Consider the following 54,907-nt stretch of genomic DNA (forward strand, 5'->3'; position numbering starts at 1 on the left):
CGATGCTGGCGCCGTGCGATGTTCTCCACCAGGCTCATCACCATGCAGTCCGCTTCCTCCGCCTCAATGACGACTGCCGGAATCTTCTCCTGCCCAAGCAGTCGAAAGGCTTCCAGCCGGCCCTCGCCGCAAACCAGGTCATAGCGCTCCGGGTCGTCAGGGTGTCTGCGAACGGTCACCGGTCGCTTGAGCCCGACGGCATCGATGTTTTCCACGATTTCCCTGTGCAGCCGCTTGTTGCGGGCACGTGGATTCAGAACCTCGATCCGATCGATCGGGATCATTCGAAGATGCTGGGGACGGGGCTGATCGGTCATGCTACCTCCCTGAGAGGTTTGCGCTCTGCGAGCGCGTAGAGCGGATCGAGGCTGTCAAAACGGTAACCGTCGAGGGCGAGGCCATTGTCCTCGGCAAGACGAAGTCTGCCGGCGCCAATGTCGAGGAGAGGGAAGAGGAAGTAGTCGAAAGGCTTCCGGTTGAGTTCGTCCATCCGGATAACTACGGAGATGTCCGGTACAAGCCCTGTATCGAACCGCACACGCCAGCGCAGCGAGCCGGCCTGGGTGCGGGTGCAGCGGACAATGAGCAACGACAGGGAAAACTCGCCATTGACGGTCACGAGATCGGTCGTCGCATCTCGCGTGGCGGCTCCGCCTGCAGCGGAGATCCCCCTCAGAACTTCATCGATGACTTCGGGATGGAGCCGGCGGAGTTCGCGGTTGATCTCGATGTAGCGATAGTCGCGCCGCGGCCGGAAACCGACGAGACGATAGGCCCTGAGAAGGCTGCCGAACCGATGGCTGTAGGCGCTGCTCGATGGGGTTTCGTCGGCCTCGTCGATAATGAGACCCGACAACGCGCCCTGATGTTCCAGCAGCGCTTGCAATGCAGCGAGCATCTCCGCGTCGGACATGCGGGCCGAGCGTGCCGCGATGATATTGTTGGCAGCTTCGTAGAGCATCGGATCGACGATTGCCGGAAAGCTGTTCGGCGCTCGGATCCATGTCTCGGGGTCGTTGCGGACACGCTTCTTCTTGAGCTTGAAAGACACCCGGTTCCAGACATTGGTGCCGATGTACTTCTCGTTGATCAGCAACTGATGGACGGAACCCCGCGTCCAGGGCCGACCGAGGTCCGTAAGGATGCCACGGTCATTCAGGCCCTCTGCGATCTGTGCTTCGTTTTGACCCCCTGAAACAAAGGCGCGGTAGATCTCGCGGACGATAGCGACTTCTTCCTCGGGTCCCGGCACGAGCACGACGCGATCGGTTTGAAGGCTCTTTTGTTCACCTTGGGTGAGCGTTGCCTTGGGAACCCCGTGCTGATCGATGAGTAGGCGACGTAAACCGAACCCGGCGGGACCACCCTGACGAAAGCCTTTTTCAATCAGGCGGCATTGCCCGGTGAAAACCTTACTCGACAGCTCTCGGCTGTATTCGCCAGCCATGGCACGCTTGAAGCCCTTGAACATCGTAGCCATAGGGCTGCCGTCGTTTTCAAATTGTTCGGCGCAATAGTGCACGTCGATCCCGGCGCGCCGGCAGATATATTCGTAATAGGCGCTCTCGTCGGCGTCCTGGAAACGGCCCCAACGGCTGATGTCGTAGACAAGGATGACGTCGAAATCCGCGCTGCCAGAAGTGACGGTCTCGATCAGCTGTTTCAGTGCGTCCCGGCCTTCAATCCGCAACCCGCTCTTTCCTTCATCGGCGTAAGTCCGGACGATCTCCATGCCGCGCCGTGCGGCATAGGTCTGGATTGCCGCCGCCTGGTTTTCAGTCGAATAGCGCTGGTGATCGGTAGACATGCGCACGTACTCGGCCGCCCGAACAAGGGACGGGCCATCGCGTGCTTTGTCTGGGAACTCGGGATTCACCACCGGGCTCGGCCTCCATTTGCGCCAGAAGAAAAACATCCAAGGCCGGTGCCGCAGAGGCCCGGGTAAGGTCGTTCGTCATTCTATGAGTCCCCTTCACCATACCAGATTCTGTCGCGCACGAGGCCGCTCAAATGACACCTAAAGTCTACATCGGCAGGATCGTGCTGCCGAGATCCAGTTCCCTGCTCGAAGAAGAAATTACTGTGTTCAGGTCAAAAAAGTTCCCTGTTCCTGTCAGCAGGGAAATTTCGAGTAAAGCATTGAACAGTCGTTGAGTTTTTCGTCGGCCCTGGCGTTGATTGCCAGAAAACAGCAGAAATTCGCTGTTAATTTCCCTGTTTGCAGGGAATTTTGCGGAGACGGGATAGCTCCAGACTGGCTCCTCCGCCACTTGCCCCGATTGCCCCCGAACATCGCCCGTGTGCCGCCGATCTGCGCGGGTTGGAAGTGGCCTTGCAGGCGTTCTGTGTTGCCAGAACCCGTGGCCAGCACGCCCGCGGGGAGCGGGCTGCAGTCTTGTCAGGTGTGGTGGTCCGGCGATGCCCGGCGGGGCGGGGCGGGCCTTGGGGCCGGGCAGGGGCGGCGGCCATGGGCAGGGTCAGCCTCGCGTCCGGGGTAGCCTTGCGTGACGGCGTTTCCGGGGTGGGGAAATCTCCCGTGTCCGGTTTGGCGACCGCTTTTCCGACTTGGGTTTTTCGGCCAGATTTTCTTTGAAAGTCTATACTTGTCAGATAGATGGATCGTCCTTTCCTGCGCGCGCATTTTTCCTTTACAAAAGATATAAAGTGATAACATTATTGACAATGTTCCGAGCGCGCCGGAGGAGGGTGGCCTGACCGGAACGGCCGCCGGGGGGCGGACTGCCTCAGAGGAGATCCATCATGGAAATGTCATCGCTTACGGCCCGTCAGCTTTTCGAGAACGCGAAGGCCAACCCGACGCGCAAGCGTTTCGGCTTCGGCAGGAAGCCCATGCTCATCAACATCGACCTGCAATGCGCCTATACCTCGGTCGGCGAATTCGTGTCGGCCTATGAGACCGATCCGAAGCAGCTCGACTACGTCAACACGCTGTCCGGGCTGGCGCGGGCGAAGGGGCTGCCGCTGACCTGGACCTATGTGGCCTATATGCAATCGGGCGAGGATTGCGGCGTCTGGGGGACGCGCACCGACACGCCGGACTCGCTTCAGAACATCAAGGTCGGCTCCCGCCGGGCGGAATTCGATCCGCGGCTGAAGATCGACCCGGTGAAGGACATCATCATCAACAAGCGCATGGCCTCGCCCTTTCATGAGACCAACCTGCAATCGCTGATGGTCTGGCATCAATGCGACACGGTGGTGCTGACGGGCGGCTCTACCTCGGGCTGCGTGCGCGCCTGCGTGGTCGATGCGATCTCGCGCGGCTACAGGGTGATCGTCCCCGAGGAATGCGTGGCCGACAAGCATGAAAGCCCGCATTTCGCCAATCTCTACGACATCTCGGTGAAATACGGCGATGTGATCCCGGTCAGCGAGGCGATCGCCTGGTACGAGGCCTATCAACCCGAGGGCAAGTGAGATGGACGCCGCCAACGAAATCCGTTCCGACCTTGGTCTTTACGACTATCTGCCCTGGCCGGGGCGCCCGAAGATCACCTGGCCCGGCGGCAAGAAGCTTGCCGTCTGGATCGCGCCGAATATCGAGTTCTACGAATACGACCCGCCGAACAACCCGACCCGGACGCCCTGGGGACGGCCGAACCCCGACGTGCTGCAATATTCACACCGCGACTACGGCAACCGGGTCGGCTGGCGGCGGATGATGGCGGCGATGGATCGTGCGGGGTTTCGCGGCTCGGTCTCTCTCAACGTGGCGCTCTGCGATCACCACCCCGAGATCATCAAGGCCTGCGCGGATCGCGGGTGGGAGTTCTTTTCCCACGGCATCTACAACACCCGCTATGTCTACAACATGACCGTGGAGCAGGAACGCGCGATCATCCGCGATGCCTTCGACACGGTGCGCAATCATACCGGGCAGGAACTGGCCGGCTGGCTGTCGCCTGCACTGTCGAACAACCTCTGGACCATGGACATCCTGGCCGAGGCGGGCATCCGGTACACCTGCGACATGTTCCACGACGATCAGCCGATGCCGGTGAAGGTGAAAAGCGGCAGGCTGATCTCGATGCCCTATTCGCTCGAGATGAACGATGTCATCGTCTATAATAGCCAGAAGGTCACGCCCCGCCATTATGGCGAGATCATCAAGCGCCAGTTCGACCAGCTTTACCGGGATTCGGACGAAAGCGGCATGGTGATGTGCATTCCGCTGCACCCCTATCTGGTCGGCCAGCCGCACCGCATCGACGCCTTTGCCGAGGCGATCGACTATATCGCCGGACATGACGGCGTGTGGCAGACCACCGGGCGCGAGATTGCCGAGGCCTATCACGAAAGCGGCGCCTATGACGCCATGACCGCGGCCATGGCCGCCCTGAAAGAGGGGACCCGCTGATGCCGCCGCTTCCCGAAAGCTATCTTGATTACCCGGCGCGTCATTATGGCATGGATCAGGACCGCTACGACTGGTCCGACATGTTCGCGCGCAAGCCGGTCGTCTGGCCGGACGGGGCGCGGGTGGCGCTGTCCATCGTCACCCACGTGCAGCATTTCCCGCTCGACATGCCGGCCAAGCCCTTCAAGGCCCCCGGCGCGCTGTCGATGCCCTACCCGGATTTCCGCTACTTCACCAATCGCGACTATGGCAACCGCGTCGGCATCTTCCGGGTGCTGAAGCTTTTGGCGGCCAAGGGGCTGCGGACGAGTTTCGCCATCAACGGCTGCATCGCCGAACGCTATCCGGCGCTGCTGCGCGCGGTGGTCGAGGGCGGTCATGAGGTGGTGGCGCATGGCCTTGACATGGGCAAGGTCCATCACTCCGGTCTGGGCGCCGCGGAGGAGGATGCCATCGTCGCCGAAGCGCTGCGGCTTCTGCGCGAGGGGTCGGGCCAGAAGGTCGCGGGCTGGCTCTCGCCCGGCCGTGCGCAAGGGTTCAGCACGCCAGAGATTCTGGTGAAGAACGGTGTGCAATGGTGTCTCGACTGGGCCAATGACGACCTGCCCTATGAGATGCGCACCGACAAAGGGCCGCTTCTGGCGATGCCGCTGGCCTATGAGACCGACGACCGCGTCGTTTCGAACGAATATTTCCAGTCGGAACCGGACTGGGTGCAGCAGGTCAAGGACCGCTTCGACGTCCTGTACCGCGAAAGCGGCGATTTCGGCGGCCGGGTGATGAGCGTGCCGCTGCACAGCTGGGTGTCCGGCATGCCCTATCGCGTCGAATACCTGCGCGAGGTGCTGGACTACATCCTTTGCCATTCCGGCGTCTGGGTAGCCCCGGCGGGCGAGATCGCCGAGGCGTTTCGCAAGCAGGCCTGACGCGCCCTTCATGCCGCGCGCCCGCAAGGGCGCGCGGCCCGTGCCAAGACGAGAGACAAGCACAGGAACACCCCGCATGGCGCAAGCGACCGCCCCCGCAGCACGAACCCTGTTCGGAAAGATCTGGGACGCGCATGAGATCCTGCGCCACCCCTCCGGCCAGTCGCTGCTTTATATCGACCGCGACATGATCCACGAGGGCAGCTTTCACGCCTTCGCGGACCTCAGGCGCCGGGGCCTGCATCCGCGTCGGCCAAAGCAGATCTTCGGCATTGCGGATCATTATGTGCCGACGCTTGGCCGCAGCGCGGATGCGGCCGCCAGCCCCGCCATCGCACGGATGATCCGCACCTTCGATGAGAACATGGAATGGGGCGATGTGCGCCATTTCGGGCTGGAAAGCCGCGAACAGGGCATCGTGCATGTGGTCGCGCCCGAACAGGGGATCACGCTGCCGGGCCTGACCATCGTCTGCTCTGACAGCCATACCTCAACCCAGGGCGCGCTTGGCGCCATCGCCTTTGGCATCGGCCAGTCGGAGAATGCGCATGTGCTGGCGACGCAGACGCTTTGGCAGATGCGCCCGAAGACGATGCGCGTGACCGTCGGGGGCGTCCTTGGCCAGGGTGTGACGGCGAAGGATGTCGTTCTTGCGCTGATTGCGAAGATCGGCGCGGCGGGGGCAGGGGGCCATGCCATCGAATATGCCGGCCCCGTGGTGCGCGCGATGTCGATCGAGGCGCGGCTGACGCTGTGCAACATGTCCATCGAGGCGGCGGCGCGGCTGGGCATGGTTGCGCCCGACGACACGACCTTCGACTATGTGAAGGGCAGGCCCTATGCGCCCGAGGCCGCCGAATGGGACCGCGCGCTGGCCGGGTGGCGGCAACTGCCCACCGATGAAGGCGCGCAGTTCGACCGCGAGGTGGTTCTGGACGGCACCGCCATCGCGCCGATGGTGACCTGGGGAACCAGCCCCGAGGATGCCGTGCCGATCACCGGCCGGGTCCCCGATCCGGCGGGCTTTGCCAGCGCCGAAAAGCGCAAGGCGGCGGCGAAGTCGCTGGACTACATGGACCTTGCCCCCGGCACCGCGCTGGACGGGCTGAAGATCGACCGCGTGTTCATCGGCTCCTGCACCAACAGCCGGATCGAGGATCTGCGCGCGGCGGCGGCGGTCCTGAAGGGGCGCAAGGCCACGGTCCCCGCCATCGTCGTTCCCGGCTCCACCCGCGTGCGTGAGCAGGCCGAGGCCGAAGGGCTGGCCAGGACCTTCCGCGAGGCCGGGTTCGAATGGCGCCATTCGGGCTGTTCGATGTGCGCGGCGATGAACGGCGATGTGGCCGCGCCGGGCGAACGCTGCGCCTCGACCTCGAACCGCAACTTCGTCGGCCGTCAGGGGCCGGGGGCGCGGACCCATCTCCTCAGCCCGGCAATGGCGGCGGCGGCGGCGATTGCGGGCCATCTGACCGATGTGCGTCGGCTGTGAAGGGAAAGATCGCATGAAAGCCTTCCTCCGCGAAACCTCTCCCGTCGTCGTGATCCCCGGCGTGAATTGCGACACCGACCAGATCATCCCCGCCCGCTTTCTCAAAGAGGACCGCGCGAAGGGCTATGACGGGTTTCTGTTCCACGACATCAGCCGCGACGCCGCGGGAAACCCCGATCCCGCCTTTCCGCTGAACCGCCCCGGCGCCGACAGGGCGACGATCCTGTTGGTCGAGGATAATTTCGGCTGCGGTTCCTCGCGTGAGGCGGCGGTCTATGCGCTGGTGGATCGCGGCATCCGCGCCGTGATCGGGCCAAGCTTCGGCGACATCTTCTTCAACAACGCGCTGAAGAACGGGCTGGTGCCGGTGCGCCTGCCCGTCGCGCGGTGCGAGGCGCTGGAGGACTATCTGGCGAAACACGACGGCGCCACCGTGACGGTGGATCTGGAGGCCGGGCAGCTGGTGCTGCCCGGCGCCCTGGGCCGCCACCCGATCGAGATCCCGTCCCTTGCGCGCGACTGCATCCTGCGTGGCCTCGACGAGATCGAGATGACCCTCACCTTCATGGAGCGCATCGAAAGCTTCGAGGCGGCGAGGATCGCAGACAACCCGTGGCTGGGCCGCTGATGGCGGGCCAGTCGCAACAGCAAAGACCAATGACTGCTTGAAACAGGGAGTAAAGCGAATGACCCATCACCTCAATCGTCGCAGCCTGCTGAAGGCTTCGGGCGCGCTGGCACTGGCCAGCGGGCTGGCGGCGCCGTCGATCCTGCGGGCGCAGGCCGCCACCGTGAAGGTCGGCATCCTCGAGCCGCTGACCGGCAACCTTGCCTATAACGGCACCCAATGCGTCGCCGGGGCCAAGTTCGCCGTCGAGGCGCTGAACGCCGCGGGCGGCATCAAGAGCATGGGCGGTGCCCAGATCGAGCTTGTCGTCGCCGATGCCCAAAGCCGCCCCGAGGTGGCCGCCGCCGCCGTCGATACGCTGGTCGAGGCCGGGGTCTGCGCCTTCACCGGCGCCACCGCTTCCTCGCTCGGTCTGGCCTCCACCCAGGCGGCTGCGAAATACAACCTTGCGCAGGTCGTCTCGATCGGCACCGCCGAGGCGATGGTGGAACGCGGTCTGCCGAACGTCTTCCGCTTCACCCCCGGCGTGAACAAATGCACCACGGTCGCGCTTGATAACCTGCGGCTCCTGAACGAGGGCGCGGGCAGCCCGGTCAAGACAGCCGCCATCGTGCATGAGGACGGCCCCTTCGGCTCTGGCATGGCCAAGATCCTGAACGAACGCCTGCCCGGCATCGGCATCGAGGTGGTCGAGACGATCCAGCACCCGACGCCGCAGCGGGATTTCAACAACATCGCGCTGCGCGTCAAGGCATCGAAAGCCGACATCCTGATCCCGTCGAACTACATCAACGAATACACGCTGATGGCCAAGGCGATCCGCCAGCAGCGGGTGGAACTGATGGCGATCTACTCGATCCTCGGCGGCGCCGCCTCGAACATCAAGTTCGTGCGCGAGAACAACGAGGTCGCGCAATATGTGATGGACTGCAACCACTGGTACGACCCGCAAAAGCCCGCCTCGGTCGCGCTGGCCGAAAACGTAGCGAAGGCCGGGCTGGACCTGACCTATGACGTGATGGTGGCCTATGCCTCGGTCCAGGTCATCGCCGACGCGCTTGAGCGGTCCGCCTCGGACGACCGCGAGAAGATGATCGAGGCGCTTGCCGCCTCGACCTTCGACGGTTCGATCATGCCCTACGGGCCGACCAAGTTCGTCAACGGCGACAACGTGAACTCGCAGCCGGTGAACACCCAGATCCGCGGCGAGAAGATCGAGCTGGTCTTCCCGAAGGAATACGCGACCGCCGAGGCCGTGTTCCCGATGCCCAAAGAGGGCTGACCCTTGCGGTCCCCGCCGATGGCAGAGTGCCATCGGCGGGGACCGTCCCCGGCCCGAGCCCGCAAGAGAGAGCCTTCGCTATGTCCAGTCTGATCCTGCCGGCCGTGCTGAGCGGCCTGACGATGGGCGCCATCTATGCGCTTGTCGCCTTGGGGCTGACGCTCATCTACGGCGTCCTCCACATCATCAACTTCGCCCATGGCAGCCTGCTCATGCTGGCGCTCTATGCCGTCTATTTCCTGCATTTCTATCTGGGGATAGACCCCTACATCGCCATTCCGATCGTGCTGCCGGTGTTCTTCGTGCTTGGCTATGCGCTGCAACGCGGCCTCATCGCGCCGATGAGCAGCGGGTCGGAAACCAATGTGCTGCTGGTCACGCTGGCGCTGTCGCTGGCGATCGACAACCTCGCGCTTTATTTCTGGACGTCGAACACCCGCACCATCGACATCCCCTATGCCTATGACACGGTCGAGTTTCTGGGCGCCTATCTGCCGCTTGGCCGGGTGATCGCCTTCTTCGCCGCGCTGGCGGTGGCGCCGGTGCTGTGGCTTTTCATGGAACACACGCGGCTTGGCGCCTCGATCAAGGCCGTCGCCATCGAAAAGCGCGGGGCAGAGATCGTGGGCATCGACGTGAACCACGCCTATGCGGTCTGCTTCGGCATCGGCACCGCCTGCGTGGCGCTGGCCGCCTGCCTGCTGCTGCCGACCTTCTATGTCACGCCGCAGGTCGGCTATACCTTCGTGCTGGTCGCCTTTACCACCGTCGTTCTGGGCGGCATGGGCAGCCTGCCGGGGGCGCTGGTCGCGGGGCTGCTTCTGGGGGTGATTGAATCGCTCTGCGGGCTGTTTCTTGGCGAAAGCCTCGGCCAGATCGGTATCTTCCTCGCCTTCATCCTGATCCTTCTGTTCAAGCCGTCCGGGCTTCTGGGGCGGGGGGTGAAGGCATGAAACCGACCTCAATGGGCCAGGCGGTCCTGATCGCCGCGGCGGTGCTTTATCTCGTCAGCGTCTTCTTCCTGTCCTCGCCGATCTGGATGGGCTTCTCGCTCAACGCGCTCATCATCGCGGTGGTGGCGCTGTCCTGGAACGTCACCGGCGGTTTCGGCGGGCTCTTTTCCTTCGGACATGCGGTGATGTACGGCACCGGCGCCTATGCCTCGGCCGTCCTTCAGGTCAATTACGGTGTCAACGCCTGGATCGGCCTTGTCGCGGGCATCGTCGCAGGCGCGGTGATGGGGGCCTTCATCGGCGCGATCACCTTCCGCTTCGGGCTGAAAGGGTCCTATTTCGCGCTCGTCACCCTGGCCTTCGCCGAGGTGATGCGGATCTGCGCCTCGTCCTTCGCCTTCACCGGCGGCGGGGCTGGGCTTCAGGTGAAGCTCGATCCGGGGATCTCCACGCTTCAGTTTCAGGATCGCACGGTCAGCTACACGCTGCTTTTGCTGGTCGTGGCGGCGGTGATGATCCTGACCGCGGTGATGAAGAATTCGCGTTTCGGCGCCTATCTGATCGCCATCCGCGAGAATGAGGACGCGGCGCGCGCGCTTGGCATCGACACCTATCGCATCAAGGTGATCGCGATGGCGATCTCGGGGGCCTTCGGCGGGCTTGCGGGCGTGCTTTACCTGCAAACCATGCTCTATATCGACAGCACCGTCGTCTATGGCAATGCGATCTCGGTCGAGGCGCTGATCGGGCCGCTGATCGGTGGCGCCGGCACCGTCTGGGGGCCGCTGGTCGGCACGCTCGGCCTGCATCTTCTGGGCGAGGGCGCCAAGCATCTGCTGTCCAACGCGCCGGGGCTGAACTTTGTCCTTTATGCCGTGGTTCTGATCTGCGCGCTGCGCTTCCTGCCGCAAGGCCTGATGGGGTTCGCGGCGCGCATCGGACCCTTCCGCAAGAAGGAGGAGGACGACGACAATGCTTGAGGTTCGCAACATCTCCAAAAGCTTCGGCGGCCTGAAGGCGGTCAGCGATGCCTCGCTGGACGTCCCCGAAGGGTCCATCGTGGCGCTGCTGGGGCCGAACGGCGCCGGCAAGACGACCTGCTTCACCATGATCGCGGGCTTCACGAAGCCCGACACCGGCACCGTGACCTTCCGCGGCGAGGACATCACCGGGCTGGCGCCGCACCAGATCTGCGCGCGCGGCATGATCCGTACCTTCCAGATCGTGCAGCCCTTCGCCGGGCTGACGGTCGAGGAAAACATCGCCGTCGGGGCCTATCTGCACCACCATGACCGGGCCGATGCGACGGCCCTCGCGCGCAAGGTGGGCAAGCAGCTTGGCATGGGCGGAATGCTTGACCGCCCCGCCGCCTCGCTGACCATCGCCGGGCGCAAGCGGCTTGAGCTTGCGCGGGCGCTGGCCACGGGGGCAAAGCTGCTGCTGCTGGATGAGGTGATGGCGGGGCTGATCCCGTCCGAGGTGACCGAGATCGTCGGCATCATCCGCCAGATCCGCGATGAGGGCCACACCATCCTGCTGATCGAACATGTGATGCAGGCGGTGATGAGCCTCGCCGAGACGGCCTATGTGCTGAATTACGGCGAGATGATTGCCCATGCCCCGCCGAAGGAACTGGTTCAGGACCCCGCCGTGATCGAGGCCTATCTGGGCCATGGCGCGGCGACCCGCTTGCAGGAGGGCGGCCATGCTTGAGATTTCCGGGATCAAGGCGGGCTACGGCTCCATGGCGGTGCTGCACGGCGTCGACATGCAGATCGGCGCGGGGGAGATCGTCGCGCTTCTGGGATCGAACGGCGTCGGCAAGACCACGCTGAACAACGTCATCTCGGGCTTTATCCGTCCGACGGCGGGCACGGTCACCTTCGACGGCCAGCAGATCAGCGGGTGCAGGTCGCGCGACATCGTGGCCATGGGCATCGCGCAGGTACCCGAGGGGCGCAAGATCTTTCCCAACCTGACGGTGGCGGAGAACCTCGAACTGGGCGCGTTCCGCCGTGCGGCCGGGCATCGAAAGCAGAACTTCGAACGGATCTGCGGCATCTTCCCGCGCCTGCGCGAACGGCTGGGCCAGCTGGCCGGGACGCTGTCGGGGGGCGAACAGCAGATGCTGGCGATCGGGCGCGGCCTGATGTCGGAGCCGAAGCTGCTGATCCTCGACGAACCCTCGCTGGGCCTCTCGCCGATCCTGGTGGAGGAGATGTTCGACCTGATCGGCCATATCAACGCCGATGGCATGTCGGTGCTGCTGGTGGAACAGAACGTGATGCAGTCGCTGAACGTCGCCAGCCGCGCCTATGTGCTGGAACAGGGACATATCGTCATGCAGGGCGACACCGCCGGCATGCTGAAGGACCCGCAACTGCGGCAGGTCTATCTGGGCCTCTGACGCTCCCCGCGCCGGGCCGCCCGACTGGCCCGGCCGTCAAACAGGAAACGGAGAATGAAATGTCCCTGACACGCACAGCCCGCCTGCGCAAAGCCCTTGGAGGCGAACGGGCGATCATGGCCCCCGGCGTCGTGGATGCGATGTATGCCCGCCTGGTGGCCGAGGCCGGGTTTGACGCTATGTACATGACCGGGGCCGGGACATCGGCCACGCGGCTCGGCTATCCCGATGTGGGCCTGCTGACGATGACCGAGATGGTGGACAACGCCACCCGCATCGCCGATGCCTCGGACGTGCCGCTGATCGCGGATGCCGATAACGGCTATGGCGGGCCGCTGAACGTGCGCCGCGCGATCCAGCAATACGAACGCGGCGGCATCGCGGCGGTGCATCTGGAAGACCAGGTGCTGCCCAAGCGCTGCGGCCATCTTGCGGGCAAGCAACTGATTTCCGCGGCCGATATGGTCGCCAAGGTGAAGGCGGCGGTGGATGCGCGGATCGACCCGGATTTCGTGGTCATCGCCCGCACCGATGCGCTGGCGCTTCACGGCCGCAACGCCGCCTTCGACCGTGCCGAGATGTATCGTGAGGCCGGGGCCGACGTGATCTTCGTCGAGAGCCCGCTGGCCGAGGACCTGCCCCATATCGCGCCGCGCTTCCCCGGCGTGCCGCTGCTTTACAACATGGCAACCTCTGGCAAGACCCCGTTCCTGACCCGGAGTGAGATCGAGAAGCTGGGCTTCAAGCTTATCATCTATCCCAACTGGCTCCTCCTGTCGGCCTGCGAGGCGGCGCGCAAGACGCTCGAGGTGATGAAAAACGAGGAATCCATCGCCTCGGTCGCGCCGCAGGTGATGAGCTTCAGGCAGTTCTTCGACACCGCCCGCATGGCCGAGGTGCAGGAACTTGAGGCCCGCTATGGCACGCCCGAGGAAAGCCGCACGGGATACTGAAAATAACGGGCGCGCGGCCCGACCCGCGTGCCTTTTCGTTGAAGGGGGATCGCAGATGGCCGTTCTGTCAGCCGAAGACGTGGAATTCGATTATGTGGTGCCGGTCGTGGTGGTCGGCGCCGGGGCCTGTGGCCTGACCGCCGCGCTGGCCGCGCATGACGCGGGCCAGGAGGTGATGATCCTTGAACGCGACGAAAGCCCGCGCGGCTCCACCTCGCTCTCCGCCGGTCTGATCCCGGCCGCGGGGACGATGCTGCAAAAGGCGGCGGGGATCGAGGACAGCGCCGATCTCTTCGCCGCCGATCTGGTCGCCAAGACCCATGATCACACGCCCCCCGACATGGCGATGGTCGCCGCGAAAACCTCCGGCCCGATGATCGACTGGCTGATCCGCGATCACGGGATCGAGCTGGAGCTTGTCACCGGCTTTCTCTATCCCGGCCATTCGCGGATGCGTATGCACGGCCCGAAAAGCCGCACCGGCGCCGATCTGGAACAGGCGCTGCTCTCGGCGGTGTCGGCGGGCGGGATCGACCTGATCTCCGGTGCCTCGGTCGAGGATCTGTATGCAGATGCCGACGGGCGGGTGACGGGCCTGCGCTTTCGCCGCCCCGACGGTGCGCTGGAAACGCTGGGCTGCGCCGCGCTGGTTCTGGCCTGCTGCGGTTTCGCGGGCGATGCCGCCATGGTGCGCGACTATATCCCCGAAATCGCCGATGCCGAATGTTGCGGGCATATGTCCAACACCGGCGACGCGGTGAAATGGGGTCTCGCGCTTGGCGCGACGGTGGCGGATATGGGCGCCTATCAGGGCCACGGCTCGGTCGCGCATCCCCATTCGCTTCCCTTGACCTGGGCGGCGATCACCCAGGGCGGGATACTGGTCAATACCGACGGCCACCGCTTTTCGAACGAGATGCGCGGCTATTCCGAACATGGTGCCGAGGTCGCGGCGCAGCCGGGTCATGTCGCCTGGGACATCTTCGACGCAAGGGCAGAGGAAGCCGCGCTCGGCTTTCACGACTATCGTGAGATCCGCAAGCTCGGCGCGGTGAAAAGCGCCGATACGGTGGAGGAACTGGCCGAGGTCACGGGCCTGCCCTTCGAGGCGCTGCAAGCCGAGCTTGACGCGATCGCCGCCGCCGCCGAAAGCGGCGCGCCGGACCGCTTCGGTCGCCGGTTTGCCCGCGATCTGCTGCTGCAAGCGCCCTGGCGCGCCGTCAAGGTGAACGGCGCGCTGTTTCACACGCAGGGCGGGCTGGTCATCGACCACGATGCCCGCGTGCTGGGCAAGGACGGGACGCCGCTGCCGAACCTGATGGCGGGCGGGGGCGCCGCGCGCGGCCTCTCGGGCGATTCCAACTACGGCTATCTGTCGGGCAACGGTCTTTTGTCGGCGACGGCCTTCGGGCGCCTTGCCGGGATCAGCGCCGCACGCATCGCGGCAGGGGCATGAAGACCGGCAGGGCCGGTGCAGGAAACGGAGGAAATGAATGAAGAAGGTCATGGTGATCGTTCCCTTCCCGATGGGGAAGGAGGACCTCGCGCGCCGTGAGGCGCAGATGAAGGCGGTCGATCTGGGGCCGGGGATCGCGTTCCACTATCGCCCCGTGCGGGTGGGGCCGAAGAACTATTCCAGCCAGCATGACATGGCGCTGGCGGACTTCTCGATCCTCGATGCCGGGCTCGATGCCGAGAAGGAGGGGTTCGACGCGGTCTGCATCGACACGATGTCCGACAGCGGCATGTCGATGCTGCGCTCGGTGCTGACGATCCCGGTCATCGCGCCGGGGCGGCACGCGATGCTGGTGGCGCAGATGCTGGGCGACAAGTTCTCTGTCCTGATGATGTGGGACCGCTGGAAGATGCTCTACACCAAGACGCTGGGAGAGCTGGGGATGGAACATAAATGCGCCTCCATGCGCTCCATCGGGGTGACGCCGGACAACAAGTCGCTCTTGTCGGGCAAGGAGGATGAGGTGTTTCCGCTTCTCCTGGCGGCGGCGCGGAAATGCATCGACGAGGATGGCGCGCAGGTCCTGATCCTTGGCTCCACCACCATGCACGAGGCGCATCAGTGGCTGGCCGAGCGGGTCGGCGTTCCGGTCATCAATCCCGGCCCGCTGACCTACAAGCTTGCCACCATCGCGCTGGACCTGAACCTGACCCATTCGAAAGAGACATGGCCCGCGCCGCTGGAGCCCAAGCATGACATGATCCGTGCCATCGGCGCCGCCGGGGCCGCATTTCTGGAGGGCCGCCAATGACCCGTATCCTGGTGATCGTTCCCTTCGCGCTGGATGCCGAAGGGGTAAGGAACCGCGAGGCGCAGTCGGGCTATGTGCCGCTGCCCGCCGATTGGCAATTGACCTATCGCCCGGTGACCTGCGGGCCGACCTCATTCATGTCGCCGCATGACTGGGGGCTGATGGACATGGCCATCTTCGAGGCCGGTTGCACCGCCCAGCAGGAAGGCTTCGACGCGGTCTGCATCGACACGATGTCCGACAGCGGCATGGTGATGCTGCGCTCGGTCCTCGATATTCCGGTGATCGGGGCGGGCAAGGCCTCCATGCTCTACGCGCTGACGCTGGGGGGGCGGTTTTCGGTGCTGGCGCAGTGGAAACCGGCGCTGCCGCGCTATCGCAAGGCGATCCGCGAATACGGGTTCGACCGGCAATGCGCCTCGGTCCGCAGCTTCGACCAGCCACCGGATTTCTCCAACCTCATCACCGGGAAAGAGGACAAGGTCTTTCCGAAGATGCGCGATGTGGCGATGCGCTGCATCGAGGAGGACGGGGCAGAGGTGATCTGCCTCGGTTCCACCACCATGCATCAAGCGGGGGAATATCTGGCCCAACATCTGCCGGTGCCGGTCGTCAATCCGGGGCCGCTGACCTACAAGCTGGTCGAGACCTTCCTGGCCCTCGGCCTTCGCCACGGGCGCGAGGCCTATCCCGCGCCGGTAGAGCCGCGTCTGGAGATGCTTGGCGCGATGATGAAGGCGGGCGCGGCCGCCGTCGCGAAGGGCTGACCCCCGTGGCCGGGGCCGCGGAAAGGCTGGCGCAGGCCGCCGCGCAGGGCGATTTCGCGGCGGCGCCCGCCCCGGTGCGGGCGGCGTATCGCGATTTCCTGCTCGACACCGTCGCGGTGATGGCGGCCGGCGCGGCGCATGGCACGCTGGCTCCGGTCCGCGCCGCGATCGTGGCCAGCGGCGGCGCGGGCCCGGCATCGGCCGCCGGATGCGCGCAGGGCGTTCCCGCCGGGATCGCCGCGCTGGTCAACGGCATGGCGATGACGGTCCTGCAACTTCAGGACGGCCACCGCCGCGCGCGCGGCCATCCGATGAGCCATGTCCTGCCCGCAGCGCTCGCCGTGGCAGAGGAAACCGGCGCCGACGCGCCCGCCTTCCTGAACGCGGTCATGGCGGGGTATGAGGTTTCGGCCCGCATCGGGGCGTCACTGGGCGGGATGCAGCCCCTGCTGCACGACACCGGCACCTTCGGCTCTATCGGCGCGGCGGTGGCGGCGGCGCATCTTTTTGCCCGCGACAGCGCTACCGGCACCCGCGCCCGGCTGATTGCGGATACCATCGGCAATGCCGCCGCCGTGGCGCTGTTTCCCTTCCGCGATACCTGCATGGAAGGCGCGGGCGCGCATCACCTGTTCGTTGGCCTTGGCACGCAGAACGGCGTGATGGCGGCGCGGGCTGCGCTGGCGGGGCTGACGCCATCGCCCGACACGCTGGAACGGTTCTTCGGCCCGAGGGCGGGGGAGGGCTTCGTGCCGGACCAGCTCTGCGACGGGATTGGCGCGGATGGCACCTGGTCGCGGCATGAGATCCTTTCGGCCTATCTGAAATGGCACCCGGTCTGCGCCCATCTTGGCCCGATGCTTGATTGTATCGAGGCGCTGCGGGCGCGCCACGGCGGGTTCGATCCTGCCCGGATCGCCGCTGTCCGGGTGGAGACCTACGCGACCGCGCTGGACTACGACGCGCCCGATCCGCGTTCGGACCTGGCGGCGCGGTTCAGCTTCCGCCATGCGGCGGCACTGGCGCTGTGCTTCGGGCCGCTGCGCCATGACGGATTTTCCCCCCGGCGTCTGGCCAGCGCGGCGGTGCGCGCGATGGCCGCGCGCGTCACGCTGGCCGTCGATCCCGGCCTCGACGCGCTTTATCCCGCCAGTCGGCCGGGGCGTGTCACGCTGGGCTTCACTGACGGGCAACAGGTCAGCGCCGAGGTGCGGGTGCCGAAGGGCGACGGTCCGAACCCGTTGCCGCGCGCGGATGTGAACCGCAAGGCCCGCACGCTGATAGGGGCGGCCTGGGCCGACCCCGCCCATTTCGACGGGATCGCCCGCCTGCTGGACCGGGTCGAGGCCACGCCGCCCGCCGACCTGCCGCAGGCACTGGGCCGCCTTCTGCGTTCCCCCTTCGCGCCTTCGTCCTGACCGCCTCTGAAAGGCCGCCTCTGAAAGGCCGTTTTGCGGTGCCGACTCGGAGGCTCGAAAAGCCGGGTATTGCCCGACCGCGGGTGGGCGTAGGGCGGGGGGGCGGCAGCGCTTTATGGTGAAGCCCACATCCAACGGCTGTTCGGGGCAAGACGGTGCAGGATCGCCCGCCCGGTGGGGCGGTCGGGCGATGCCCGGCGGCGCGGGACGCGCCTTGAGTCCGGGCAGAGGAACGACCGCGACAGGTCCAGTCCGGCCACTTCAGGGGTTGCGGGAATCGTCGAGCAGAAAATCCTTCCCCCGCTCGCGCTTCAACGAGACGCGGTATTCGTAGCGATCCGCGCAATAAAGGATCTCGGCAGCGTAGAACGGCACCATCTCGGCGTTGAAGAACAGCCGGTTCACCCGCATCAGCGCCGCCCCGATGGGGACTTTCAGGTGCTGCGCGGCATATTCGTCGGCCAGCGTCGCGGTCAGCGTCTGCTCCACCTGCTCCACCGTCGTGCCTTCGCGCTGGACGAGGTCGATCATGTTCGTCGTGGCCAGATCCTTGCGGGTCAGGCCCGCGCCGAAGGCGGGCAGGATATAGGCCATCGACAGCGAATAGGGCTTGCCGTCCAGTTCCCGGACCCTGGCAGAGCGGATCAGGTCCGCCGTCGGCGCAACCCCCATCTGCGCGCAGATCCTTGGCGGCGCCTCCCCCCGGTCGAGGCTGACGACCTTCAGCCGGGTGCCTTTGCCCACGGCATTGAGGTAACTGAACAGCCCGTTGATATTCGACACCACCGCGCGGTTGAACCGCGACTTCTGCGCATGGTCGGTGACGAAGGTGCCACGGCCGCGGGTGCGGGTCACCAGCCCCTCATCCGCCAGCATCTCCATCGCCTTGCGCACGGTGATGCGGCTGGTGGTGAAGCTTTCGGCCAGCTCCGCCTCGCTGGGGACCGGGACATCCAGCGGATAGTAATCGTTCACGATCCGCTCTCGCATGACCGCATAGATCCGGTGATAGAGGGGGGTGGGTGAACTCATCGCGATCATGCCGGGTGAAATTTCATAAGATGGCGGACCATGATCCTGCGCCCCTGTCAATGGCTTTCCACCAGCTCACGGCCGCTGGCCGCTGAGCGCAAGCTGCGCCGCGATCAGCGCTCGGTCGCGCGCCGCCTCCAACTCGTCGATGCCACGGCCCCGCGCTTCGGCGCCGACGCCCGAGATCAGCTTGTCCTGCGTCGCCCGGTCCAGCGCCGGGTTGCCCAGGTCCTGCCAGCGCCGTTCCTGGCTTGGCCCCAGATGCGACAGGTAATGGCCGATCCCGCCGCTGCCGCCGCCCAGATGATAGGCCATATGCGCCCCCACCACCGACCAGCGCAGGCCCGGCCCGTGAACCAGCGCCGCGTCGATATTCTCGACGCTGGCGATGCCTTCGGCGACCATGCTCACCGCCTCGCGCCAAAGCGCCGAGGACAGGCGGTTGGCGATATGGCCCACGGCCTCGCGTTGCAGAAAGACAGGGGTGCGGCCAAGGCCACGGTAAAAGGCCGCCGCCGTCTCCAGCCGGTCGGGATCGGGGCCGAAAAGTTCGACCAGAGGCATCAGATGCGGCGGGTTGAAGGGATGCGCGGTGATGAGGCGGGCGGGGTCGCCCATCGCGGCGCTCAACTCCGACCAGACGAGTGATGAGGTGCTTGAGGCGATCATGGCCCCGGCAGGGGCGGCGGCCTCGACCGCGGCATAGATCGCCCGCTTCAGCGGCACGTTTTCGGGCGCGTTTTCCTGTACCCAGACGGCCTTTTCGACCGCGTCCTCCAGGCTGGTCGTCAGGCGCAACTGCCCCGCGGCGGGCAGATCCGGCGCAAGCTCGGCGATCTGCCGCAGCGCCGTGGCGATCCGTTCGGGAACCGCGGGCCAGGCCGCTTTGGCCGGTTCCTGAAGGACGACATCGTATCCGTGGGCCATGAACAGCGCCGACCAGCTGGTCCCGATCAAGCCGCCGCCGATGACCGCAATCGTGTCGCCGCCCTGTGGAATATCCCCGGTCGCCATGTCCTGTCTACTCCTGCACCTGCCCGAGTGTCGCCCGCGCGGGGAGGGGCGTCAACGATATAATGTCATATATTTATGTATTTTGATAGCGCCGGTCACGCGGGCGAAAACCCTATGGCTTGACCAGCGTGTCGATGAAGCGCGCGAACAGCTCGCCCTGCGAACTGATCCCCAGCTTGGCATAGATGTTGCGCCGGTGAATGCGCACGGTTCCCGACGAAATGCCCAGCACCTGCCGGATCGCTTCTGCCGAATAGCCCTTGAGCGTATATTCCACGACCTCGCGTTCGCGCGGCGTCAGGATGCCTTCGCCGAAATGCTGAAAGCTGCGTTCGATGCGCCGGTCCGCGCGGGCGGCCTCCGGTCCGGCGGGCAGGTCGAACCGTTCCGCGAGATCGGCCCAGTGATTGCGCACAGCGGCCCGGACGATGGGCCAGGCAGTGCGAAGCGCGGCAAACTCCCTTGCGCTGAAGGCCTTGTCGGCCCGCATCAGCGACACGATGACCATCGCGCCGCGATCGAGGCCGACGAAGAAGCCGATTTCCTCGGCCAGGCCGGTCTGGACGTAATAGCTGCGGAAATACTCCCCCTGATAGAAGCGGTCCGGCGCAAGGTCGCGCATCCGGTACAGCCCCGGCGCGGTCGGGCGGGTCGCGGCAAGGTAGAAGGGGTCAAGAAGGTAAGGCCCCGCCTGATAGTCGGTCACGAAGACCGCCCGCTTGGCCTGCGGAAAGTCGTCGTAAAGGTCCAGCGGGCGCGCGGCGCCGCGATAACCGAAGATGACGGTGAAGTCATAAGGCGCTATCGTGCGCAGGAACTCCGCCAGCCGTCGCGGGAAATCGGGGCTTCCCTGCGCCGCGATCACCGCGCCGATGCGGTCGAACTTTGCCTCTATGCCCATCTTGCGTGTTTCTTTCGGGAACTATGCGGTTTGTGGTATATACAACGGATCGCTCCGTTTCTACGATTTCTGCAATTCCATGGCATATGCGCGGATAGAGAAGGCGTGACAGGAAACGACGATTCCCCCATCGCGGAACTGCGGGGCGCGACGAAACGCTTCGGCCCGGTCGTCGCGGCGCGGAACCTGAACCTGACCATCCGGCGGGGGGAGTTCCTGTCGTTCCTCGGCCCCTCCGGCTGTGGCAAGACGACGGCACTTCGGATGCTTGCCGGCTTCGAGACGCCAAGCGAGGGCGCGATCTTCCTTGACGGCCAGCAGGTGAACGACCTGCCCGCGCACCGGCGGCCGGTGAACATGGTCTTCCAGCACTATGCGCTTTTCCCGCATCTGACGGTGGCCGAAAATATCTCATACGGGCTGCGCCAGCGCCGCCCGAAGCCGCCCAAGGCAGATGTCGCGGCGGCGGTCGAACGTGCGCTGGAAACCGTCCGCCTGCCGGGTTTCGGCGCGCGGCGCATCTGGGAAATGTCAGGCGGCCAGCAGCAGCGGGTGGCGCTGGCCCGCGCCATCGTCAACGAACCGAAGCTGCTTTTGCTGGACGAACCGATGGCCGCGCTCGACAAGAAGCTGCGCCACGACATGCAGATCGAGTTGCAGACCCTGCAACGGCAACTGGGCATCACCTTCATCCTCGTCACCCATGATCAGGAAGAAGCCCTGTCGATGTCCGACCGCATCTGCATCATGCGCGACGGGCAGATCGTCCAGATGGGCAGCCCGCGCGACCTCTACGACCGGCCGAAGAACCGCTATGTCGCGGATTTCGTCGGCAAGTCCAATTTCTTCGACGGGACGGTCGAAAGCGTCGCGGGCGACAGCGCGAAGATGACCGGCCCCGGTGACGTGGCCTTCGTAGGCCACGCGGGTGAGGGTGTTGCCCCCGGTCAGGCGGCAATGGCCAGCGTCCGGCCCGAACAGATCAGCCTGTCGCGCGGCGCGGGCGGCGTTCCCGTCACCGTCGTCAATCGCATCTTCCTTGGCGAACACACCGAATATCTGGTTCGGAACCCCGATCTGGGCCAGTTCCTGATCCTTGCCTCGCGTCAGGCAGAGGCGGGCGAGGGCAATTTCGAACCGGGGGACACGGGATATGCGACCTGGCGCGATGGCGCGGCGCTGATCCTCAATAACGACTGAAAACCAACTGGGAGACTGATCATGACGGACCGGAAGGACTTCATCTCACGCGAAAAATTCATGGCCGAACTCTGGCGCTACAAGAACGGGTCGGTCACGCGGCGGCATTTCCTGGGCGTGACCGGGCTTGGCGCGGCGACGGCTGTTCTGGGCGCGGCGATGCCGGGGCTGCGCTCGGCGGCCTGGGCGCAGGGGAACATCGGCGACCGGGTGGTTCTGGCGACCTGGCCCAACTACCACGACCCGGAAAACTTCGACGCCTTCCGCGAGGCGACGGGCGCGGCGGTGGACATGAACGTCTTCGGATCGAACGAAGAGATGCTGGCCAAGTTGCAGGCGGGCGGCTCGGGCTGGGACGTCTTCGTGCCGACCAACTACACGATCACCACCTATGTCGATGAGGATCTGATCGAACCGCTCGACCTGTCGAAGATCCCGAACTACGACGCCGCGTCCTATAATCAGCGCTTCGCCGGTCCCGGCACGGTGGACGGAACCGTCTATGCGGTGCCGAAGAACTGGGGCACGACCGGCTTCGCGGTCAATACCGCGCAGCTTGGCGCCAACCCCAAACCGACCACCTGGAAGGAATTCTGGGACATGACCATGGCCGATTTCAGCGGCCGCACGATGGTCCATGACTATCAGCTGACGACCATCGGCAACGCGCTGAAATACTACGGTTATTCCTTCAACTCCATCGACCCCGCGGAACTGGCCGACGCCGAGAAGCTGCTCCTCGACGCCAAGCCGCATCTTTTCGCGATCTCGTCCGATTACCAGCCCTCGATGCGCTCGGGCGATGCCTGGATGACGATCTGCTGGACCGGCGACGGCAAGCAGATGAACCGCGACATGCCGGAAATCGAGTATGTGCTGGGCAAGGAGGGGGGCGAGCTTTGGTCGGACTTCTACGCCATCCCGAAGGGCGCGCCGCATATGGACGCGGCCTATGCGCTCATCAACTTCCTGCTCGACCCTGCGGTGAACGCGAAGGAATCGCTTTTCCATGGCTATCCGACGGCCGATGCCCGCGTCGATGCGCTGATGCCGCCCGAGGTTCTGAACGACCCGATCCTCTATCCGGCGGCCGACCTGCTCGACGCGCTGGAATTCGGCGCCGCCGTGACGCTGACCGACCCCAACCGCGCCGAGCTGATGGCGCGCTTCAAGTCGGCCTGACGGCATGAGTCCGAGGCTGAGGACAACCCTTCTGCTGGCGCCCGCGACGGTGTGGCTTCTGGCCATGCTCGTCCTGCCGCTTGTGGTCGTGGCGGTCTTCAGCTTTGGCGAACGCGCGGCGGCGGGGGGCTACTCCGCCGCCTTCAGCCTGGAAAACTTCGCCAATCTCGGCACCCGCTGGGCGGCGTTCAAGAACACGCTGATGCTGGCACCGGCAGGCACCGTCCTGTGCCTGCTGATCGCCTATCCGCTGGCCTATTTCCTTGCGGTCAGGGCCGATCCGAAATGGCGCACGCTGCTGCTGATCCTTGTCATCGTGCCATTCTGGACCTCGATCCTGATCCGCTCCTACGCCTGGATCTACCTGCTGGGCGGGCAGGGCGTCCCGAAACTTGTCGGCCTTTTGGGGTTTGGCAGCCCGCGCCTTGTCAACACGCCCTTCGCGGTGCTGATCGGCATTGTCTACGGCTATCTGCCGCTGATGGTCTTCCCGATCTTCGTCAGCCTCGAACGGCTCGACAAGCGGTTGCTTGAGGCGTCCGCCGACCTTGGCAGCCCGCCCTGGCGCAGCTTCCTGCAAGTCACGCTGCCCCTGTCGATGCCCGGCGTTGCCACCGGCTGCATGCTGGTCTTCATCCTTCTGATGGGGGAATTCCTGATCCCCGCCATGCTGGGCGGCGGCAAGGTCTTTTTCGTCGGCAATGCGCTGGTCGATCTCTTCCTGCAATCGCGCAACTGGCCCTTCGGGGCGGCGGTCGCGGTTGCGCTCGTCGTCATCATGCTCGTCACCGTCACCGCCTACATGCGCCTCACGCGCCGCTGGGCGGGGGGGCGCGACGATGTCTCGCTGATGTGAGGCCGGGATGAGGGTGTACGCGCTGGCCGTCTATCTCTTCCTCTACATCCCGATCGGGGTGATCGCGGTCTTTTCCTTCAACGCGGGCCGCTACGCCGCGCAGTTGCAGGGCTTTTCGACCCAGTGGTACGGCAAGGCGCTGGCCAATCCCTTCGTGATGGAGGCGTTGCAGACCAGCGCCACGGTCGCCGCGTCCTCGGCGCTGCTGGCCACCATCGCCGGAACGCTCGCGGCGCTGGCCCTTCAGGGCGTCGGCGGCAGGCCCCGGATGATCTTCGACGCGCTCCTTTACATCGCGGTCATGGTGCCGGGGATCGTCATCGGCATTTCCACCCTGATCGCGCTGGTGACGCTCTTTGACTGGCTCAACCCGATGATTGCGTCGCTTTGGCCGGTGGCCGGGACCGCGCCGCAACTGCACCTTGGCACCGGATCGCTGATCGCGGCGCACGGGCTGTTCGCGATGGCGCTTGTGGTCATCATCGTGCGGGCGCGGGTGGCGGGGATGGACCGCAGCCTGATCGAGGCCTCGGCCGACCTCGGCGCCACGCCCTTCGGAACGTTCCGGCAGGTGACGCTGCCGCAGATCGCGCCCGCGATCCTTGCGGGGTTCCTTCTGTCCTTCACCTTCAGCTTCGACGATTTCATCATCGCCTTCTTCGTCGCCGGGTCCGAGACGACGCTGCCGATCTACGTCTTCTCCTCCATCCGCCGCGGCGTCACGCCCGAGATCAACGCCATCGGCACCATGGTTCTGGCGGTGTCGCTGATGGTGCTGATCCTGGCCCAGACCATCCTGCGGCGGGGTGGTGTCAGGGCGCCGGAGGAGTAAGGGCCATGTTGCTGGAAAACCGCGTCGCATTCCTGACCGGGGCAGGGTCCGGCATCGGTCGGGCCGGGGCGCTGGCCCTTGCCCGGAACGGGGCGACGGTCATCGTCACCGACCTCGATCCCGGCCGCGCGGGCGCTGTCGCGGAAGAGATCGCAGCGGCAGGCGGGCGGGCCGAGGCCATGGGTCTTGACGTTACCGAGGACGCCGCGCTGGAAGGGGCGATCCACGATACCCATGACCGTTTCGGCAGGCTCGACATCCTGCATTCCCATGCCGGGATCCAGATTCCAGGCCGGCTTGAGGATGTCAGCACCAACGACATGGACGCCTCGTGGCGGCTGAACGTGCGCTCGCATTTCGTCGCGGCGCGCGCCGCCATGGCGGTGATGAAACCGCGCGGGGCGGGGTCGATCATCGTGACCTCATCGAACTCCGGGGTGCAGTACGACCGCGAGATGATCGCCTATTGCACGACGAAACACGCCGTCATCGCGATGGTGCGCCAGATCGCCGTGGACTATGCCCGCCACGGCGTGCGGTGCAACGCGCTTTGCCCCGGCTTTGTCGACACCGTCTTCAACGCGGGCTTCGAAAGCCAGATGGGCGGGCGCGCGGCGCTTGAGGGCTATGTGGCGCAAACCATTCCGATGCGCCGCTGGGGGACGCCCGAGGAAGTGGCGGAAAGCATCGTCTATCTCGCGTCGGACAGCTCGTCCTTCATGACCGGCCATGCGCTTGTGCTGGATGGCGCGGAATCGCTTTAAGGCGCCGACCGGCTCCGCCCCGCGGTGCCAGCAAGGGACCGGCGCGCCGCACAGCCAGCCGCTCTGGTTCATAGCATCTCGGGTTTGCACTGAATCAGAATTTGAATTTATTTCGTTTGAATTCTGATACTTACGATCTCAACACAAACCATAAACGCTTTAGTCCTGCGCTTCGGCCAGCTTCTGCCGCGCGATTTCCGAGGCTTCGTTGATGTGGCTGTGAACCGCCGCCGCGGCGGCATCGGGATCGTTCGCGGCGATCGCCTCGAAGATCCGCGTGATCCGGGCATAGCCGGAGCGGTGCCGGTCCGTCGTCGAAAGCGTCATGCCCCGCAGGCGGCTGATCCGGCCGTTCAGGCGGTTGACCACATCCCAGGAGATGTCATGCCCGGCCGCCTTGAAGATGAGATGGTAGAACTCGGTCGAGGCGGCCAGCAGATCGTGCGACGCGCCCCCCTCATAGGCCGCGCCGAGTGTTTCGAGCGCGGCGCGAAGCTCTTCCCTGATCTTGTCATCCGCGACCACGGCGCAGTCACGCGCCGCATCGGCCTCAAGAAGCATGCGGATCTTGTAGATCTGCCGCGCCTGAGGCCAGTCGAGCGGCGCCACGATCGGCCCCTTGTTGGCCAGAAACTCTACCAGCCCCTCGGCCTCCAGATAGCGGATGGTTTCGCGCACCACGGTCCGTGACACGCCCAGCTGATCGCACAGATTGCGCTCCACCAGGCGTTCGCCCGACTTGAAATACCCGCTCAGGATCGCGGCGCGCATCCGTTCGGTGACGATCTCGCGAAGGGTCTGCGGGGGCTGCTCGATCTTCAGGCTGGTTCCGGTCGGGAGGGGCATGGTGCTGTGCTGATCACTCTCTTGGGGTCGCTGGAGTACCGTAATACGGGATGCCCGGCACCGTCGCACTACATATCTTCGACAATCGCGATCTGCACCTCTGCCGCGCCCCGTCGCAAGGCGCGGGCGGCGCGGTACTGGTCTGAGGCGTAGCAGGCCTGCGCATCCTCGATGGACGGGAATTCGACGATGACATGGCGGGCAAAGGCGGCGCCCTCAAGCGCCACGGCCCGGCCGCCGCGCGCCAGAAAACGGCCCCCATGCGCCTCGAAAACACCGCGCGCCTGCGCCTGATAGGCGGCATAGGCCTGGGCGTCGGTCACGGTGACATGGGCAATCCAGTAAGCGGCCATTTCGTCCTCCTGGGCTGGGATTCCGACCCCCGCGCGCCCTGCGGGAGGACAGTTCGAAAGAGGCCTTATTGACATATGGTATGATGGTATACCAATACTCGGGAAATCAGCAAGGGATTCGAAAATGGACGCACTCATCCGCAAGACGCTGCTGCATGTCGAGACGACGCTTGTCGAAGGCGGGCGCGCGGCTCCGGTGCCGCTGAAGCTGATTGCGGCGGCGGCGGTGATACGGAACCCCTGGGCCGGCCGTGGTTTTGTCGAGGACCTGAAGCCGGAAATTCACGCCGTGGCCCCGGTCCTTGGCGAACTGCTTTCCGGGATGGTTCTTGAGGCTGCGGGCGGCGGCGACAAGGTCGAGGGCTATGGCAAATCGGCGGTCGTCGGCCTTGGCGGCGAGGTCGAACATGCCTCGGCGCTGATCCATACGCTGCGGTTCGGGAACCATTACCGCACGGCGGTGGGCGCCCGAAGCTATCTGTCCTTCTGCAACACCCGTGGCGGCGCCAATGCGCCGGTGATGATCCCCCTGATGGACAAGAATGACGCCGGGCGGCGCTCGCACTATCTCACCATCAACTTTGCCATCCCCGATGCGCCCGCGGATGACGAAATCGTCATTGCGCTTGGCGCGTCGATCGGGGGGCGGCCGCATCACCGTATCGGCGACCGTTATCAGGACCTGAAGGATCTGGGCCATGATGTCGAAAACCCTGCGGGCGTCTGACGGCAGCCGCATCGGCCTGATCGCGGCCTGTCCGGGCGCGCCGCTCGTGCTGCTGCACGGGGTCGGCATGTGCGCCGAGGCCTGGGCGCCGCAGATCGCCGCCTTCGCCGCGACCCGTCAGGTCATCGCGCTTGACCTGCCGGGGCATGGCAGGACCGATGCCCTGAAAGGCGCGCCGAGTCTGGCCGACTACGTTGCCTGGGCCGCGCGGGCGATTGCCGGGCTTGACCTTGGTCCGGTCGCTCTGGCCGGGCATTCGATGGGGGCGCTGATAGCGCTCGGCACCGCGATCGAACATCCGCATCTGGTGGAGCGGGTCGCCCTCCTGAACCCGGTTCACAAGCGCGGTCCCGCCGCGCGTGAGGCGGTGCTTTGCCGCGCGCGTGAGCTTGCCCAGGGCCGCAGCGATCCCGAGGCCCCGCTGGCCCGGTGGTTCGCCCCCCACGAGGCGCCCGAAGTGCGCGACCGGGTCGGCGGCTGGCTGCGCGCGGTGGATGCGGACGGCTATGCCGCGACCTATGCGGCCTTTGCCGAGGGCGACGCCGTCTATGCCGACCGCATCGGCGAGGTCCGTTGCCCGACGCTGGTCCTGACCGGCGAACACGACGCGAATTCCAGCCCGGACATGACCCGCGCAATCGCTGCCGGGATCGGGAACGCCCGCGCGGTTGTCATTGCGGGTGCGCGCCACATGGTCTCGCTCACCGCGCCGGACCGGGTGAACACGGAACTCGCGCGCTGGCTCGGCCTGCCCGAGGGCGCGGTGGGAGGGGGAGGAACCGCATGAACCCTGAACCGACACGTCTGCTGCGCGACGCCTTCGGCTGTTTCATGACCGGCGTCACCGTGGTGACAACGATAGATGAAACGGGCGCCCCGCGTGGCTTCACGGCCAATTCCTTCTCCTCGGTGTCGCTTGACCCGCCCCTGTTGCTGATCTCGATCTCGAACCGTTCGGCCAACCTGTCGGCTTACACGTCGGGCCGGGGCTTTGCGGTGAACGTCCTGTCGGAAGGCCAAAAGGCAATCTCGAACGTCTTCGCCCGGCCGAGCGAGGATCGCTTCACCAGCGTCGACTGGCAGGCGGGTCCCTACGGGTCGCCCGTGATCGCGGGCGGCTCCGCCTGGTTCGATTGCAGTCTGGAGCGCGCGATCGAGGCGGGCGATCACACGATCCTGATCGGCAGGGTGGAGGATTTCGATGCCTCGACGGCGCCCGGCCTTGGCTATTGCCGTGGCGCCTATGTCACGCCCGCCGCCGCCGCCCTGTCGGCCGAACACGGGCCCCGCGTGGTGCTGGCGGCCATCGTGGAGCATGAGGGGCGGGTGCTGCTGCTTGACGACGGCGCGGGCGGGGTCAAGCTGCCTGAAATGCGCGTGGGGCAGGGCGGCGCGCGCGGCGCCTTCGACCGGCTGATCGCCGAAACCGGCACCGACGCCACGCCGGGCCTGGTCTACGCCATCTACGACGACACCGAGCGCGGGCTGCAATTCATCGTGCATCTGTGTCCCGCGGCGACCGACGCGCACAAGGCCGGGGCCTTCGTCGCCCTGACGGAAGCGGCGATGACAGACACGACCGACCCTGCGCAACAGGTCATGCTGCGCCGGTTCGCCGCCGAATACCGGCAGGGCAATTACGGACAATATGTCGGCTCGCATGTCGCGGGCGAAATCCGTCCGTTCGCGAAGGGATAAGAGGATGAAGTTTTCGCTGTTCATTCACATGGAGCGCACCGACCCCGCCGAGGATCAGCGCAAGCTTTACGACGAGATGATCGACCTGTGCAAAATCGCTGATGCGGGCGGGATGCACGCGATCTGGTCGGGGGAGCATCACGCGATGAACTTCACCATCGCGCCGAACCCGATGCTGACGCTGGTCGATCTGGCCCATCACACCAGGAACGTGCGCCTTGGCACCGGCACGGTGATGGCGCCGCTCTGGCATCCGCTGCGCCTTGCGGGCGAGGCGGCGATGACCGACCTGATGACCGGCGGGCGGCTTGAACTGGGCGTGGCGCGCGGCGCGTATATGTTTGAGTATGAGCGGATGCATCCGGGCCTTGACGCCTGGAACGCGGGCCAGATGATGCGGGAACTGATCCCCGCGGTCGAGGCGCTCTGGCAGGGCGACTACACCCATGACGGCCAGTTCTGGAAATTCCCGAAATCGACCTCGGCCCCGATGCCGGTGCAGGAGGGCGGGCCGCCGATCTGGGTCGCAGCCCGCGATCCGAACAGCCACGAATTCGCCGTCTCCCATGGCTACAACGTGCAGGTCACGCCGCTGCATCTGGGCGATGAGGAGGTGGAAAAGCTGATGGGCCATTTCAACGCCGCCTGCGAGAAATTCGCCAAGGTGCCGCGCCCGAAGATCATGCTGCTGCGCCACACCTATGTCGCCGCGGATGAGGCCGACGCCGAACGTGGCGCGGTCGAGGTGAACCGCTTCTACAACTATTTCGGCGCCTGGTTCAAAAATGAGCGCGACATCTCGATGGGCCTTATCAAGCCGCTGACCGAGGATGAGATCGCCGCCCATCCGTTCTACAGCCCCGCCGCCATGCGCGCGAACAACGTGATCGGCCCGGCCGCCGAGGTCATCGCGCGGCTGAAACGCTATGAGGAACTGGGCTATGACGAATATTCCTTCTGGATCGACACCGGGATGAGCTTCGCGCGCAAGAAAGCCTCGCTTGAAAGGTTCATCGCCGAGGTGATGCCCGCATTTGCATGAGGGGATGATGGAACGTTTCGATCTTTATATCGACGGCAGCTTCGACGCGGGGGCGGCGCGTTTCGCCTCGTTCGATCCCGCCACGGGCGCGCAATGGGCCGAGATCGCCGAGGCCCGCGAGGCCGAGGTGGACCGCGCCGTCGCCGCCGCCGGGCGCGCCTTTCGCGAAGGACCGTGGCCTGCGATGACGGCAACCGCGCGCGGCAAGCTTTTGATGAAGCTCTCCGATCTGGTACAGGCCGCGGCCCCCGACCTCGCCCGGCTTGAGACGCGCGACACCGGCAAGATCATCCGCGAAACCTCGGCCCAGATCGCCTATGTCGCGGATTACTATCGCTATTACGCGGGCCTTGCCGACAAGATCGAGGGCGCGCATCTGCCGATCGACAAGCCCGACATGGAGGTCTGGCTGCGGCGTGAGCCGATCGGCGTGGTGGCGGCGATCGTTCCCTGGAACAGCCAGTTGTTCCTCAGCGCGGTCAAGCTTGGCCCGGCCCTGGCGGCGGGCTGCACGGTGGTGCTGAAGGCGTCCGAGGACGGCCCGTCGCCGCTTCTGGCCTTCGCGAGGCTTGTCCATGAGGCAGGCTTCCCGCCCGGCGTCGTCAACGTGATAACCGGCTTCGGCCCGACCTGCGGGGCGCGGCTGACGACCCATCCCGGCGTCGATCACATCGCCTTCACCGGCGGCCCGGAAACCGCGCGCGCGGTCCTGCGCGGCTCGGCCGAAAACCTTGCCTCGACCTCGCTTGAGCTGGGCGGCAAGTCGCCCTTCATCGTCTTTGCCGATGCCGACCTCGACAGCGCGGTCAACGCCCAGATCGCGGGCATCTTCGCCGCGACCGGGCAAAGCTGTGTCGCAGGCTCGCGCCTGATCGTGCAGGACAGCGTGAAGGCCGGGATGCTGGCGACGCTGGCCGAACGCGCGGCGCGGATCGTGATCGGCGCGCCGGGCGACATGGCGACCGAGATGGGGCCGCTCTGCACCGCGCGCCAGCGCGACCGCCTGCATGGTATCGTGACCGCCTCGGTCGAGGCGGGGGCAAAGCTGATCTGCGGCGGCGTTCTGCCCGAGGGGCCAGGCACCTATTACCCGCCGACGGTCCTTGACTGCACCGGCCTGCCCGACGCGCCCTGCCTGCGGGAGGAACTGTTCGGCCCGGTCCTGTCGGTCATGGGTTTCACCGATGAGGCAGAGGCGCTCGGGATCGCGAACGACACGGCCTATGGTCTCGCCTCCGGCCTCTTCACCCGCGATCTGGCGCGGGCGCACCGGATGATCCGCGCGCTGCGCGCGGGTGTGGTCTGGGTCAACACCTATCGCGCGGTCTCGCCGATGGCGCCGTTTGGCGGCCACGGGCTTTCGGGCCACGGCCGCGAAGGCGGGCTTGCCGCCGCGCTTGACTATACGACGGTCAAGACCGTCTGGCTGCGCACCTCGGAGGACCCGATCCCCGACCCCTTCGTGATGCGCTGAGGTCTGGCCCGCACGACGACCAAGGACCCGCCGCGGATGGAACGGACTTGCCCCGATAGGCGCCTAACCCGGACGGTCCGACGGTGAAGGCGAACCTGCGCCCGCCGGGTCTGACCCTTGCCGCCGTCCTGACCCCTGATGTCCCTTCGCGCCCGCCGGAAACCGCGATCGCGACCCCGCCGCAAGATCGCTGCCGGGGTGGTTCGCATGGCCCCAGGAAGGCGCGGTCTTGCATTCCACGACGTTTGCGTTAAAAGAGGTATTATAAATACCACTTTTAAGGCGAACCGCCATGAACCTCACCTCCTTCACCGATTACGGGCTGCGGATGCTGATGCGCATGGCAAGCGCCCCCGATCAGGCCTTCTCCACCGCCGATCTTGCCGAGGAATTCCGTCTCTCCCGGAACCACCTGACCAAGATCATGCAGCGCCTCGCGCAGGGCGGCATCGTCGAGACCCGGCGCGGGGTGAATGGCGGGGCCATCCTGCGCCGCAGCCCGGCCGAGATCCGGCTTGGCGACGTGGTCCGGCTGCTTGAACAGGGCCAGACCCTTGCCGAGTGCTTCGGACCGGGCAAGGGGGCCTGCACGATCGAGGGCTGCTGCCGCCTGAAAGCCCGCCTGCGGCAGGCCGAAGCCCGGTTCATCGAGGATCTGAACAGATCGACCCTTCTGGATATCGCCCTGCCGGCGCGGGTGGCGGCATGACCGGGAAAGGCGGGGACAGATGACCGCAACGCTCACCTTGCCCGAACGCCGCATCGGGCTGTTCCTGTCGGTCCTGCTGGCCTTGATGGGGCTTTTCATGGCGGCGGCGGCGCGCCACGGGGTGATGTCGCTGCACGGGTTCATGGCGCTTGGTCTCGGTCTTGGGCTGGTCTTCCTCATCGGCGGGTCGCTTTATGACCCCGCGCCACCCCATCGGCGCCCGGACCGCTATTACGACGCGCCGACCCGTTTCGGGCTGACGCTGACATTGGTCTGGGCAATCATCGGCATGGGCGTCGGCGTCTGGGTCGCAGCACTGCTTTACTGGCCCGAGGCGACGCCACCCTGGCCCGCGACCAGCTTCGGCCGCCTGCGTCCCGTCCACACGACCGGCATCATTTTCGGCTTTGGCGGCAATGCGCTGATCGCGACCTCGTTCCACGTCCTGCAACGCACCTCGCGCGCCCGGCTTGCCGACAGCATCAGCCCCTGGGTCGTCGTCCTTGGCTACAACCTGTTCTGCGCCTGGGCCGTGACCGGCTATCTGATGGGCTCCACCCAGTCGAAGGAATATGCCGAGGCCGAATGGTATGCGGACCTCTGGCTTGTGGTGATCTGGGTCACCTATTTCACCCTCTACCTGCGGACCCTGGCACGGCGGAATGAGCCGCATATCTACGTCGCCAACTGGTACTATCTGGCCTTCATCCTTGTCGTGGCGATGCTGCATATCGTCAACAACCTCGCCCTGCCGGTGCGGCTGACCACGGCGGAAAGCTTCCCCGTCTGGTCGGGCGTGCAGGATGCGATGGTGCAATGGTGGTACGGCCATAACGCGGTGGCCTTCTTCCTGACCGCCGGGTTCCTCGGGATGCTCTATTACTTCCTGCCGGTCCGCTCCGGGCGGCCGATCTGGTCCTACCGGCTGTCGATCGTCAGCTTCTGGGGCATCACCTTCTTCTACATCTGGGTCGGCTCCCACCACCTGCACTACACCGCGCTGCCCTACTGGGCGCAGACGCTGGGCATGACCTTTTCGGTGATGTTGCTGGTGCCAAGCTGGGCCTCGGCGGGCAATGCCATCGCGACGCTGAACGGTGCCTGGCACAAGGTCCGCGACGACGCCACGCTGCGCTTCATGTTCGTGGCGGCGGTGTTTTACGGGCTGTCCACTTTCGAGGGGTCGTTCCTGGCCATCCGCCCCGTCAACTCGCTGAGCCACTATACCGACTGGACCGTGGGGCATGTGCATTCCGGCACGCTTGGCTGGGTGGCAATGATCATCTTCGGCGCGATCTACACGCTGGTCCCGCAGCTTGGCGGCAAGAGGCAGATGGCCTCGCCCCGGGCGATCGAATGGCACTTCTGGCTCGCCGTCACGGGGACGCTCATCTACGTCATCGCGATGTGGAACGCCGGGATCACGCAAGGTCTGATGTGGCGGGCCTATGACCGCAACGGCGCGCTCTCCTACAGCTTTGTCCAGTCGGTTCAGGCGATGGCCCCCTATTATCTCCTGCGCACCATCGGCGGGGCGCTGTTCCTGACGGGCGCGGTCCTGTGTGCCTGGAACTGTCGCGCGACGCTGCGCGGGGCGCGGGAAGGGGCGGCGGACCGTCCGCTTGTCCCGCAACCGGCGGAATAGGCCATGCTGAAGCTTCATTACAATCTGGAAAAGATCTCCATGGGGCTGGTGGCGGCGATCATCGTCGCGGCCTCCATCGGCGGATTGGTCGAGATCGCGCCGCTTTTCACCCTTGATGAGACCGTCGAACTTCCCGGCGACCTGCGCCCCAACACGCCATTGGAGCTTGCCGGGCGCGAGATTTACATGCGCGAGGGATGCTATGCCTGCCACAGCCAGATGGTGCGCAGCCTTGCCGATGAACTGGACCGCTACGGCCCATACTCGCTCGCCTCGGAAAGCGCCTATGACCACCCGATGCTCTGGGGATCGAAACGCACCGGACCGGACCTTGCAAGGCTGGGCGGAAAATACTCCGACGACTGGCATGTGGCGCATCTGATCGACCCGCGCAGCGTCGTTCCCGCCTCGATCATGCCATCCTATCCCTGGCTGACGCGCCCGCTTGATACCGCCTTGCTGCCCGATGCGCTGGCGACGCTGGCGCGGCTGGGGGTTCCCTATGACAAGGAGATGATCGCGGCGGCCGAGGCCGATGCGCTGGCCCAAAGCCGCCCCGGCACCGAGGCCGCCGACGGGTTTCAGGCCCGCTATGGCGCGCGCCCCGCCGTTCAGGCCTTCGACGGCGATCCATCGCGCCTGACGGAACTGGATGCGCTGATCGCCTACCTGCAATCGCTGGGGACGCTGACCGACGCGCCCTATCGTGCGCTGGCGGAGGGGGCGCCATGACACATGACAGCCTTGTCTACCTCTCGAAAACCGTCGGTCTGGTCTGGCTGGTGGGGTTCTTCGTGATCGTGATCCTGCGCGCCTACAGCCCGTCCCGGCGCAAGGCCCATGACGCCGCCGCTAGGTCGATCCTGCCGGAACCGGAGGATCGCGAATGACGGCGCCGCATCACAGGGAGGTCGACCCCGTCACCGGCCATGACACCACGGGACATGACTGGAACGGAATCAGGGAACTGAACACGCCGTTTCCAAGGCTGGTGATCTGGGCGCTGGTTCTGGCGTTCCTGTATTCCGTCATCGCCTGGGTTCTGCTGCCCGCCTGGCCGACGGGGCGCGACTACACCCGCGGGCTTCTCGGGCTGGATCAGCGGGCCGAGGCGGCAGAGGGCTTTCGCGCCCTTTCCGGGCGGCGTCAGGACTGGCTGTCGCGCTTCGGGGGCGCGGATTTCGCCGCCCTGACCGCGGACAAGGCGCTGATGGCAACCGCCATGCCCGCCGCCGCCCGGCTTTATGCCGACAATTGCGCGGCCTGTCATGGCACGCGCGGGCAGGGCGGGCCGGGGTTTCCGGTGCTTTCGGACGGCACATGGCTCTGGAGCGGCGATCCCGACGAAATCGCCACAACCATTCGCCACGGCATCAACGCCGATGACCCCGATACCCGCTATGCCGAAATGCCCGCCTTCGACTGGATCGAACGGCCCGACCGGATCGCCCTGTCCCGCTTCGTCGCGGACCTGCCCGGCGGCGCGGCCGATTTCGAAACACCCGCCGGGGGCCTTTTCACCGAGAATTGCGCCACCTGCCACGGCGATACCGGCGCCGGTGGCCTTTCGGTCGGCGCGCCGTCCCTGACCGACACCGCCACCCTTTACGGGCAGGACCCGGAAACGGTCATGGAAACGCTGCGGCACGGCCGCGCCGGCCTGATGCCCGCATGGTCCGGCCGCCTGTCCGGGGCCGAGATCAACCTGCTGGCCCTTTATGTCACGCAGCTTGGCCAGGGCAGCGGGGGGCGGCCATGACGGGGCGGACCGAAAGGCGGCTGGCGATTGCGGCGGCGCTGGTCCTGGGCGCGGTGGTCGTTCTGGCCAATGCACGGCTTCTGTCGGTCGCCGTGCGCTCGCAGCCCGAATGCCGGGAAGCCGCGGGCCTGCCCCCCGCCAGACCTGCCTGCTGAAAAGGAGCTTCGGATGCTGGAACCCCTGCCGACCCTTCGCAGCCCCGACCGGCCCGCCTCACCCTACGCAAAGGGGCTGCCCGCCACCGCGGCGCTGGACTGGCTGCGCGCCGGATGGCGGGACCTGCGGATGTCGCCCGGCTCCAGCCTGGCCTATGGATTGTTCCTGACCCTGGCCTCTTATGCCGTGCTGTGGCTGCTGAAGGCGGGCCATCTTCTCTACCTCGCGCTGCCCGCACTCTCGGGCTTTCTGATTATCGGGCCGTTCCTGGCTGTCGGGCTTTACGAGAAAAGCCGCAGGCAGGGGCAGGGCGGGCGGGTCTCTGTCAGCCGGATGCTCACCTTCCGCCCGGCCTCGGGGGGGCAACTGGCCTATGCGGGCTTGCTGCTTGGCCTGCTCGTCCTCTTCTGGCTCAGGGCGGCGGACCTGCTTTATGCGCTGTTTTTCGGACTTTTCCCATTCCCCGGCGCAGAGGAGGCGTTGACCAATGTGTTGACGACGCCCCGGGGATGGACGCTGATCGCGACGGGTACGCTGGTGGGCGGGCTGTTCGCAGCCTTTGCCTTCGCGATCAGCGTCTTTTCCATTCCGATGCTCGTCTCGCGCCGGACCGATGCGCTGACCGCGCTTGGCCTCAGCTTCGTGATGACGGTGCAGAACCTTCGCCCCATGTTGCTTTGGGGGGCGATCGTCGCCGCCGGGCTGGCGCTGTCGGTCGCAACCGGCCTTGTGGGTCTGATCCTTGTCTTTTCGGTTCTCGGCCATGGGACCTGGCATGCCTGGCAGACGGTGGGCGGGGGCGCAGGATGACCCTTCTTCTCCTCATACCCATCTCGCTCGCGCTTGGACTGCTGGGGCTTTGCGCCTTTCTCTGGGCGCTTCGCAATGGCCAGTTCGACGACCCCGACGGCGCCGCCTGGCGCGTCATTCCCCCATGTTATCCCCCTGAACCGAAAGGAAAGATCCATGACAAGCTGGCTCCCGTCGCTCAAGACCGCAACACCGGAGGAAGGCTATGACCTTGCCGTCAAGCTCGCGCGGGTCGCGGTCAAGCTGACGCAGCCCGATGCCGCTGTCCGCGACCGTCTGAGGCCGGACTATGCCGGGGATTCGGACGCCCTGATCGCCGTCAGCCAGGTGGTCGCAACCCATTTCGCCACCGTCGCCGCCGCGAACGACTACTGGCGGGCCAGGGCATGAGCGAGGTCGAGCGGGACGGGGATCAGTTCATCGTCGACGCAAAGCTGCTCGCGAAAGCCTTTGGCCTGTCGGACGCCGAAACGCGCGCCCGGATGCAGGGCGGCCAGATCGCCTCCGTGTGCGAGGCGGGCGAGGGCGAGGATGCCGGTCGTTGGCGGCTGACCTTCCGCCATCAGGGGCGCGCGCTGAGGATGATCGTCGATGCAGAGGGCAAGATATTGAGCAACGGCACAGCCCCGATCGGCCACCCCAACGCCGCGCGCCGGGCCACGACAAAGGGCAATCCCGGCTAGGCGAGGGGCGTCAGGGGCGTAGCTCAGGCGCAGGCTTTGAACGAACGCGCGCGCCCCTCACAGCTTGTCCAGGAGGTCGCGCAGGCGCTTTGCCTCCCGCTCCGTCAGGTTGTGCAGCGTCCGGGCAGAGATCTTGCGCGCCGTCTCTATCGCGGTGCGGGTCACGGCCTCGCCTTCGGGCGTCAGGGAAATCTCAAGCCTTCGGCGGTCGCTTTGCGACGGGTCGGCGCGGACATAGCCCTTGCGGAGCAGCCGCTCGATCACGCCCTTCGTCGTCGCCGCGTCCATCGCCACCTGTCGGCCAAGGTGATTCTGCGACAGCGGCCCGTCTTCGGTCAGCCGGGCGAGGACGGCGAACTGGCGCGGGGTCAGGTCGGGCATCTCATGCGCGAAAATCTCCAGATGCTTCTGGTTGGCCACGCGCAGCTTGAAGCCGATCTGCTCCTCAAGCCGGTATCCGTTCCCCTCGCTCACCCGGCGCCCTCTCCCTACGGTTTGCCAGTCTTTCCCGCAGCCTAGGACGGCGCGGCGCGGAAGGCAAAGCGCGAATGGCGCGGGTCGGGGGTGCGGTCTGTGTCACGCCGGGGTGAGGCCGCGAAAAATCGTTTGACAGCAAACGAATTTGGGGGCGCAATCGGGGGCAGGGATCGCAACCGGCCGGGACGGGGTATGGGAAGGCGCGCGACAGGGATGCAGGAGGGGGCGGAACGCGCGGTCGCGGGCCGCATCGCCGCTTCCGGCCGTCTGCGGCTGCGGCACGGGCCGATCGACGTCATTATCGACCTTTCCGGCGACCCTGGCGCGGTGGCGCGGGCCGAGGCGGCGTTGCGGCGTGGCTTCGCGGGGGTGCTGGACGGGCTGGTGGCCGAACTGCCGCTTCTTCGCGCGCCGGTCCAAAGCGACAGCGCCGCGCCCTTTGGCCCGGTCGCCCGCCGGATGATGGCGGCGGCGCGCCCCCATGCCGGGGTCTTCGTGACGCCGATGGCGGCGGTCGCGGGGGCGGTGGCCGATCATCTGCTTTCCATCGCGTTGAGTGCCGCGCCCCTGCGCCGCGCCCTTGTCAACGATGGCGGCGACATCGCGCTGTGGCTGGCCCCCGGTGAGGTCACGCGCCTTGCCGTGGCCGCGCCCGGCGGTCTGCCCGCGCGGATCACGCTTCGCGGCGGTGACGGCATCGGCGGTGTCGCGACAAGCGGCTGGTGCGGGCGCAGCCACTCGCTTGGCATCGCCGACGCGGTGACGGTGCTGGCTGATGATGCGGCCAGCGCCGATGTCGCGGCCACCCTGATCGCCAATGCCGTCGATCTGCCCGGCCACCCCGCCATCCGCCGCTGCCCGGCGCGCGAGCTTGCGCCTGACAGCGATCTCGGCGACCGTCCGGTGGTGGTCGATGTCGCGCCCCTGACGCAAACCGACCGCGACACCGCCCTTCAGGCCGGTCTGACCGTCGCCGAAACCATGCGCGCGCGCGGTCTGATCCGGGGCGCGTTTCTGCATCTTCAGGGCGCCTCGCGCACAGCCGCCCCCGTCGCGCTGCAAACCTCGCTGCACGCGCCCCCCCGACAGGAAGGAGACATGCCATGATAAAGGCCAATATCCGCAAGATCGTGACCGTGGTCGAAGAGGTGCTGACCGAGATGGGGCAACCCGTTTCGCCGCCCACCCGCCGCGCCGCCGCCATCGCGGTGATCGAGAACCCGCTGGCGGGCCGCTATCAGGCCGATCTGGAGGATCTGATGCAGATTGGCGAGGAGCTTGGCGGCCTTCTGGGCGAGAAATGCGTGGCCGCGCTCGGCATCAGCCCGGCAGAGGCGCAAAGCTACGGCAAGGCCGCGCTGGTGGGCGAGAATGGCGAACTGGAACACGCCGCCGCGATCCTGCACCCGCGTCTGGGCAAGCCCTTGCGTGCGGCGGTCGAAAAGGGCGCGGCGCTGGTGCCGTCGAACAAGAAGCGCGGGCCGATGGGGCATCCGCTGGACGTGCCGCTGGGCCACAAGGACGCGGCCTATGTGCGCTCCCATTTCGACGGGATGGAGGTGCGCGTGACCGATGCCCCCCGCGCCGATGAGATCCTTGTGGCGGTCGCCGTCACCGATAGCGGGCGTCCCCTGCCGCGCGTCGGCGGGCTGACCCATGAGGAGGCGGAAGGAAAGGACGGGCTGCGGTGAGCTTGTATCGCCCGCAAGCGCTGGATCGGGCCCTGGCCTTCCTCGGCGAAGGTCCGGCGGCGGTGGTCGCCGGGGGGACCGATGTCTTCCCCGCGCTGGGCCTGCGGCCCGCGCCCGCGCGGGTGCTGGACCTGTCGGCGGTTGAGGGCCTGCGCGGCATCGCGCGGGCGGGCGACGGCTGGCGGATCGGCGCGGCGACGACCTGGACCGATGTGGTGCGCGCCGACCTGCCGCCCCTTTTCGACGCGCTGAAACAGGCCGCCCGGCAGGTCGGATCGGTCCAGATCCAGAATACCGGCACCGTCGCGGGCAATATCTGCAACGCCTCGCCCGCCGCCGATGGCGTTCCCGTCCTGATCGCGATGGAGGCGGAGGTGGAGCTTGCCTCGCATCACGGCACCCGCCGGATGCCGCTTTGCGATTTCATCACCGGCCCGCGCAAAACGGACCTTCGGGAAGGGGAGATCGTGACGGCGCTGCACTTGCCGCACCGTGACGGCGCGCGGTCGGCCTTCGGCAAGCTTGGCAGCCGGACCTATCTGGTCATCTCCATCGTCTCCGCCGCCGTGATCCTGTGGACCGAGGGGCGCATTGTCAGCGGCGCGCGGGTCGCGGTCGGCGCGGCCTCTCCCGTGCCGATGCGGTTGCCCGATGTCGAGGCGGCGCTGGTGGGCCGCGCCCTGTCGGACCTGCCCGGCGCGGTGCTGGCGAACCATCTGGCGGCGCTGACCCCCATCGACGACGTGCGCGCGACGGCCGCCTACCGGCGCGAGGCGGCGCTGGTAATGATCCGCCGCGCGCTGGAAGGACTGGGCCAATGACGAAGATCGCCTTCACGCTGAACGGACAGCCCGCCGAGGCAGGGGTCGGGGGGCTGGAACGGCTCTCCACCACCCTGCGCCGCGATCTCGGCTGCACCGACGTCAAGATCGGCTGCGACGCGGGCGATTGTGGCGCCTGCACGGTGCTGATCGACGGCGAACCCGTCTGCGCCTGCATCACCCCCACCGCGCAGGCCGAAGGGCGGCGGGTGGAAACGCTGACGGGGCTGCACACGGGCGACCCGGTCATGACGCGGCTGACACGGGCCTTCGAACGCCATGGCGCCGCGCAATGCGGCATCTGCACGCCGGGGATGCTGGTTTCCGCCGCAGCACTGCTGCGCGCGGTGCCTGCGCCAGAGGAAGCGCAGGTGCGGGACGCGCTGGGTGGTGTCCTTTGCCGCTGCACCGGCTATCGCAAGATCATCGACGCGGTGCTGGACTGGCAGGGCAGGGACGCGCCGGAAGAGGGCCGCGTCGGCGGCAGGGTCCGCCGCGTCGACGGCGCCCGCAAGGTCGAGGGGCGCGAGGTCTTCGGCGACGATGCCGCGCCCGAGGATGCGGCCGTGCTGCGCGTCATCCGCTCCCCCCACCACCACGCGCGGTTCCGTTTCGGCGACCTTGATGCCTATGCCAAGGCCGAGGGGATCGACCTGATCCTGACCGCCGCCGACATTCCGGGCGAAAACGCCTTTGGCATCGTGCCGGGCTTCATCGACCAGCCGGTCTATGCCGACGGCACAGCCCGCTTTCGGGGGGAGGCCGTCGCGGCGGTCGTGGGCAACGCGGCCCTGATCGCCGCCCTGGACCTTTCCCGCTTCCCCGTGACCTGGGAGGAGAAGGCAGAGGCGCTGACGCCCGACGCCGCCCGCCTGACCGGCGATCTGCACGGGGGCCGCGCCGGAAACGTCATGTGCCGGGGCTTTGTCAGGAAGGGTGACGCCGGGGCGGCGCTGGCGCGGGCCGATGTGGTGGCCGAGGGGACCTGCGAGACGGGCTTTATCGAACACGCCTATATCGAGCCCGAGGCCGGGTTCGCCCGCTGGGTTGACGGCCGCGTCGAACTGACCGGCGGCACCCAGGCGCCGCAGATGAACCGCGAGGCGCTGATGGCGATCCTTGGCCTGCCGGAAAGCGCGATCCGTATCCTGCCGACGGCGGTGGGCGGGGGGTTCGGCTCGAAGCTCGACATCTCCTGGCAGCCCCATGTAGCACTCGCGGCGATGGGGCTGAAACGCCCGGTCCGGGTGCTTTACAGCCGCGCCGACAGCATGTCATCGACCACCAAGCGGCATCCAGCGCGGATGACGGTCAGGGCCGGGGCGACGAAGGACGGCAAGCTTTGCGGTTTCAGCTTTGAGGGGGTGTTCAACACCGGCGCCTATGCCTCATGGGGGCCGACGGTGGCGAACCGGGTGCCGGTCCATGCGGGCGGGCCTTACGCGCATGACGATTACATCGCGAAGTCCGAGGCCGTGCATACCCATTGCGTCCCCGCCGGCGCCTTCCGCGGCTTTGGCGTCCCGCAGGCCGCCATCGCGCAAGAGGCGGTCTTTGACGATCTGGCGCTGGCCCTGGGGATGGACCGGCTGGAGTTCCGCCTCCTGAACGCGCTCGACAACGGGATCCCGACCACCACGGGGCAGGTCTTCGACGGCGCGGTCGGCATCAAACCCTGCCTTGAGGCGCTGCTGCCCGCGTGGCATGAGGGTTTGGCAAAAGCGCGTGATTTCAATGCAAAAGGCGGCGTTCTTAAGAAAGGCGTTGGGGTCGCCTGCGGCTGGTACGGCTGCGGCAACACCTCGCTTCCCAACCCCTCCACCATCCGCGCCGGGATCACGGCGGACGGGCGGATCGTCCTTCATCAGGGCGCGATGGATATCGGTCAGGGCGCGAATACCGTCATCGCCCAGATATTCGCCGAAGCGCTTGGCGTGCCGCTGGAAAAGGTCGAACTTGTCGGCCCCGATACCGATGTGACACCCGATGCGGGCAAGACCTCCGCCTCACGCCAGACCTTCGTGTCGGGCAATGCGGCACGGCTGGCGGGACTTCAACTGCGATCTGAGCTTCTTCGCCTAACGAATTGTCAGGATGGAATAATCGGCTTTGACGATGGCCTGACCGTGGCGGCCGAGGGCGTGACCCATCGGGTGCCATTGGAGCCAACCGAAGGCTACGCGCTTGAGGCGGTCGACTCCTACGATCCGCCGACGCTGCCGCTGGACGAAAACGGTCAGGGCGTGCCATACGCCGTCTACGGCTATACCGCGCAGATGGCCGAGGTGACGGTCGATACGGACCTTGGCACCGTCACCGTCGACCGCATCCATGCCGCCCATGATGTCGGCCGCGCGATCAACCCGCTGCTGGTCGAGGGGCAGATCCATGGCGGTGTGGCCCAGGGCCTCGGCCTCGCGCTGATGGAGGAATATATCCCCGGCCGCACCGACAACCTGCATGACTACCTGATCCCCACCATCGGCGACGTGCCGCCCATCACCTCGCATATCGTCGAGGTGACGGACCCCCACGGCCCCTACGGCGCCAAGGGGCTGGGTGAACATGTGCTGATCCCCACCGCGCCCGCGATCCTGTCGGCGATCCGCCACGCAAGCGGCGCGCGCATCTCAAGGGTTCCGGCGACGCCGGACCGGGTTCTGGCGGCGATCCGCGCCGCGAAGGAGGGCTGACATGGTCCGTCAGACGGTCGAATCCCGCATGGAGGGCAAGATCCGCTGCGATGCCTGCCCGGTCATGTGCTACATCGCCGAAGGCCGCGCCGGGGCCTGCGACCGCTATGCGAATGAGGGCGGCGACCTCGTGCGCCTTGACCCGTTCACGGTCTTGCAGGCGGTGAAGGAAGAGGATGGCGCGGTGGTCCCCTTCCTTGACGGTGACGCGGGCGAATGGGACGGCGACATCCTGCGTTCTGAACGGCCCTTCATCACCGCCATCGGGGCCGGGACCACCTATCCCGACTACAAACCCGCGCCCTTCATCGTCGCGCAGGACCATGACGGGGTCGATATGGTGACGGTGGTGACCGAGGGCATCTTCTCCTACTGCGGGGCCAAGGTGAAGATCGACACCGACCGCTATCTGGGGCCAGAGGCCGCGCCGGTGCGGGTCGAGGGGGAGGCGATCGGCCATGTGATGACGGCCGAATACGGATCGCAGATGCTCTCGCTCGGCGGGGTCCACCACCTGACCGGCGGGTCGAAGAAGGAAGGCCGTGTCACCTGCGACGCGCTTCTCAGGCTTTGCAACCGTGAGGCGGTCACCGTCACCATCGACGGCGGCGCCGAGGTGGTGTTGCAGGCGGGCCGCCCGCCGGTCGTCAACGGGGTTGAGGAACACCTGATGCGGGTTGGCTGCGGGTCCGCCACCATCGGCATGTTCGCCAAGCAATGGCACGGGCTGGTGGATGAGGTCGTCGTGGTCGATGACCACATCACCGGGGTCCTGTCCGAACATCAGGCGGGCAAGCTGCTGGACGTGCCGCCGACCGGCATCAAGATCCTTGGCCACAAGTCCACGCCGGGGCGCTATTTCCGCGTCGCCGATCCCGGCACCGGCTGGGGCGGCACGAATATCGAGGACCCGCTGACCATCCTTGGCCCCTGGCGTGATCCGGCCTGGCCGGGCCTCAGGCTGCTGATGGTCTCAACCACCGGCGAACAGTGGGGGTATTACGAGCTTGACGAAAACCGCGTTCCGCTCCGGCGCGACCTGCCGGAGGCGCTGAAACTCTCGGTCGAACGGATCGCCGAGAATTGCGAGCCTTCGGTGACCTCCGTCCTCTTCATGGGCGGCGCGGGCGGCAGCCTGCGGGCAGGCGTGACGGAAAACCCGGTGCGGCTGACGCGCTCGGTCCGGCAGGCGGTGACCAATGTCACCTGCGGGGGCGCGGAGTGTTATGTCTGGCCCGGCGGCGGCATCACCTTCATGGCCGATGTGATGGACATGCCGACGAACGCCTTCGGCTATGTGCCGACCCCGGCGCTGGTCGCGCCCATCGAATTCACCCTGCGCCTGTCCGATTACGCGGCCCTTGGCGGGCATATGGAGCAGGTCCGCCGGGTGGAGGAGATCGAGGGCCAGATCGAACGGCGGATCCCGCGCGCGAAACGGTAGCGGGCGGCGCGCAGATTCCCCCGGAAAGTGATCGGGGGGGAGTTTTCCGGCCCGGCGCGGCGCCCTATGATGCGCCAAAACGGGCGGGAACCGATGCGGGCAGTCTTCCTTTTTCTTGCGCTTTGTCTGGCGACACTGCGCCCCCTCTGGGCCGATGAACTGTCCGCGCTGGCGCGGCTCGACCCGGCCGCTTCGCGGGTTGTCAACGCAGGCGATGGGATCGCGTTCGATCTGGCGATCAGCCAGGGGGTGCCATACCGCGCCTTTGTCCTTGCCGATCCGGCGCGGCTGGTGATGGATTTCGCCGAGGTCGATTTCACCGGCGCCACGGCGGCCGGGATCGACGAGGCCGCAGGGGTGACGGACCTTGGCTGGGGGCCGATCCGGCCCGGCTGGTCGCGTCTGGTCGCCACGCTTGACGCGCCCTATGCCATCACCAGCGCCGAGGAGCGGGTGGCCGACGATGGCAGCGCGGTGATCCGTGTCCGTCTGACCCCCGTCAACGCCACTGATTTCGCTGCCCGCACCGCGCTTGCCCCCGCCGTCGACCCGCGCTGGACCCTGCCCAGCCCCGCCATCGTGGATCAGCCGAAGCGCCGCCAGACCGGCGAGCGCCCGCTGATCGTGGTGCTGGACCCCGGCCATGGCGGCATCGACCCCGGCGCCGATGCGGGCGGCAAGGTTGAGGCCGAGGTGATGCTGACCTTCGCCCGCGAACTTGCCGACCGGCTGCGGCGCGCAGGCATCACCGTCGTGATGACGCGGGAGGAGGACGTCTTTGTCCCGCTTGAAACCCGGATCAGCATCGCCCGCGCCGCCGGGGCCGATGTCTTCCTGTCGCTGCATGCCGATGCGCTGGCCGAGGGCGAGGCGACGGGGGCCACGGTCTATGAACTGGCCGATCAGGCCACCGACCGGGCGTCCGAACGGCTGGCCGAGCGCCATGACCGCGCCGACCTGCTGGCGGGGATCGACCTGAGCGGGCAGGATGACCTGATCGCCTCAGTGATGATGGACATGGCGCGGACCGAAACCCAGCCCCGCGCGGCACGGCTGGCACGGGACCTGGTGAAGGAGATTCGCGCGCGGGGCGGCAAGATGCACCGCCACCCGATCCAGGGCGCGGCGTTTTCGGTGCTGAAATCGCCCGACATCCCCTCGCTTCTGCTTGAGGTCGGGTTCCTGTCCTCGGCCCGCGACCGGGCGCGGCTGGCCGATCCCGACTGGCGCGCGATGATGCAGGAGGCGATTCTGGCGGCGCTGCGGTCATGGGCCGTGGCGGACGCCGCCGAGGCGAAGCTGATCCGTCAGTGACCGCCCTCGCGTGGCGTCAGGTGTGAGGTGGCAAGGCTCGCCAGCACGCAGAAGGTGAAGAGGTACAGGCCCCAGCCCGTCTCAACCCGCCCGACGCCGACCCCCTTGGCCAGCACGATATAGATCGCGATGAGGAAGATGTCGGCCATCGCCAGCTTGCCGAGGATCCCCAGCGCAGGCAGCAGGCGCGGGGAGGCAAGGTCGAACTGCACCAGCGCCAGGCCGATGGTCTTGAGGTAAGGCGCGAAGATCGCGAGGAACGTCACCAGAAGCGCCAGCGCCACGTCCTTTTCCCAAAGCGCCTGAAGGCCCGAGACGACGGAAATCGCGTCGAGATCGAAGAAGGGCAGAAAGCCCGCGCGCAAAAGCGGCGCGAACCAGGAGACGGGGAAAAGGACCAGAAGGGCAAGGTTCGCAAGACGCAGCATGGCGGTGTGATAGGGCCTGCCGCGCCCGGCGCCAAGCCCGATCAGTATTGCACCCGCCGCCGTTTCGCCCGGCGGGTCAGGATCAGCAGAACCCAAAGCCAGAAACAGACCCAGCCCAGCAGCAGCATCGCCGCCTGAAGCCGGGTCCAGCCGGGATCGCTGCTAAGCAGGATCGCGCTGACCGAAAGAAGCACGAGGTTGAGGATAAAGGCCGCCGCGGAAAACCACATCGCCCCCAGCGCCCAACCCACGGGGCGCCCCTTGGCGCGCGCATATCTGTAGCGGCTGCGGCAGACCAGAAGGCTCAGAAGCGGCGGAACGCATCCGAAAGCCGCCAGAATGACGAGAGAGGGAAGGATCGTCTGTCCGAGCCCCATCGAGCATCTCCATCACCGTCCCCGCGAAAAAAACTAGGGGCGGTACAGGGCAAAGTCAATTTTTACGATAGCTTGGCGGCGAAACTTCGCGTGATCCGGGGGCGCGGCGCGGCGCGGCGCACTAGCGCACCGACTCGATCGGCCCTTCGGCGCGGCCGTGGATGAATTGCTGGACATAAGGGTCCGGCGTCGCGTCCAGTTCCGAAACCGGCCCGGTCCACTGGATGACCCCGCCATGCAGCATCGCCACCTTGTCGGCAATGGCGCGGACCGAGGTCATGTCATGGGTGATGGTCATGGCGGTCGCCCCCATTTCCACCACGATCTCGCGGATCAACTCATTGATGACGCCCGACATGATCGGGTCGAGGCCGGTGGTCGGCTCGTCGAAAAAGATGATCTCCGGCTCGGCGGCGATGGCGCGGGCAAGGCCCACGCGCTTTTGCATGCCCCCCGACAGTTCCGCCGGAAACAGGTCCGCGACGGCAGGTTTCAGACCGACGCGGCGCAGTTTCTCAACCGCGATCTCGCGCGCCTCGGCCTTGGGGCGCTTCTGCGCGCCGCGCAAGAGGCGGAAGGCGACGTTCTGCCAGACCGGCAGGCTGTCGAAAAGCGCGCCGCCCTGAAAGAGCATCCCGAACCGGGCAAGGAACGCATCGCGTGAGGCCCGTTCCGCCGCTTTGCCATCGACAAGGATCTGCCCGCTATCGGGCGTCACAAGGCCAAGGACGCATTTCAGCAGCACCGACTTGCCGGTGCCGGAGCCGCCGATGATCACCATGCTTTCGCCCTTGGGGATCGTCAGGTCGACCCCGTTCAGGACGGTGTTGGCGCCAAAGGCCTTGTGGACGTCACGTAGCTCGATCATGCCGAAAAGAACACCTCCGTCAGGAGGTAGTTCGCCGCCAGGATCAGGACCGATGCGGTGACGACGGCGGTCTTGGTGGCCTTGCCCACGCCCTGCGCGCCGCGGCCCGAATTCATGCCGAAATAGCAGCCCGCCAGCGCCACGATGAACCCGAAGGCCGCGCCCTTCCAGAGGCCCGAGGCGACATCCCAGAATTCGAGGAAGTCGCGGGTGTTCTTCAGATAGGTCGCGGCGTTGAAATCCAGCCGGGTGACGCCGACCAGATAGCCGCCCATGATCCCGATGCTGTCGCCCACCGCGACCAGCGCCGGAACCGCCAGCGTCGCCGCCAGAAGGCGCGGCGCGACAAGGTATTTCATCGGGTTCGTGGACAGCGTCGTCAGCGCGTCGATCTGTTCGGTGACCTTCATCGTGCCGATTTCCGCCGCGATGGAAGAGGCGACCCGCGCCGCGACCATCAGCCCGCCCAGAACCGGCCCAAGCTCTCGCGCCATGCCGATGGCGACGATGGAGGGGACGACGGATTCGGCCGAAAACCGCGCCCCGCCCGCGTAGATCTGCAAGGCCAGCGCGCCGCCGGTGAAGAGCGTGGTCAGACCCACGACAGGCAGGCTGTAATAGCCGATCTGCATCAGCGCGTTGAGGAATTCGCGCGGGTAGAAGGGCGGGCGGAAGATGTGGCTGATCCCGGTCAGCGCGAAAAGCGTGATCTGTCCGATGGCGGCGAGCGCGCCAAGGACCTGCCGTCCAAGGGCGGCAAGCGGTGAGGTCAGCGTCATGCCGCGCCTCCGCGATAGTGGCGGGCATAGCGATGGCCGAGCGCGGTCAGAACCTCATACCCGATGGTGCCCGCCATGGTGGCGAGCGCGTCGACGCCCTGATGCGGGCCGAGGATGTCGAGCGTCTCGGGCGTATCCGCAAGGTCCGTCACATCCACGCCCATCGAATCCATCGACACGCGGCCGACCAGCGGGCAGGGCGTGTCGCCGTGCCAGACCTGCGCCTTCCCCGTCATGGCGCGGATCAACCCGTCGGCATAGCCCGCGCCCAGCGTCGCGATGCGCGAAGGGCGCGACGCGGTCCAGGTGTTGCCGTAACCCACCGTCTCACCCGCCGGGATCTCGCGGATCTGGATCACCGGCAGCGACAGGCGCACGACCGGGGCGGCATCGGCAAAGGGCGCGCCGCCGTAAAGGCCGATGCCAGGGCGGGTGACGTCGAAATGATAGTCGGGGCCAAGCAGGATGCCGCCGGTGGCCGACAGCGACCGGGCAACCCCCGTGCCGTCCGTCATCGCCCGGAAGGCGGCCAGCTGGCGGGCGTTCATCTCATGCCCCGGCTCGTCCGCGCAGGCGAGGTGCGACATCAGAAGGCGCGGCCCGGCGGCCAGCGCCTCGGCCGAAATCGCCCGCCAGTCCGCCGCTTCCAGACCCAGCCGGTTCATGCCGCTGTCGAATTGCAGCCCGAAGGCGTGGCCGGGCAGGGCGGCCCGGTGCCGCGCCCATTGATCGGGCGAATTCAGCATAGGGATCAGGCCCGCATCGCCGATCACCCAGGCATCACCCGCCATATGCCCGGCGAAGACGAAGATCTCCGGCCCGGCGCCGAGGGCGCGGCGGATCGCGGCGCCCTCATGCGCCTCGGCCACGAAGAAGCGGCGCGCGCCCGCGGCGGCAAGGGCCGGGGCAACGGTGCCGGCCCCCAGACCGTAGCAATCCGCCTTGACCACCGCGCCCGCCTCCGCCGCGCCGGACAGCGCCGACAAGGCCCGCCAGTTGCGGGTGATCGCGTCGAGGTCGATGGAAAGAACCGCCTGTGCCATGGCGCATCTTTTCGCAGGCGTCGCGGCGGGGTGCAAGGGCCATGGCGGTGGCGGCAAGCGGGGTCAGAAGTCGCTGTCCATCCGCATCCGCCGCCACATCTTTTCGCCGATCTCGCAATCATAGGCGGCGGCAGCCTGCACCGGGATCACACGCTCCACCGGCGCCCCGGCAATCTCAAGCACCAGCTTGCGGGTGACGGCTTCGGCGAAATCCTCCCACCCGGTGACCGGCATGACGAACGCGCCCGGCCCGCCGATCACGCAAAGCTCATAATAGCGGTCAAGGTCGTCGATCCGCATGAAGCTGCCATCCTCCGTCATCAGGGGCAGCCCGTTGACGGTGATGCCCTGCGCCACGACCGCATCGCGCGCCGCCGTCACAAGACCGCCCTGATTGTTCGGCCCGTCGCCGGAAATGTCGATGACGCGCCGCATCCCCTCAAACCCGTTATCGTCGAAATACCCGGCCCCGAAGCGCAGCGCGGCGGTGATGGAGGTGCGGCTTTGGCGCGTGGTCCGGTCGGTTTCCAGCAGATCGGCAACCGCCAGCAGATCATCGCGGCTTTCGATCAGACGCCAGTCCTGAATGACCCGCCGCCGCGTCTCCCCCGCCCATTCGACGTAAGCAAGCGCCATCCGCCCCGTCAGCGCCCGCCCCAAGGCCGCCGCGACCGCATCGCTGCGCAGTGCCTCGACATAGCCCTGTCGTTGCAATTCCAGCTCCGACGCGGACATGGAGCGGGAAACATCGACCAGAAGCAGAAGCTCCAGATCGACCTCCTCGGCCTTCGCGGGCGCCGCCAGAAGCGCCAGAACGGGCAGGACATAGCGCATGGGCAAAGCGTCGCCCGAAGGCCGCTGCCTGTCCAATCACGAATGCGGGGGGCCTAGAAGTTGCCGTCGCCCTGCTGCCACGCCTTCACGAGGTTGCCGAAGCGGGTGAAACGCGCCTCGAAGCTCAGCTCCACGGTGCCGATCGGCCCGTGACGCTGCTTGCCGATGATGACCTCGGCCTTGCCATGGACCTGTTCCATGACCTCCTGCCACTTCGCCATCCCCTCAAGGTCATGATCGCCGGGCTTTTCGCGTTCCTTGTAGTATTCCTCGCGGAACACGAACATGACCACGTCGGCGTCCTGCTCGATCGAGCCGGATTCCCGCAGGTCCGACAGTTGCGGGCGCTTGTCGTCGCGGCTTTCGACCTGACGCGACAGCTGCGACAGCGCGATGACCGGGATGCTGAGTTCCTTTGCCAGGGCCTTGAGACCCATGGAAATCTCCGCAATCTCCTGCACCCGGTTGTCGCCCTTTCCGGTGCCGCGCAAAAGCTGAAGGTAGTCGACAAAGACGACGTCAAGCCCATGCGTCCGCTTCAGCCGCCGGCAGCGCGCCGCGACCTGGCTGATCGGCAGGGCGGGCGTGTCGTCGATATATAGCGGGCAGCTTTCCAGCGCCTTCGCGGCCTCGACGAAACGGCGGAATTCCCCTTCGGTCATGTCGCCGCGCCGGATCTGTTCAGAGGGCACCTCGGACGCCTCGGAAAGGATCCGCGCCGCCAGTTGCTCGGCCGACATTTCCAGCGAAAAGAACCCCACCGCGCCGCCATTCACCGCGCCCTCGCTGCCATCGGGGCGCTTGCCCTTCTTGTAGGCCTTGGCGATGTTGAAGGCGATGTTGGTGGCCAGCGACGTCTTCCCCATCGACGGCCGCCCGGCCAGGATCAGAAGGTCGGACGGATGCAAACCGCCCAGCTTCTTGTCCAGATCGACAAGGCCGGTCGATACCCCCGACAGCGCCCCTTCGCGCTGATAGGCGGCGAGGGCCGTCTGCACCGCCTCGGTCGTGGCCTTCAGGAACGACACGAAGCCCTTTTCCACCGTCCCCTGCTCGGCCAGCGTGTAAAGCCGCTGCTCGGCCTCGGTGATCTGGTCCTTGGGGTCGCTGTCGACCTCGATCCGCCGCGCCCGGTCGGAAATGTCACGGCCCAGCGACATCAACTCGCGCCGCACGGCAAGGTCATAGATCATCTGCGCATAATCGCGCGCCGCGAAGGCGGAGATCGCCGATCCGGCAAGACGGGCGAGGTAGGCCGGGCCGCCAAGCTCCTTCAGCCCCTCATCCTCTTCCAGATAGGCCTTCAGCGTGACCGGCGAGGCGAGCGCGTTCTTCTGGATCCGCGCCACCGCGATCTCGAAGATACGGGCATGGACCGGCTCGAAGAAATGCTCGGCCTTCACCAGCGCCGCGATACGGTCGTAGATGTCGTTATTCGTCAGAATGGCGCCGAGCAGCTGCTGTTCGGCCTCGATATTATGCGGAAGCGTGTCTTCCTCCGGCGCGTTCGACACCGCGCGGAGCGCCGCTACATCGTTCATCACTGTCCCCCGTTCTGAGCGAAGGGATATGCGCGATACCGGCCCGCCACGCAAATTGTATATTGCTGTGGATGATCGGTGGATAAGCCCCTGAAGCCCATATCCTGCGCTCGATGCGACCGCGATGTCAACATCTGGTCCGCCCGGCGCGCCTGCCTTGCGGCCATCCGCCGCCGATCCGGGCCTAGACCTTCTGCCGCGCCGCCTGCCAGGGGCGCGGATTGGTCAGGAAGGCCTCGACCTCGTCCAGCGTGTCCTTGTCGAAGGCGCCCGATTCGCGCGCCTCGGCCAGAACGTCCCACCAGGTGCAGAGGTAATGCAGCTTGACCCCATGCGCATCGAGCGTCGGAACCGTTTCCGGGAAGATGCCGTAATAGAAGATCACCGCCGTATGGCCGCAGCTTGCCCCGGTGTCGCGGATCGCATCGACGAAGGACAGCTTCGACCCGCCATCGGTCGTCAGATCCTCGACCAGAAGCACGCGCTGGCCTTCGCTCATCGCGCCCTCGATCCGGGCATTGCGGCCATAGCCCTTGGGCTTCTTGCGCACATAGGTCATCGGCAGCGCCAGCCGTTCGGCCACCATGGCGGCAAAGGGAATGCCCGCCGTCTCGCCGCCTGCGATGTTGTCGAAGGCCTCGAACCCCGCCTCGCGCATCACGGTGACGGCTAGGAAATCCATCAGCGTGGAACGGATGCGGGGGAAGGAGATCAGCTTGCGGCAGTCGATATAGGTCGGCGAGGGCAGGCCCGAGGCCAGCGTGAAAGGCTCGGCCGCGTTGAAATGCACCGCCTTGATCTCAAGCAACATCCGCGCGGTCAACCGGGCGATTTCCTCTTTCGGCGGGAAGGAGCTTGGGATCATCGTTCGGCCCTCATGCTTTCAGTGTGGTTCAAATACTCCCCGCGGAGCGTCCAGCCCTGGCCGGGGAAGCCTCCGGCGGGAGTATTTCGGCCACCGTGAAAGATCAACAGCTCACCGACCAGTGAACCGGGAAACCCGGATCGAAGACGGTGACGGTTCCGGCACCCGTGTCGATCTTCGCGGGGAAGCTTGCCGGGCGGTCGGTTTTTTCCAGCGTGATGCGGTCTTCGTTCGCGGGCAGGCCGTAGAAGGCGGCGCCGCTCAGCGAGGTGAAGGTCTCCAGCCGGTCCATCGCGCCCTCTTCCTCGAACACATGGGCGAGAAGCGCCATGGTGTTCGTTGCGGTGAAGCAGCCCGCGCAGCCGCAGGCATGTTCCTTCAGCGCATCGGGATGGGGGGCGCTGTCGGTGCCGAGGAAGAAGCGCGCGGCCCCGCTGGTGGCGGCGGCGCGCAGGGCAAGGCGGTGTTCCTCGCGCTTGGCGACGGGCAGGCAGTAGTAATGCGGCTTGATCCCCCCCGCGAGGATGTGGTTGCGGTTGATGATCAGGTGATGGGTGGTGATCGTGGCGGCAAGGTCGTCGCCTTGCGCGCTGGCATAGTCCACGCCGTCCTTCGTCGTGATATGTTCCATCACCACCCGCAGGCCCGGCGTCGCGCGGCGGATCGGGTCCAGCACGCGGTCGATGAACACCGCCTCGCGGTCGAAGATGTCGATGGCGCTGTCGGTCACCTCGCCATGAACGCAAAGCGGCAGGCCAATCTCCGCCATCGTCTCCAGCACGCCGCGCACCTTGTCGAAGTCGCGCACGCCGGAGGCGGAGTTGGTCGTGGCCCCGGCAGGGTAGAGCTTCACCGCCTTCACAAGGCCCGACGCATGGGCGACGGCGACATCGGCGGGGTCCGTCGCCTCGGTCAGGTAAAGCGTCATCAGCGGTTCGAACGCCATGCCTTCGGGCAGGGCGGCGAGGATGCGCTCGCGATAGGCGGCGGCGTCCCTGGCCGTCACCACCGGCGGCACGAGGTTCGGCATGATGATGGCGCGGGCGAAGTGGCGCGCGGTTTCCGGCAGCACGGCCTTCAGCATCGCGCCATCGCGCAGGTGCAGGTGCATGTCGTCGGGGCGGCGGAGCGTGATCTGGGTCATGGCGATGCCCTAGCGCGTTCGCGCCGCGCTTTCCATCGCGTTCCGCGCCGGTGTGCGAAGAATTTCGCCGGGCGGTCAGGGTCGTGCGGTTTCTTTCCGCAACGCGGCGCGGTGCTGCTAGGTTCGGGCATGTGCGACAGGAGGAATGATCCCATGACCCGATATGCCGGCGGCTGCCAATGTGGCGCGGTGCGCTACGAGGTGGAATGCAGTCTCGACCAGCCCATCACCTGCAACTGCTCGCGCTGTCAGAAGCTGGGCTCGGTCCTGGTCTTCGCGCCGCGCGACGGGTTCACGCTGCTGAGCGGCGAGGGAGAGCTGAGCGAATATCTCTTCAACACGCGCGCCATCCGCCATCTTTTCTGCAAGACCTGCGGGATCGAGAGCTTTTCATACGGTCAGATGCCCGACGGCACGCCGATGGTCGCAATCAACGCGAACTGCCTTGACGGGGTGGAGCCGCGGGAGTTGACGCCGCAGCATTATGACGGGCGGTCGGTCTAGCGCCGCGATCTCTGAAAGGTGTGGGGCGGGGACGGCCGTTTCGTGTTATCCTGAACGGATCGGGCGCCGCGTTGGACGGGTGATCCGTTCCCCATGCCGCGTGCGCCCTTTGCAAAGGAGGGCGCGAGATGACCCAAACGATTGGCAACCCGCTGTCCTGGGGCGCGCAGGCCCTGGGCCTTGCCGGGCATGACATTGCCGAGGTGGCGCAAGAGGTCCGCGGCAGGACCGCGGCGGATCCCCTCATCCGGCGCATCGACACCGAGGATCTGCGCGAGGCGCTGCGGCTGGGCCTGGCGGATTTCGCGGCGCTGAGGACGGATGTCATGGCGGCCTGCGTGATCTATCCGGTGATCGGCATGGCGCTGATCTGGGCGGCGTTCCACCAGAACGCGCTGCCCTTGGTCTTTCCGCTGATCTCGGGCTTCCTGCTGATCGCGCCCGCCGCCGCGATCGGGCTTTATGAGATGAGCCGGAGGCGCGAGGCGGGGCTGCCCGCAAGCTGGGGCGATGCCTTTGCGGTGCTGCGATCGCCCCGGATCGGGGCGATGCTGGTCCTGTCGGTGGGGCTTTTCGCGCTGTTCCTGACCTGGCTGGTCGTCGCGCATATGGTGTTCCTGCTGACCCTCGGCCCCGATCTTCCGGCCTCGGTCGCGGTGTTCCTGTCCGAGGTCTTCACGACCCCTGCCGGCTGGGCGATGATGCTGATCGGCATCGCGGTGGGCTTTGTCTTTGCCGCCGTGACGCTGGCCGCGACCGTGGTGACCTTCCCGATGCTCGTCGACCGGCCGGTGGGGCTGCCCCTGGCCATCGTGACCTCGCTGCGCGTCACGGGGCGCAATCCGAGCTTGGTGGCGGTCTGGGGCGCGGTGCTGGCCGGGTCGATGGTGCTGGGGTCGCTGCCCTTCCTTCTGGGCCTTGCGGTCGTGCTGC

At 66.4% G+C, this 54,907-nt stretch carries 60 protein-coding genes (1 of these 60 cut by a window edge); 43 read left to right on the forward strand and 17 right to left on the reverse strand.

Annotation, left to right across the window (positions count from 1 at the left end):
* Together LX70_RS00005 and LX70_RS00010 are read right to left on the reverse strand one after the other, a co-directional pair.
* Positions 1-317: ParB N-terminal domain-containing protein (locus LX70_RS00005; protein ID WP_211301638.1), on the reverse strand; the 317-nt coding region annotated here is incomplete at its 3' end.
* Positions 314-1,879, reverse strand: a complete 1,566-nt coding sequence (locus tag LX70_RS00010; RefSeq protein ID WP_342747650.1) for a recombinase family protein — start codon at positions 1,877-1,879, stop codon at positions 314-316. The genes LX70_RS00005 and LX70_RS00010, both read right to left, overlap by 4 nt.
* Positions 1,880-2,760: 881 nt before the next feature.
* Between LX70_RS00010 and LX70_RS00015 the strand changes: the two genes are divergently transcribed.
* The 15 genes from LX70_RS00015 (at position 2,761) to LX70_RS00085 (ending at position 17,468) form a co-directional block, all read left to right on the forward strand.
* Positions 2,761-3,438: an isochorismatase family protein gene (locus tag LX70_RS00015; protein WP_105512505.1), complete on the forward strand. Its 678-nt coding sequence runs from the start codon at positions 2,761-2,763 to the stop codon at positions 3,436-3,438.
* A 1-nt stretch (position 3,439) separates the two neighbouring features.
* A complete protein-coding gene (locus tag LX70_RS00020) occupies positions 3,440-4,378 on the forward strand; it encodes a polysaccharide deacetylase family protein (protein WP_105512506.1) in 939 nt (312 codons plus the stop codon).
* Positions 4,378-5,304 carry a polysaccharide deacetylase family protein gene (locus LX70_RS00025; RefSeq protein WP_105512507.1) on the forward strand — a complete coding sequence of 309 codons (927 nt, stop codon included), beginning with the start codon at positions 4,378-4,380 and terminating at the stop codon, positions 5,302-5,304. The genes LX70_RS00020 and LX70_RS00025 overlap by 1 nt, the downstream gene beginning before the upstream one ends.
* A gap of 76 nt (positions 5,305-5,380) precedes the next feature.
* On the forward strand, positions 5,381-6,793 hold the full coding sequence (leuC, locus tag LX70_RS00030) for a 3-isopropylmalate dehydratase large subunit (protein ID WP_105512508.1): 1,413 nt from the start codon (positions 5,381-5,383) through the stop codon (positions 6,791-6,793).
* A gap of 13 nt (positions 6,794-6,806) precedes the next feature.
* Positions 6,807-7,421, forward strand: coding sequence for a 3-isopropylmalate dehydratase small subunit (gene leuD, locus LX70_RS00035; protein ID WP_105512509.1), 615 nt, complete (start codon positions 6,807-6,809; stop codon positions 7,419-7,421).
* A 58-nt stretch (positions 7,422-7,479) separates the two neighbouring features.
* Positions 7,480-8,703: an ABC transporter substrate-binding protein gene (locus LX70_RS00040; RefSeq protein ID WP_105512510.1), complete on the forward strand. Its 1,224-nt coding sequence runs from the start codon at positions 7,480-7,482 to the stop codon at positions 8,701-8,703.
* Between the two features lie 80 nt (positions 8,704-8,783).
* A complete protein-coding gene (locus tag LX70_RS00045) occupies positions 8,784-9,656 on the forward strand; it encodes a branched-chain amino acid ABC transporter permease (protein WP_105512511.1) in 873 nt (290 codons plus the stop codon).
* On the forward strand, positions 9,653-10,636 hold the full coding sequence (locus LX70_RS00050; RefSeq protein WP_105512512.1) for a branched-chain amino acid ABC transporter permease: 984 nt from the start codon (positions 9,653-9,655) through the stop codon (positions 10,634-10,636). Before LX70_RS00045 ends, LX70_RS00050 begins: the two co-directional genes overlap by 4 nt.
* Positions 10,629-11,369, forward strand: coding sequence for an ABC transporter ATP-binding protein (locus LX70_RS00055; RefSeq protein ID WP_105512513.1), 741 nt, complete (start codon positions 10,629-10,631; stop codon positions 11,367-11,369). Before LX70_RS00050 ends, LX70_RS00055 begins: the two co-directional genes overlap by 8 nt.
* Positions 11,362-12,063 carry an ABC transporter ATP-binding protein gene (locus LX70_RS00060; RefSeq protein ID WP_105512514.1) on the forward strand — a complete coding sequence of 234 codons (702 nt, stop codon included), beginning with the start codon at positions 11,362-11,364 and terminating at the stop codon, positions 12,061-12,063. The genes LX70_RS00055 and LX70_RS00060 overlap by 8 nt, the downstream gene beginning before the upstream one ends.
* Before the next feature lie 59 nt (positions 12,064-12,122).
* The gene (locus LX70_RS00065; RefSeq protein ID WP_105512515.1) at positions 12,123-13,016 is read left to right on the forward strand and encodes an isocitrate lyase/PEP mutase family protein; all 894 of its coding nucleotides are present in this window, start codon (positions 12,123-12,125) and stop codon (positions 13,014-13,016) included.
* A gap of 55 nt (positions 13,017-13,071) precedes the next feature.
* Entirely contained in the window at positions 13,072-14,472 is a 1,401-nt protein-coding gene (locus LX70_RS00070) for an FAD-dependent oxidoreductase (protein ID WP_105512516.1), read from the forward strand.
* 37 nt (positions 14,473-14,509) lie between these two features.
* Positions 14,510-15,283 (forward strand): aspartate/glutamate racemase family protein, encoded by a 774-nt coding sequence (locus LX70_RS00075; RefSeq protein WP_105512517.1) that lies wholly within the window; start codon positions 14,510-14,512, stop codon positions 15,281-15,283.
* Complete coding sequence (locus LX70_RS00080) at positions 15,280-16,050, forward strand: aspartate/glutamate racemase family protein (protein ID WP_105512518.1); 771 nt, start codon at positions 15,280-15,282, stop codon at positions 16,048-16,050. Before LX70_RS00075 ends, LX70_RS00080 begins: the two co-directional genes overlap by 4 nt.
* A 5-nt stretch (positions 16,051-16,055) precedes the next feature.
* Complete coding sequence (locus LX70_RS00085) at positions 16,056-17,468, forward strand: MmgE/PrpD family protein (protein WP_170076084.1); 1,413 nt, start codon at positions 16,056-16,058, stop codon at positions 17,466-17,468.
* Between the two features lie 261 nt (positions 17,469-17,729).
* Here the strand turns inward: LX70_RS00085 and LX70_RS00090 are convergent, their stop codons facing one another.
* The 3 genes from LX70_RS00090 to LX70_RS00100 all read right to left on the reverse strand — a co-directional run bounded on the left by LX70_RS00090 (position 17,730) and on the right by LX70_RS00100 (position 20,415).
* On the reverse strand, positions 17,730-18,500 hold the full coding sequence (locus LX70_RS00090; protein ID WP_170076085.1) for a GntR family transcriptional regulator: 771 nt from the start codon (positions 18,498-18,500) through the stop codon (positions 17,730-17,732).
* A 75-nt stretch (positions 18,501-18,575) separates the two neighbouring features.
* Positions 18,576-19,514, reverse strand: a complete 939-nt coding sequence (locus LX70_RS00095; RefSeq protein WP_105512521.1) for a 3-hydroxyacyl-CoA dehydrogenase NAD-binding domain-containing protein — start codon at positions 19,512-19,514, stop codon at positions 18,576-18,578.
* Between the two features lie 112 nt (positions 19,515-19,626).
* A complete protein-coding gene (locus LX70_RS00100; protein WP_105512522.1) occupies positions 19,627-20,415 on the reverse strand; it encodes a helix-turn-helix transcriptional regulator in 789 nt (262 codons plus the stop codon).
* A gap of 105 nt (positions 20,416-20,520) precedes the next feature.
* Between LX70_RS00100 and LX70_RS00105 the strand changes: the two genes are divergently transcribed.
* The 5 genes from LX70_RS00105 to LX70_RS00125 are packed head-to-tail and all read left to right on the forward strand — an operon-like array spanning position 20,521 to position 25,249.
* Positions 20,521-21,615 (forward strand): ABC transporter ATP-binding protein, encoded by a 1,095-nt coding sequence (locus LX70_RS00105; RefSeq protein ID WP_105512523.1) that lies wholly within the window; start codon positions 20,521-20,523, stop codon positions 21,613-21,615.
* A 21-nt stretch (positions 21,616-21,636) separates the two neighbouring features.
* Entirely contained in the window at positions 21,637-22,797 is a 1,161-nt protein-coding gene (locus tag LX70_RS00110; RefSeq protein ID WP_105512524.1) for an ABC transporter substrate-binding protein, read from the forward strand.
* Between the two features lie 4 nt (positions 22,798-22,801).
* Positions 22,802-23,653: an ABC transporter permease gene (locus LX70_RS00115; RefSeq protein ID WP_105512525.1), complete on the forward strand. Its 852-nt coding sequence runs from the start codon at positions 22,802-22,804 to the stop codon at positions 23,651-23,653.
* 7 nt (positions 23,654-23,660) lie between these two features.
* The gene (locus tag LX70_RS00120) at positions 23,661-24,485 is read left to right on the forward strand and encodes an ABC transporter permease (RefSeq protein ID WP_105512526.1); all 825 of its coding nucleotides are present in this window, start codon (positions 23,661-23,663) and stop codon (positions 24,483-24,485) included.
* Positions 24,486-24,490: 5 nt separating this feature from the next.
* The gene (locus LX70_RS00125) at positions 24,491-25,249 is read left to right on the forward strand and encodes an SDR family NAD(P)-dependent oxidoreductase (RefSeq protein WP_105512527.1); all 759 of its coding nucleotides are present in this window, start codon (positions 24,491-24,493) and stop codon (positions 25,247-25,249) included.
* A 159-nt stretch (positions 25,250-25,408) separates the two neighbouring features.
* Here the strand turns inward: LX70_RS00125 and LX70_RS00130 are convergent, their stop codons facing one another.
* Both LX70_RS00130 and LX70_RS00135 read right to left on the reverse strand, forming a co-directional pair.
* Complete coding sequence (locus LX70_RS00130; protein ID WP_105512528.1) at positions 25,409-26,095, reverse strand: GntR family transcriptional regulator; 687 nt, start codon at positions 26,093-26,095, stop codon at positions 25,409-25,411.
* Positions 26,096-26,163: 68 nt separating this feature from the next.
* On the reverse strand, positions 26,164-26,448 hold the full coding sequence (locus LX70_RS00135; RefSeq protein ID WP_105512529.1) for a DUF1330 domain-containing protein: 285 nt from the start codon (positions 26,446-26,448) through the stop codon (positions 26,164-26,166).
* A gap of 124 nt (positions 26,449-26,572) precedes the next feature.
* Between LX70_RS00135 and LX70_RS00140 the strand changes: the two genes are divergently transcribed.
* The 15 genes from LX70_RS00140 (at position 26,573) to LX70_RS00205 (ending at position 37,151) form a co-directional block, all read left to right on the forward strand.
* Positions 26,573-27,175, forward strand: a complete 603-nt coding sequence (locus LX70_RS00140) for an amino acid synthesis family protein (protein ID WP_105512530.1) — start codon at positions 26,573-26,575, stop codon at positions 27,173-27,175.
* Positions 27,147-27,962: an alpha/beta fold hydrolase gene (locus tag LX70_RS00145; protein WP_105512531.1), complete on the forward strand. Its 816-nt coding sequence runs from the start codon at positions 27,147-27,149 to the stop codon at positions 27,960-27,962. The genes LX70_RS00140 and LX70_RS00145 overlap by 29 nt, the downstream gene beginning before the upstream one ends.
* The gene (locus LX70_RS00150) at positions 27,959-28,873 is read left to right on the forward strand and encodes a flavin reductase (RefSeq protein WP_105512532.1); all 915 of its coding nucleotides are present in this window, start codon (positions 27,959-27,961) and stop codon (positions 28,871-28,873) included. Before LX70_RS00145 ends, LX70_RS00150 begins: the two co-directional genes overlap by 4 nt.
* Positions 28,874-28,877: 4 nt before the next feature.
* Positions 28,878-29,915 carry an LLM class flavin-dependent oxidoreductase gene (locus LX70_RS00155; protein ID WP_105512533.1) on the forward strand — a complete coding sequence of 346 codons (1,038 nt, stop codon included), beginning with the start codon at positions 28,878-28,880 and terminating at the stop codon, positions 29,913-29,915.
* Between the two features lie 7 nt (positions 29,916-29,922).
* The gene (locus LX70_RS00160) at positions 29,923-31,389 is read left to right on the forward strand and encodes an aldehyde dehydrogenase (protein ID WP_105513513.1); all 1,467 of its coding nucleotides are present in this window, start codon (positions 29,923-29,925) and stop codon (positions 31,387-31,389) included.
* Between the two features lie 292 nt (positions 31,390-31,681).
* On the forward strand, positions 31,682-32,098 hold the full coding sequence (locus LX70_RS00165; RefSeq protein WP_105512534.1) for an RrF2 family transcriptional regulator: 417 nt from the start codon (positions 31,682-31,684) through the stop codon (positions 32,096-32,098).
* Between the two features lie 19 nt (positions 32,099-32,117).
* Positions 32,118-33,743 carry a cytochrome-c oxidase, cbb3-type subunit I gene (gene ccoN / locus LX70_RS00170; RefSeq protein ID WP_105512535.1) on the forward strand — a complete coding sequence of 542 codons (1,626 nt, stop codon included), beginning with the start codon at positions 32,118-32,120 and terminating at the stop codon, positions 33,741-33,743.
* Positions 33,744-33,746: 3 nt separating this feature from the next.
* Positions 33,747-34,475, forward strand: coding sequence for a cytochrome-c oxidase, cbb3-type subunit II (gene ccoO, locus LX70_RS00175; RefSeq protein WP_105512536.1), 729 nt, complete (start codon positions 33,747-33,749; stop codon positions 34,473-34,475).
* A complete protein-coding gene (locus LX70_RS00180; protein ID WP_105512537.1) occupies positions 34,472-34,633 on the forward strand; it encodes a cbb3-type cytochrome oxidase subunit 3 in 162 nt (53 codons plus the stop codon). The genes ccoO and LX70_RS00180 overlap by 4 nt, the downstream gene beginning before the upstream one ends.
* Positions 34,630-35,502, forward strand: coding sequence for a cytochrome-c oxidase, cbb3-type subunit III (ccoP, locus tag LX70_RS00185; RefSeq protein ID WP_105512538.1), 873 nt, complete (start codon positions 34,630-34,632; stop codon positions 35,500-35,502). Before LX70_RS00180 ends, ccoP begins: the two co-directional genes overlap by 4 nt.
* Positions 35,499-35,657, forward strand: coding sequence for a hypothetical protein (locus LX70_RS20585; RefSeq protein WP_170076086.1), 159 nt, complete (start codon positions 35,499-35,501; stop codon positions 35,655-35,657). The genes ccoP and LX70_RS20585 overlap by 4 nt, the downstream gene beginning before the upstream one ends.
* A gap of 13 nt (positions 35,658-35,670) precedes the next feature.
* Positions 35,671-36,468: a DUF2189 domain-containing protein gene (locus LX70_RS00190; RefSeq protein WP_105512539.1), complete on the forward strand. Its 798-nt coding sequence runs from the start codon at positions 35,671-35,673 to the stop codon at positions 36,466-36,468.
* Entirely contained in the window at positions 36,465-36,677 is a 213-nt protein-coding gene (gene ccoS / locus LX70_RS00195; protein WP_105512540.1) for a cbb3-type cytochrome oxidase assembly protein CcoS, read from the forward strand. The genes LX70_RS00190 and ccoS overlap by 4 nt, the downstream gene beginning before the upstream one ends.
* On the forward strand, positions 36,625-36,858 hold the full coding sequence (locus LX70_RS00200; RefSeq protein WP_105512541.1) for a hexameric tyrosine-coordinated heme protein: 234 nt from the start codon (positions 36,625-36,627) through the stop codon (positions 36,856-36,858). Before ccoS ends, LX70_RS00200 begins: the two co-directional genes overlap by 53 nt.
* Positions 36,855-37,151, forward strand: coding sequence for a DUF6522 family protein (locus LX70_RS00205; RefSeq protein ID WP_211301639.1), 297 nt, complete (start codon positions 36,855-36,857; stop codon positions 37,149-37,151). The genes LX70_RS00200 and LX70_RS00205 overlap by 4 nt, the downstream gene beginning before the upstream one ends.
* Before the next feature lie 57 nt (positions 37,152-37,208).
* Here the strand turns inward: LX70_RS00205 and LX70_RS00210 are convergent, their stop codons facing one another.
* Positions 37,209-37,625, reverse strand: a complete 417-nt coding sequence (locus tag LX70_RS00210; protein WP_245884880.1) for a MarR family winged helix-turn-helix transcriptional regulator — start codon at positions 37,623-37,625, stop codon at positions 37,209-37,211.
* A gap of 216 nt (positions 37,626-37,841) precedes the next feature.
* Here LX70_RS00210 and LX70_RS00215 point away from each other — a divergent pair, with 216 nt between their 5' ends.
* The 6 genes from LX70_RS00215 to LX70_RS00240 all read left to right on the forward strand — a co-directional run bounded on the left by LX70_RS00215 (position 37,842) and on the right by LX70_RS00240 (position 45,591).
* Positions 37,842-38,735: a UPF0280 family protein gene (locus LX70_RS00215; protein ID WP_105512542.1), complete on the forward strand. Its 894-nt coding sequence runs from the start codon at positions 37,842-37,844 to the stop codon at positions 38,733-38,735.
* The gene (locus LX70_RS00220; RefSeq protein WP_105513515.1) at positions 38,735-39,319 is read left to right on the forward strand and encodes an amino acid synthesis family protein; all 585 of its coding nucleotides are present in this window, start codon (positions 38,735-38,737) and stop codon (positions 39,317-39,319) included. The genes LX70_RS00215 and LX70_RS00220 overlap by 1 nt, the downstream gene beginning before the upstream one ends.
* Entirely contained in the window at positions 39,316-40,140 is an 825-nt protein-coding gene (locus LX70_RS00225) for an FAD binding domain-containing protein (protein WP_105512543.1), read from the forward strand. The genes LX70_RS00220 and LX70_RS00225 overlap by 4 nt, the downstream gene beginning before the upstream one ends.
* A complete protein-coding gene (locus LX70_RS00230) occupies positions 40,137-42,833 on the forward strand; it encodes a molybdopterin-dependent oxidoreductase (RefSeq protein WP_105512544.1) in 2,697 nt (898 codons plus the stop codon). Before LX70_RS00225 ends, LX70_RS00230 begins: the two co-directional genes overlap by 4 nt.
* 1 nt (position 42,834) lies before the next feature.
* A complete protein-coding gene (locus tag LX70_RS00235; RefSeq protein WP_105512545.1) occupies positions 42,835-44,277 on the forward strand; it encodes a 6-hydroxynicotinate reductase in 1,443 nt (480 codons plus the stop codon).
* Between the two features lie 93 nt (positions 44,278-44,370).
* The gene (locus tag LX70_RS00240) at positions 44,371-45,591 is read left to right on the forward strand and encodes an N-acetylmuramoyl-L-alanine amidase (RefSeq protein WP_105513516.1); all 1,221 of its coding nucleotides are present in this window, start codon (positions 44,371-44,373) and stop codon (positions 45,589-45,591) included.
* On the opposite strand, the gene LX70_RS00245 is transcribed toward LX70_RS00240, so the two are convergent.
* The 9 genes from LX70_RS00245 to pyrC all read right to left on the reverse strand — a co-directional run bounded on the left by LX70_RS00245 (position 45,585) and on the right by pyrC (position 53,470).
* Complete coding sequence (locus LX70_RS00245; protein WP_105512546.1) at positions 45,585-46,019, reverse strand: paraquat-inducible protein A; 435 nt, start codon at positions 46,017-46,019, stop codon at positions 45,585-45,587. The two genes, LX70_RS00240 and LX70_RS00245, sit on opposite strands and share 7 nt — an antisense overlap.
* Before the next feature lie 41 nt (positions 46,020-46,060).
* The gene (locus tag LX70_RS00250; RefSeq protein ID WP_105512547.1) at positions 46,061-46,396 is read right to left on the reverse strand and encodes a hypothetical protein; all 336 of its coding nucleotides are present in this window, start codon (positions 46,394-46,396) and stop codon (positions 46,061-46,063) included.
* A gap of 121 nt (positions 46,397-46,517) precedes the next feature.
* Entirely contained in the window at positions 46,518-47,264 is a 747-nt protein-coding gene (locus LX70_RS00255; RefSeq protein ID WP_105512548.1) for an ABC transporter ATP-binding protein, read from the reverse strand.
* Complete coding sequence (locus LX70_RS00260) at positions 47,261-48,043, reverse strand: MlaE family ABC transporter permease (protein ID WP_105512549.1); 783 nt, start codon at positions 48,041-48,043, stop codon at positions 47,261-47,263. The genes LX70_RS00255 and LX70_RS00260 overlap by 4 nt, the downstream gene beginning before the upstream one ends.
* Positions 48,040-49,086 carry an alanine racemase gene (alr, locus tag LX70_RS00265; RefSeq protein WP_105512550.1) on the reverse strand — a complete coding sequence of 349 codons (1,047 nt, stop codon included), beginning with the start codon at positions 49,084-49,086 and terminating at the stop codon, positions 48,040-48,042. Before alr ends, LX70_RS00260 begins: the two co-directional genes overlap by 4 nt.
* A 63-nt stretch (positions 49,087-49,149) precedes the next feature.
* Positions 49,150-49,920: a DUF1194 domain-containing protein gene (locus tag LX70_RS00270; RefSeq protein WP_105512551.1), complete on the reverse strand. Its 771-nt coding sequence runs from the start codon at positions 49,918-49,920 to the stop codon at positions 49,150-49,152.
* Positions 49,921-49,973: 53 nt separating this feature from the next.
* Positions 49,974-51,461 (reverse strand): replicative DNA helicase, encoded by a 1,488-nt coding sequence (locus LX70_RS00275; protein WP_105512552.1) that lies wholly within the window; start codon positions 51,459-51,461, stop codon positions 49,974-49,976.
* A gap of 184 nt (positions 51,462-51,645) precedes the next feature.
* Positions 51,646-52,326 (reverse strand): orotate phosphoribosyltransferase, encoded by a 681-nt coding sequence (locus LX70_RS00280; RefSeq protein ID WP_105512553.1) that lies wholly within the window; start codon positions 52,324-52,326, stop codon positions 51,646-51,648.
* A gap of 103 nt (positions 52,327-52,429) precedes the next feature.
* Entirely contained in the window at positions 52,430-53,470 is a 1,041-nt protein-coding gene (gene pyrC, locus LX70_RS00285) for a dihydroorotase (protein ID WP_105512554.1), read from the reverse strand.
* 153 nt (positions 53,471-53,623) lie between these two features.
* Here pyrC and LX70_RS00290 point away from each other — a divergent pair, with 153 nt between their 5' ends.
* Both LX70_RS00290 and LX70_RS00295 read left to right on the forward strand, forming a co-directional pair.
* On the forward strand, positions 53,624-53,974 hold the full coding sequence (locus LX70_RS00290; RefSeq protein WP_105512555.1) for a GFA family protein: 351 nt from the start codon (positions 53,624-53,626) through the stop codon (positions 53,972-53,974).
* A gap of 128 nt (positions 53,975-54,102) precedes the next feature.
* A protein-coding gene (locus LX70_RS00295) for a DUF2189 domain-containing protein (RefSeq protein ID WP_105512556.1) crosses the window boundary here: on the forward strand, positions 54,103-54,907 show its 5' portion. Its footprint extends 71 nt past the window's final position; the window shows 805 of its 876 coding nt (coding positions 1-805); the start codon lies at positions 54,103-54,105; its stop codon lies beyond the right edge, outside the window.

The sequence above is a fragment of the Albidovulum denitrificans genome, assembly GCF_002973535.1.
Taxonomy (GTDB): domain Bacteria; phylum Pseudomonadota; class Alphaproteobacteria; order Rhodobacterales; family Rhodobacteraceae; genus Albidovulum; species Albidovulum denitrificans.

Excerpts from the sequence above, each read along its gene's own strand:
- LX70_RS00130 (WP_105512528.1), bottom strand. The coding sequence starts at position 26,095 with ATGCCCCTCCCGACCGGAACCAGCCTGAAGATCGAGCAGCCCCCGCAG.
- LX70_RS00140 (WP_105512530.1), top strand. The coding sequence starts at position 26,573 with ATGGACGCACTCATCCGCAAGACGCTGCTGCATGTCGAGACGACGCTT.
- LX70_RS00015 (WP_105512505.1), top strand. The coding sequence starts at position 2,761 with ATGGAAATGTCATCGCTTACGGCCCGTCAGCTTTTCGAGAACGCGAAG.
- LX70_RS00060 (WP_105512514.1), top strand. The coding sequence starts at position 11,362 with ATGCTTGAGATTTCCGGGATCAAGGCGGGCTACGGCTCCATGGCGGTG.
- LX70_RS00050 (WP_105512512.1), top strand. The coding sequence starts at position 9,653 with ATGAAACCGACCTCAATGGGCCAGGCGGTCCTGATCGCCGCGGCGGTG.
- LX70_RS00080 (WP_105512518.1), top strand. The coding sequence starts at position 15,280 with ATGACCCGTATCCTGGTGATCGTTCCCTTCGCGCTGGATGCCGAAGGG.
- LX70_RS00165 (WP_105512534.1), top strand. The coding sequence starts at position 31,682 with ATGAACCTCACCTCCTTCACCGATTACGGGCTGCGGATGCTGATGCGC.
- LX70_RS00120 (WP_105512526.1), top strand. The coding sequence starts at position 23,661 with ATGAGGGTGTACGCGCTGGCCGTCTATCTCTTCCTCTACATCCCGATC.
- leuD (WP_105512509.1), top strand. The coding sequence starts at position 6,807 with ATGAAAGCCTTCCTCCGCGAAACCTCTCCCGTCGTCGTGATCCCCGGC.
- LX70_RS00155 (WP_105512533.1), top strand. The coding sequence starts at position 28,878 with ATGAAGTTTTCGCTGTTCATTCACATGGAGCGCACCGACCCCGCCGAG.
- LX70_RS00280 (WP_105512553.1), bottom strand. The coding sequence starts at position 52,326 with ATGATCCCAAGCTCCTTCCCGCCGAAAGAGGAAATCGCCCGGTTGACC.
- leuC (WP_105512508.1), top strand. The coding sequence starts at position 5,381 with ATGGCGCAAGCGACCGCCCCCGCAGCACGAACCCTGTTCGGAAAGATC.
- LX70_RS00235 (WP_105512545.1), top strand. The coding sequence starts at position 42,835 with ATGGTCCGTCAGACGGTCGAATCCCGCATGGAGGGCAAGATCCGCTGC.
- LX70_RS00190 (WP_105512539.1), top strand. The coding sequence starts at position 35,671 with ATGCTGGAACCCCTGCCGACCCTTCGCAGCCCCGACCGGCCCGCCTCA.
- ccoS (WP_105512540.1), top strand. The coding sequence starts at position 36,465 with ATGACCCTTCTTCTCCTCATACCCATCTCGCTCGCGCTTGGACTGCTG.
- LX70_RS00245 (WP_105512546.1), bottom strand. The coding sequence starts at position 46,019 with ATGCTGCGTCTTGCGAACCTTGCCCTTCTGGTCCTTTTCCCCGTCTCC.
- LX70_RS00125 (WP_105512527.1), top strand. The coding sequence starts at position 24,491 with ATGTTGCTGGAAAACCGCGTCGCATTCCTGACCGGGGCAGGGTCCGGC.
- LX70_RS00065 (WP_105512515.1), top strand. The coding sequence starts at position 12,123 with ATGTCCCTGACACGCACAGCCCGCCTGCGCAAAGCCCTTGGAGGCGAA.
- LX70_RS00040 (WP_105512510.1), top strand. The coding sequence starts at position 7,480 with ATGACCCATCACCTCAATCGTCGCAGCCTGCTGAAGGCTTCGGGCGCG.
- LX70_RS00250 (WP_105512547.1), bottom strand. The coding sequence starts at position 46,396 with ATGGGGCTCGGACAGACGATCCTTCCCTCTCTCGTCATTCTGGCGGCT.
- LX70_RS00270 (WP_105512551.1), bottom strand. The coding sequence starts at position 49,920 with ATGCGCTATGTCCTGCCCGTTCTGGCGCTTCTGGCGGCGCCCGCGAAG.
- LX70_RS00135 (WP_105512529.1), bottom strand. The coding sequence starts at position 26,448 with ATGGCCGCTTACTGGATTGCCCATGTCACCGTGACCGACGCCCAGGCC.
- LX70_RS00100 (WP_105512522.1), bottom strand. The coding sequence starts at position 20,415 with ATGGGCATAGAGGCAAAGTTCGACCGCATCGGCGCGGTGATCGCGGCG.
- LX70_RS00160 (WP_105513513.1), top strand. The coding sequence starts at position 29,923 with ATGGAACGTTTCGATCTTTATATCGACGGCAGCTTCGACGCGGGGGCG.
- LX70_RS00025 (WP_105512507.1), top strand. The coding sequence starts at position 4,378 with ATGCCGCCGCTTCCCGAAAGCTATCTTGATTACCCGGCGCGTCATTAT.
- LX70_RS00205 (WP_211301639.1), top strand. The coding sequence starts at position 36,855 with ATGAGCGAGGTCGAGCGGGACGGGGATCAGTTCATCGTCGACGCAAAG.
- LX70_RS00090 (WP_170076085.1), bottom strand. The coding sequence starts at position 18,500 with ATGAGTTCACCCACCCCCCTCTATCACCGGATCTATGCGGTCATGCGA.
- ccoP (WP_105512538.1), top strand. The coding sequence starts at position 34,630 with ATGACGGCGCCGCATCACAGGGAGGTCGACCCCGTCACCGGCCATGAC.
- LX70_RS00150 (WP_105512532.1), top strand. The coding sequence starts at position 27,959 with ATGAACCCTGAACCGACACGTCTGCTGCGCGACGCCTTCGGCTGTTTC.
- LX70_RS00260 (WP_105512549.1), bottom strand. The coding sequence starts at position 48,043 with ATGACGCTGACCTCACCGCTTGCCGCCCTTGGACGGCAGGTCCTTGGC.
- LX70_RS00230 (WP_105512544.1), top strand. The coding sequence starts at position 40,137 with ATGACGAAGATCGCCTTCACGCTGAACGGACAGCCCGCCGAGGCAGGG.
- LX70_RS00045 (WP_105512511.1), top strand. The coding sequence starts at position 8,784 with ATGTCCAGTCTGATCCTGCCGGCCGTGCTGAGCGGCCTGACGATGGGC.
- LX70_RS00070 (WP_105512516.1), top strand. The coding sequence starts at position 13,072 with ATGGCCGTTCTGTCAGCCGAAGACGTGGAATTCGATTATGTGGTGCCG.
- LX70_RS00145 (WP_105512531.1), top strand. The coding sequence starts at position 27,147 with ATGATGTCGAAAACCCTGCGGGCGTCTGACGGCAGCCGCATCGGCCTG.
- ccoN (WP_105512535.1), top strand. The coding sequence starts at position 32,118 with ATGACCGCAACGCTCACCTTGCCCGAACGCCGCATCGGGCTGTTCCTG.
- LX70_RS00255 (WP_105512548.1), bottom strand. The coding sequence starts at position 47,264 with ATGATCGAGCTACGTGACGTCCACAAGGCCTTTGGCGCCAACACCGTC.
- alr (WP_105512550.1), bottom strand. The coding sequence starts at position 49,086 with ATGGCACAGGCGGTTCTTTCCATCGACCTCGACGCGATCACCCGCAAC.
- LX70_RS00075 (WP_105512517.1), top strand. The coding sequence starts at position 14,510 with ATGAAGAAGGTCATGGTGATCGTTCCCTTCCCGATGGGGAAGGAGGAC.
- LX70_RS00240 (WP_105513516.1), top strand. The coding sequence starts at position 44,371 with ATGCGGGCAGTCTTCCTTTTTCTTGCGCTTTGTCTGGCGACACTGCGC.
- LX70_RS00055 (WP_105512513.1), top strand. The coding sequence starts at position 10,629 with ATGCTTGAGGTTCGCAACATCTCCAAAAGCTTCGGCGGCCTGAAGGCG.
- LX70_RS00020 (WP_105512506.1), top strand. The coding sequence starts at position 3,440 with ATGGACGCCGCCAACGAAATCCGTTCCGACCTTGGTCTTTACGACTAT.
- LX70_RS00115 (WP_105512525.1), top strand. The coding sequence starts at position 22,802 with ATGAGTCCGAGGCTGAGGACAACCCTTCTGCTGGCGCCCGCGACGGTG.
- LX70_RS00180 (WP_105512537.1), top strand. The coding sequence starts at position 34,472 with ATGACACATGACAGCCTTGTCTACCTCTCGAAAACCGTCGGTCTGGTC.
- LX70_RS00095 (WP_105512521.1), bottom strand. The coding sequence starts at position 19,514 with ATGGCGACCGGGGATATTCCACAGGGCGGCGACACGATTGCGGTCATC.
- LX70_RS00200 (WP_105512541.1), top strand. The coding sequence starts at position 36,625 with ATGACAAGCTGGCTCCCGTCGCTCAAGACCGCAACACCGGAGGAAGGC.
- LX70_RS00215 (WP_105512542.1), top strand. The coding sequence starts at position 37,842 with ATGCAGGAGGGGGCGGAACGCGCGGTCGCGGGCCGCATCGCCGCTTCC.
- LX70_RS00275 (WP_105512552.1), bottom strand. The coding sequence starts at position 51,461 with ATGAACGATGTAGCGGCGCTCCGCGCGGTGTCGAACGCGCCGGAGGAA.
- ccoO (WP_105512536.1), top strand. The coding sequence starts at position 33,747 with ATGCTGAAGCTTCATTACAATCTGGAAAAGATCTCCATGGGGCTGGTG.
- LX70_RS20585 (WP_170076086.1), top strand. The coding sequence starts at position 35,499 with ATGACGGGGCGGACCGAAAGGCGGCTGGCGATTGCGGCGGCGCTGGTC.
- pyrC (WP_105512554.1), bottom strand. The coding sequence starts at position 53,470 with ATGACCCAGATCACGCTCCGCCGCCCCGACGACATGCACCTGCACCTG.
- LX70_RS00290 (WP_105512555.1), top strand. The coding sequence starts at position 53,624 with ATGACCCGATATGCCGGCGGCTGCCAATGTGGCGCGGTGCGCTACGAG.
- LX70_RS00110 (WP_105512524.1), top strand. The coding sequence starts at position 21,637 with ATGACGGACCGGAAGGACTTCATCTCACGCGAAAAATTCATGGCCGAA.